A 57,671-nucleotide genomic window follows, 5' to 3' on the forward strand; every position below is an offset into this window, starting at 1 on the left:
CCCGGTATGAATGAAAATAGTAATATACTCTTTGATATTTCATAATAACAGAAATAAAAATGAAATATTGTGAGCGCCTCGCTTACTTTAGCCGCTTCTTTTCTTGTTAACCTAAGGATTGCCGTAAGATACGAATGTAGCTTCTTTATCCCCTTCGCCAACACGTATATATATACTTATGCTATCATTTGAATCGTTTCGAGATACCTATTATAAAAATCTACTATTTTTTTAAGATCATCCCCAAACCGGTTCGAAAGTTGTAACCCTGGTAGAAAGTGAAGTAAAATTGATCTGCCCGGTTTAGAGGTGGGCGTTGACGTAAGTATTTAAGGCGTAACCTGAAAATGTATTAATATATTTACGCATATCTTGCAGTCGTTATGCTAAAGTAATAAGATACCGCCCGGAATTGAACAAAATTGCTATGATTTCAAACAAAGTTGACACTGCCCCCATTAACAACATGGCTATATTTGGTATTAAATGTACGACTGACCTTTTCATTTACATACAAAAATTCGACTGCAAAAACGATGCTGCCAATTATAAAAATGAACTCATATAAGATACCCGGTACCGGTATTGCAATTATAGCCACCTTGATCTTTTCATTAAATGGTTTTGCCCAAAAGCTGCCCTATCAGAACCCCAACCTGCCTTCGGCAGAAAGGGCCAAAGATCTGATAGCCCGATTGACCCTGGAAGAAAAAGCCTCATTACTATTCGATCAATCACCGGCGATACCTCGTTTGGGCATAAGAAAATTCAATTGGTGGAGTGAAGCATTACATGGCCTGGCCAATAATGATAATGTTACCGTTTTTCCCGAGCCCGTTGGCATGGCTGCTTCATTCAACGATTCGCTGGTATATAAGATCTTTGATGCTACGTCTGATGAAGTACGCGCCAGGTATCATGAGGCTATCAGGAATGGAAAAGAGAACCGGCGCTTTCTGAGCCTTTCCGTTTGGACGCCCAATGTCAACATCTTCCGTGACCCGCGCTGGGGCCGGGGCCAGGAAACCTATGGTGAAGATCCTTACCTCACTTCGCGTATGGGCGTAGCAGTAGTAAAAGGGCTGCAGGGACCTGCCGATGCGAAATACCGCAAGTTATTGGCCTGCGCCAAGCATTATGCCGTGCATTCAGGTCCTGAGTGGAGCAGGCATACGCTGAACCTTTACCAGGTAAGGCCCCGCGACCTTTACGAAACCTATCTACCTGCATTTCAATCGCTGGTGATGGATGCCGATGTACGCCAGGTCATGTGCGCCTACCAGCGACTCGATGACGAGCCCTGTTGCGGCAACAACCGCTTGTTACAAACCATCCTGCGCGATGATTGGGGATTTAAACATGTGGTGGTTTCAGACTGCGGTGCCATCACTGATTTTTTTACCAGCCATAAAGTGTCGTCCGATGCGGTACATGCTGCAGCAAAGGGCGCATTGGCAGGCACCGATGTGGAATGTGTATGGGAAGGTTACGCATATAAAAGCCTCCCCGAGGCCGTATCGAGAGGATTGATCAGCGAAAAAGAGATCGACAAACACCTGCTGCGTGTGTTGATCGGGCGTTTCGACCTGGGCGATATGGATGACGATGCATTAGTGCCCTGGGCAGCCATCCCCATGTCGGTGGTCAACAATGAGGCGCATAAAAAGCTGGCACTGGATATGGCGCTGGAATCGATGACCTTACTCCGGAATAAGAATAATATCCTTCCTTTAAAAAAGACCACAAAAAGAATCGCTGTAATTGGGCCTAATGCTGATAATGATCCCATGCTTTGGGGAAATTATAACGGTAAGCCGGTTAGAACGATCAATATTCTACATGGCATCCGTTCAAAAATGCGAGCCAACGGTGTGTTGTATGATAAGGCCTGCGACCTGGTAGAGAACAAGGTAACGCAAAGCTACTTTTCACAATGCTCCATCGACGGCAAAAAAGGCTTTAAAGCCACTTACTGGAACAATCGCGAAATGAAAGGCGAACGGGTTATTACTGAGCAAATAGCCAATCCCCTGAAACTGACCACTGCCGGTCAGCATGAATTTGCATCTGGCGTTCAACTGGAAAATTTTTCAGCCTTGTATGAAACGGAGTTTGTTGCAGCCAATACGGAAGAAATAGTGTTTAAATGCGGGGCTACAGGTTCCATGCAGGTATATGTAAACGGAACAATGGTAAGAAGGACCAATAACTGGCGAACTCTGCTTTCAAGAGTTCCTTACAAAGTTGAAAGCGGCAAAAAATATAAAATAGAAGTACGGTTTGCCCAGTTGAACAACTGGCAGGCAAATATCGAATTTGATTTTGGTAAGGAAGTAGATATCGACTTTAGCGGCCTTATCAATAAACTGAAAGGAATTGATGAAGTAGTATTTGTCGGGGGCCTGTCTGCCTTGCTGGAAGGAGAGGAGATGCCGGTGTCTTATCCCGGGTTTAAAGGCGGCGATCGCACAGATATTCAATTGCCCGAAGTACAACGCAATTGTTTGAAAGCTTTGAGCGCGGCGGGTAAAAAAGTGATCTTTGTCAATTGCTCCGGCTCTGCGATGGGGTTGGTTCCTGAAACCGAAAGCTGTTATGCCATTCTGCAGGCCTGGTATGGCGGAGAATCGGGCGGCCAGGCAGTCGCTGATGTGCTGTTTGGCGATTACAATCCGTCGGGTAAATTGCCCGTTACCTTCTACAGGGATACCACGCAACTGGCCGATTTTGAAGATTATTCCATGAAGGGCAGAACGTACCGGTTCATGAGTGACCCGCTTTTTCAGTTCGGGTTTGGCTTAAGTTATACTACCTTTTCAATAGGTAAAGCACAACTCAGCAAAACGGAGATCAGCAACAATGAAAGCATAACGCTTTCTATCCCTGTAGCCAATACCGGTAAAAGCAACGGTACGGAGATTGTACAGGTATACGTGCGGAAAACAGGCGATAGCGAAGGGCCGCTTAAAACCCTGAGAGGATTCAAAAGGATAGCTGTTCCTGCAGGAAAAACCGCAACGGCGCTTATTGACCTGCCATTTGAAGCATTCGAATTCTATAATACTGATCTTGGGAAAATGACAGTAGCGCCCGGTGAGTATGAATTATTTTATGGAAATAGTTCTGCAGAAAAAGACCTGAAGGTGGTGAAGATATCAATTAAGCGATAAGCCATTCAATTTTAATAAGAAGATCATCATATGAAACAAATATTGTTTGCCATGACCACCCTCTTCCTGTGCGGTTCATCTGCCTTCTCACAGGAGCTGGTTAAACAGGCGCCAGCCGGTTTCGATTCATTGCGTGCAGATATACCACATGGAAAGATCGATACCATCAGCTATACCTCAAAAACTGTGGGGACTACCCGAAGATCACTCATTTATACACCGCCGGGGTTTTCAAAAAAGAAAAAATACCCGGTTTTATACCTGCTGCATGGTATTGGAGGCGATGAGAAGGAATGGTTGAATGGCGGAAAGCCACAGGTGATCGTCGATAACCTGTATGCAGCAGGCAAAATCGAACCAATGATAATTGTAATGCCCAACGGAAGGGCAATGAAAGACGATCGAGCCACTGGAAATATTATGGCGCCCGATAAAGTGCAGGCATTTGCCGATTTTGAAAAAGACCTGCTGACCGACCTGATCCCTTTTATCGAAAAAAAATATCCTGTACTTACCGGCCGCGAGCACCGGGCCATAGCAGGATTGTCAATGGGTGGCGGACAATCACTGAATTTCGGTTTAGGCAACCTTGACAAATTTGCCTGGGTGGGCGGTTTTTCTTCCGCCCCCAATACTAAAAAACCGGAAGAACTGGTGCCAGATCCCGAAGCAGCAAAAAAGCAACTGAAGTTGTTATGGATCTCCTGCGGCGATAACGACAGACTGATCTCGTTCAGCAAACGCACCCATGATTACCTGTATGAGCACCATGTTCCGCACATCTATTACATAGAACCGGGTGTACATGATTTTAAAGTATGGAAAAATGGCCTGTATATGTTTTCCCAGTTCCTGTTTAAACCGGTTGATAGTTCCTCCTTTATGAAGTATACGATACTGGGAACGCCCGCCTCTACAAATGTAAGATCGGCCCGTTATCCGCAGGTGCTTCCCGATAATCGTGTTGTTTTCCGGATAAAAGCGCCCAATGCGCAGAAAGTGCAGATAGACCTGGTTAAGAAGTATGATATGGTAAAAGATACCGGTGGCTACTGGGGTGTTACTACCGATTCAATTAGTGAAGGTTTTCATTACTATTCTTTACTGATAGACGGCGTAGCCCTGGCAGACCCCGCCAGTGAAACATTCTATGGGATGGGACGTATGGCCAGCGGCATTGAGATCCCTTTTCGGGGCGGCGGTTATTATGCGGTGAAAGATGTGCCGCATGGTGATCTAAGAATAAAAAGATACTATTCAGCGACTTCCAATACGTGGCGCCGGATGTTTATTTACACCCCGCCCGGTTATGATGTAACTACCAATGAAAAATACCCGGTGTTATATCTTTTGCACGGCGGCGGTGAAGATGAAAGCGGTTGGGCCACACAGGGACGAACCGATCTTATTTTGGATAACCTGATTGCAGCAAAGAAAGCCAAACCAATGCTGGTAGTTATGATGGATGGCAATTTCAGTACGGGCATCGCAGGGTTCAACGAGCAGGCGTTAAAAGCATTTGAAAGTGAGTTAAAGCAAAACGTTATCCCGTTTATAGAACAAAACTATCGGGCAGCTACCGATGCTTCAGCCAGGGCCCTGGCCGGTTTATCGATGGGGGGCTTGCAAACCTTGTATGCCGGCATAAAAAATACCGACCTGTTTTCTTACCTGGGTGTATTCAGCTCCGGCTGGTGGTCTAATCAACCAGCTCTTGCGGGTCCGCAATACGAGTTCATGAAAAGCAATGCAGCTACCATCAACAACAGGTTGAAACGTTTCTGGATCGCTATGGGCGGAAAGGAAGATATAGCTTACAACAACTGCAAGATCATGCTTTCGAAATTTGATGAAATGCACATTAAATACCAGTACAGCGAATACCCTGGCGGCCATACCTGGCCGGTATGGCGCAACAACCTGTACAATTTTGCGCAGGAGTTGTTCAAGTGAAATGTTGGAATGGCTGCCGCTTATCACGAAGCAGATGGTAAACAATATTATTCCCGCTTTAGGCTGTTTACAGGGTTTAGTATAGCCGCTTTTATTGAGTGATAGGTTACCGTTGCCAATGTGAGCAGCAGGGCTCCCAGGATGGCCATTGCAAAATTCCACCACGATATGGTTGTACGGTATTCATACTTCTGCAACCATTCATGCAGGAAATACCAGGCAACGGGAACAGCTATAGCACATGAAATAATCACCAGCGTCACAAAACCCGTTGATAACATTTTCCAAACATTGAATACAGACGCCCCTAATACTTTGCGTATGCCAATCTCTTTGGTTCGCTGCTCTGCTACAAAAGATGCCAATCCAAATAATCCCAGGCAGGAAATAAAGATGGCGAGAAAAGCAAAGATGGTGGTCAGGTTGCCAATACGTTTTTCATCATTAAACTTTTTTGCATATTCTTCATCCGTGAGTTTATATACAAAAGGGCTACCCGGATTATATTTTTTAAATACAGGTTCTATTTTGGCCAATCCATCATGAAGGCTCAGGCCTGGTTTTATTCGTACGGTGATCAAACGGGCCCAATAAGGATTCAAATGAAAGATGGTAGGCCGTACCGGTTGATACGGAGATTCCATTACCATATCTTTTACTACTCCAACGATGACATGATCCCGATCCAGCCACCTGATCGTTTGTCCTATCGGGTTTTTAAACCCTGTCAGCTTTACCGCTGATTCATTCAGTATAAAAGCACCCGTATCAGATGGAAAGTTTCTGGAAAAATCGCGGCCTTCTTTTATTTTCCAACCAACAGTGTTGCCAAAGTCATGCGACACGGCAATAGTTCCGGGACTGACGGTTATGCCGGGATCTTTACCTTTCCATTCAACAATATTGTTTGAAAATACTTCTGTCGGTGCGCTGTTGGAATTTCCCATATCGGCCACAGCTCCTGTTTGTAGCAGGTCATTCCTCAAAGCGTCGTAGTGGCCTGCTATCTCAGGTGTATTTATATCTACTGTAATTAATCCTTCACGGGTATAGCCAACTGGCCGGTTGCCGGTATATTGTATCTGCTGGTAAACGATAATAGTGCCAATGATCAGCGCAACTGATACGGTGAACTGAACTATTACAAGCACTTTACGCGGAAGGGCGGCAAAACGCCCTGCCCTGAATGTTCCTTTCAACACTTTCACTGGTCTAAACCCGGATAAATAAAAGGCCGGATAGCTGCCTGAAATAAGGCCGGTAACAAAAGTGAAGGTCAATATCAACAGCCAGAAAACGGGATTGCTCCAGGGAATCGACATTAATTTACCTGACAGGCCGTTGAACAACGGAAGCGAAAGGTGTACCATCAAAACGGCCAATATCAATGCCAGTAATGTCATTGTCAGCGACTCGCTAAGAAACTGAACAACGAGTTGACTGCGCAACGAACCAATGGTTTTGCGGATACCTACTTCCCTGCTGCGCTTTTCACTCCTGGCGGTTGAGAGATTCATGAAATTAATACAGGCCAGCAGCAATACAAATACACCAATGATCCCAATCATCCATACCATACTTATTCGCCCACCTACCAGATTGCCTTGCTTGAACTCGCTGTACAAATGCCATTTTTTCATCGGGTGCAACAATAACTCCTCTTTGCTAAACGAAATATGCGGAGTAGGAACACTTCTGATTTTAGTGCTTACTTTATCAAGGTCTGTATGATCATTCAGTTGTACATACAATTGGCACATATGGTTGTCCCATTGTGTTTGCGAATTTTTTATCCACTCCTCGGTGTCATTGACATATCGCTCCCATGGCAGCAGGAGTTTTACGTCACGATAGGTTGTGTTATAGGGTAAATCTTCATATACACCTGCTACCTTCATCTCCATTTTATTATCTATTCGCACGATTTGGGTCAAAGGATCAGCATTGTTAAAAAGCGCTTTAGCTACAGATTGAGCCAACAATATCGATGAAGGGTCTTTTAATGCATCGGCATTACCTGTTAGCATTTTAAAAGTAAACATAACCGGAAAAGCTTCCTGTGCCCACATGCCGGTTTGTGACAGTTGTTTGTCTCCTGCAGCTATTATGTGAGCCGCTTGCCAGGAAACAAGTGATACATGTTTAAAATCATCGGAATATTTGTCGCGCAGCTCGTATCCCATGGGGATAGAAGTAGTTGAGCCGGTAAATATCGCATTTCCATTTGCTGTTTTATTTGTTACCTGTACAAGTACCTGCGCCAACTGGTTGTAATTTCTATGATAGGTATTGAATGAAACTTCATCCCATACCCACAGCCCTATCAGCAATGCTACGGCCATGCCTGTAGCAAGACCAACTATATTGAGAGCAGAATACATTTTGTTGTTCCGCAGATTGCGCCAGGCTATTTTAAGGTAATTTTTAAGCATAGGTTTCGTTTTCTCCCAATAATACCCCGAGAGCACGGAAAAATATGCCAATAATTAATATGCTGATTGTCAACCTATTCAAAAAGGAATCATGGCTCAATCGTTCGTTTATAGAACACTGACTGTTTTGTTTCGTTACAAAGTTGAGCAATTTCTTTACATGGCTTGAAATTCCTGGAAACGCAAAAATAAAGAGGGACGATAGTGCCGGCGCTGCCTATAAGATAGGCGGGGGTTGTTTTTGTACCCAATTACCGTGGGTGGAATTTATCCGGTGAAAACTAGTTTCTTATAACATTTGGTACCCTATTGTGAAACATTCGTATCCCTTGTTCTGAACTATACAGCAATAGTTTTGCAGCATTCAAATAAACATTGTATTACTGTATGAAATTACGACTGCTGCTGCTATTGCTGGGTTTTCAATTGTTGATAGTATGTGCAACCGATGCGCAACAAATGGTAAAGGTTGATGAAGCTACGGAGCAAAAGATCCGCGCTCTGATAAGCCAGATGACTTTGACCGAAAAGGTGAGCCTGCTGCATGCAAATTCCAAGTTTTATGTTTCTGGTATAAAAAAATTAGGCATCCCCGAATGGGCGTTGAGCGATGGGCCTCATGGTGTACGTGCTGAAATTAACCGGCACGACTGGGCTTATGCAGGGTGGACGAATGATTCGGCAACCTGTTTCCCTCCGGGAACAGCGCTTGCCGCTACCTGGAATCCTGGGTTGGCCTTTAAGCAGGGACAGGTGTTGGGTGAAGAAGCCCGTTTTCGGAAAAAAGATGTTTTATTAGGCCCCGGCATCAACATCATCCGTTCTCCCCTGTGCGGCAGAAACTTTGAGTACATGAGTGAAGATCCTTTGTTGATCTCAAAGATGGCTGTGGCGTATATCAAAGCATTGCAATCGAAAGACGTGGCTGCCAGTGTAAAACACTGGCTCGCTAATAACCAGGAAGAACACCGCGATTCTGTTGATGTAACCATGAGCGAAAGAGCGTTGCGGGAAATTTATCTGCCGGCATTCAAGGCATCGGTAATGGAAGGCGGCGCTTATACCGTGATGGCTGCTTACAACAGGTTCAGGGGCGACTGGTGTTCTGAAAACGATTACCTTAACCGGCAGATCCTTCGCAAAGAGTTTGGTTTTAAAGGGGTGTTAATGACCGATTGGTCTGCAGCACATACAACCGTGAAAGCTGCTTTAACCGGGCTCGACCTGGAAATGGGTACAGATAAAAGCGATTACAACGAATGGTATTTCGCTAGTCCCTTAATTAAAGCGGTGGAAGAAGGAAAAGTGCCGGTATCGGTAGTTGATGAAAAAGTAGAGAACGTTTTGCGTGTAATGTTCAATACAAAGATCTTCGATGAGCAGAAAAGGGAAAAAGGAAAGATGAATACGCCCGAACATCAGCAGGCAGCTTATAATGCAGCTGCAGAGGCGGCGGTGTTATTACAAAATAATGGCAACCTGCTGCCGCTGCATTTCAATAAAATAAGATCCATTGCCATCATTGGCGATAATGCAACCCGTAAACATTGCAGCGGCGGACTCAGTTCTGAAATAAAGACCCTGTATGAAATAACGCCCCTGCAGGCCCTACAGCAAAAGTTTGGCGCCAGTGTGAAAATAAATTACGCACAGGGCTATGAAAAGCAATCTACATTCAAAGAAGGCAATAACGCCGGCCAGTCAGGTACCGGAAAAGTGAACTGGAAACTGATCGATGAAGCGGTTGCAGTAGCGAAGGAATCGGATGTAGTTATCATTTTCGGTGGATTGAACCATGATTTTGATACCGAGTCGTCTGATAAGCAAAATATGGATCTGCCATACGGTCAGGAAGTGTTGATCCAGGAGGTGGCAAAGGCAAACCCCAAAACAGTGGTTGTTATTATTGCCGGCTCTCCGGTAAAATTAGCCGGCATTGTACATCGGGTGCCCTCCATTTTATGGTCGTGGTTTGGTGGCATGGAAGCAGGAAATGCAGTGGCCGATCTGTTAAGTGGTAAAGTAAATCCTTCCGGTAAGTTACCTTTCACCCTGCCTGTAACCTTATCGCAGTCGCCTGCACATGCCCTGGGTAATTTTCCGGGCAAAGAGCTGAAAGTGAATTATGAAGAAGAGATCCTGGTAGGATACCGCTGGTTTGATACAAAGAAAATTCAACCGCAGTTTCCCTTTGGTTACGGCCTTTCGTATACTAATTTTTCTATCAGCCATTTTGCAACTGATAAATTAAGCTATGGAAAAAATGATATCATCCGGGCGAAATTCACTATCAAAAATACCGGCAGCGCTTACGGAGCCGAAGTGGTGCAATTATATGTAAGCGATCCGGTTTGTTCTGTAGTGCGTCCTGAAAAAGAGTTGAAAGCTTTTGAAAAAATATTTTTGAAACCAGGCGAAACAAAAACAGTCACATTGCAGGTGAAAGTGGCTGACCTGGCATTTTATGACGAATTGAAAAAAGCATGGAATACGGAAGCCGGTGAATACATCCTTCAGTTAGGTAATTCGTCCCGAAATATTTTGCAGAAGGTGACAATTTCAGTCAGGTAAGACTTGTAGGATAACCACGAATAAAGGTACCAGCATCTCGTGCAAAATCCCTCACCAGACCGGTGGGGGATTTTTAATAATTGCCCTATTTACCCCCCATTTTTGGCATAATTAACCACCCTTGCTAAACAATACCTGCTCTATTTTTGGGTGGTTCAACAATTACAAAAGATAATATTCGCGTCACTTCATTTCTAACTAATTGCTGTATGAGAACAATCAAACCGTACTTGCTTTCTATAAAGGCAGTGCAGCCTGGCAAATTATACGCCTGGGTTCAAACCCGAACTATGACCGCCCGGGTGATCTATACCCGGTCCGATACTTCTCCTCACCGATGTTAATATTACCACATGTGGCATAATGGATCAGGGTCCATCAGCCAGTTTACCATTGCCGTTCCTGCGGGCGGCAAAGGTGTATTGTTATGTGCAGGATCTAATTGCTGAAACTAAAAATTTTTCTTCGATCGGTTGCTGTTTGCCTTTTTAATTAAATGGAAGGCAATGGTAAAAACTAAACCAAAACGATTATTATGTCTATGAGATCTTTAATGAATCGTATTTTACTGAAAACTAAGGTCCCGGCTTCCTTTTGGCTGGTGGTACTTACTTTTTTGGTTGGTACAAATGCAATGGCGCAACGCTTCGTTCACCCGAGCATACCTTTTACGAAGTATGACCTGGACCAGCTCAAAGCAAACATTAACCAGGAGCCCTGGCGATCGGCTTACAATGCGCTGGCCGCCGATAACAGGTCGAAACTGAGCTACGGCATGCAGGGGCCGTTTACTGAAGTGGGCCGCGCACCTAACCTGAACAATACGAAGTGGATAAGCGATATGCAGGCGATCCACAACCTTACTTTCATGTGGATCTTTACCGGCGACAGCGCTTATGCCCGCAAGGCCACCAATATGCTCGATGCATGGGCGGTGACCAATACCATTTGGTCGGGTGGTGAGGCCATGCTCGATATTGGTGATTATGTTCCTTATTTTGTTACTGCTGCGGATATACTTCGCGGTTTATTCCCCGGTTGGACCGACTCCAACACCGTTCACGTAAAGAAATACTTCGCTAATGTTATCTGGCCGCAATCGTGGGTGCCCTATCCGCCAAGAGATAATAATAAAGGCGCTTTACAAATGGAAATTGCATTGAGCGTGGCGGCTTTCCTCGATGACCAGGTTAAATGGGACCAGGCCATAGAACTGTACCGCCTCGATGCAACTGCGGCCCTCAGGTGTAGCCTGCCTAATGGTGAAGTGGGAGATGCAGGCCGTGATGACCACTGGTTTGTGCAGGCGTTTGCACTCATGTATGGCGCAGAAATAGCCTGGAAGCAGGGCATTGACCTGTATTCAGAATATGGTAACCGGTTATATGCCATTGGTGAATTGTATAACAAATATGCGTTTGTTGGCGATACCATGACCTTTATACCGTTCGGTGGTTCGGCCGTATACTGGCAGAACTGGGGTATAGCGCCAGGTGCCCGCAAACAACATCCATTCAACAACCTTATTAAAGGCGCCTACGCTTTGCGTAAGGGCATTCCTACTCCCTATACTGAACAAATGCGTGCTGCAGTGGGCGAGGGCGGATTTTCGTTCCTGTATTTGAAGTCTTCAGATACTTCTACCGCAGTGTCTTTGCCGCCCATTAATTTTCCAGTTTCAGAGGCTGCGTCTCATTTAACCAATATGGATATCGGTAATCCCGGTATTGCCGGCAGCGCTGCTTACAGCAATGGTAAATGGACGGTGAAAGGCGCCGGTACGCTTGCAGCTACATCATCTAACTTTACATTCAAACCAGTTACCGGCGATTTCACGATCATCGCCAAAATCGATAGCAATTATATAAGCTCCGCTACGGCGGGTGTAATGGTGCGCGACGGCCTTGCTGCTTCCGCCAATAATATTGCATTAAACCTGTACAATGGTTCCGTTAATACCAGGTGGAATGGAAGCGTAAGCGGCTACACGCATTATCCGCCAAAAGCGCCCTGGTGGCTGAAGCTGGAACGCATCGGTAACCGGATCTTTTCCTATCATTCCAAAGATGGCGTAAACTGGAGCTGTCATAATTGTATCTATAATTCATTTGCGCAGGAAGTATATGTGGGAATATTTACAATTTCAAATAATACGTCTGTACTGAATACAACCGTATTCAGTAATGTGTCTATTACCAACTCAACAGCTGCCGGAGCACCGCAGATAAGCGCTGCTTTGTCGGCAACAACTGCGGTTGGGGCGGCATTTAATTATGCTGTTGCGGCAACAAATAATCCGCAGTCGTACAGCGCTACCGGTTTGCCCGATGGATTAAGCATCGATGCTTCAACGGGCGTAATCTCTGGTACGCCAACAACGGCCGGAACAACGGCTGTTACTATTAATGCTACCAATGGGAATGGAACCGGAACGGCCGTGTTGATGATAACTGTGAATAACAGCGTGGCGCCTGCCGCGCCTGTGGGATTGACTACAACCGTTGTAAATACAACCCAGATCCGGCTGTCATGGACCACTGCGGATGGCGCTAATAGTTATAGTGTGAAAAGATCGCTTACCGCGGGCGGACCCTATACCACTATTCAAACTGGTATAACAGGTACCTCTTTTGTTGATGCCAATCCGGCTTTTGAAGTGAACAATTATTATGTGGTCACTGCCTTTTCGGGTAACCTCGAAAGTGGCAATTCAGGCGAGGTGTTTGGCAATGTGCCCCCTGCTATTCCTTCAAAACCGGTTATTGTAATTAAGAACAATGAGCTCGATCTGCAGTGGGATGCAGCCGCTGGCGCCGTTACCTATAAAGTAAAACGGGCAACTGTAGCCGGCGGTCCATATACGGTAATTGCGCAAGTGTCGGCAACCAGCCATGCTGATATGAACGTGGCCAACGGCACCGGCTATTACTACGTTGTTTCATCAATGGGTAATACATTGGAAAGCGGCAACTCCATTGAATCATTCAGTGTGCCTGGTTCAAATGGGTCAACCTGGAGCGAAACACCGGCATCCGCTAACTGGAATAGCGCATCCAACTGGGTAGAAGGCGCCGTTCCTGCAAGTCCTGCCATTCTCACGTTCCGAAGTACTGCCGACAGCGTTCTAACGAACGACATCACAGGACTGGAAGTGTCGCGACTGCTGTTCGATACAATGGCGAGTGATTATACCATCGGCGGTAACAGCATTAAACTGAAGACCGACCTCGTCAATAATTCTGCTTACTGGCAAACTGTAAGTACGCCAATTATCATCGACAGCCAGGTAACTTTAAGTGGTGTTACAGGAATGAACGTTACAGGTGTGATTAGCGGCGCAGGTAGTTTGCTGAAGATGGGCGGCGGAACTGTTCAGCTAACCGGTAAGAATACCTATTCAGGCAACACTATGTTGAACGGCCCTGTTGCCATTGCCGGTACCGGTACTGGTACATCGGGCGCTCCCACAGCGGGACCGTTAGGAACCGGTAAGATCATCATGAATGGTGGCACCCTGTATTCAGGCGACAGTGCGGCAACGATATACAATGATATCCACGTGAACGCGGGCATCAGGAGCTTCCTGACCCAAAGCGTGAATTCGATAAGTATTTACGGTCGCATTACCGGAAGCGGTACCTTATGGGAAGACGGTAATGATTATCCCGGCATCAACCTGTTTGGCGATAACAGCGGCTTTACCGGAACGTTTGTGGCGGCGCTTCGCAGTGGCCGGAACCGGGTCCGCTTCATGGTGCCTCAATCGGGCAGTGCTAATGCATTGTGGAACCTCGACGCCAATGGTATCGATTGCATCGGCATTCATTTCTCGAGCGGTACCCTGCATTTGGGCGGCTTGACCGGCCGTGGTTATTTCCGCAATGATGCCGGCGGTGCACCCGTTATTAGTATTGGTGCGTTAAATACCGACACCTGGTTTGGCGGTACAATGAACAATTATTTTGAAGTGGTGAAAGTGGGTACGGGGTCGCTTAACTTCACGGGTAACCATACTTATGGCGGAACCACGACCATAAAGAGCGGTAAATTTTTATTGAATAATAATTCTGCTACCGGCACATTCCCCAGCCCGATCATTGTAGAGGGCGGCGCTTATGGCGGTGCGGGCAGAAGCCAGGCCACGGTAAAAGTAGGTACCGGTTCAGGAACCGGCGCTTCGCTGGAGCCGGGTAACAACAATATTGCTACGTTAACCACTTCGGCGGCATTAACGATGAACCAGGATGCTACCTATAATGCAGAACTGAGCATAGTGAATACTACATCAGATAAGATGAGCGCTGCAGGCGTAACGCTGAACAATGCGGTGCTGTCTGTAAAAGCCATCGATTCAGGCGCCCTGGCATCGGGAGCGAACCTGGTTATCATCGATAACAGCGGTAGCAATGCCGTAACAGGTACATTCCTCAATTTACCCGAACTGGCCCTGGTAACCGTGAAGGGTTATAATTTCCGTATTACTTATAAAGGCGGCGATGGCAATGATGTGGCGTTGATGGATGAGCGGGTATTGCCTGTGACCATCAGCAGTAAGACTTCCGACACTGTGTTACTCAACAGGTCATATACTTATACCATCACTGCTATTAAATCGCCCACCAGCTATAATGCTACCGGTTTGCCTGCAGGCCTCACCGTGAATACTGCTACTGGTGTGATCTCGGGCGTGCCAACTGTTGCAGGTGCATTTGCAGTAAGTTTAACAGCAGCAAATGATACCAGCACCGGCACGGCGGTATTGAACCTTTTTGTTAGGAACACCGTGGTGGATGGCGTAACTGCCATAGCAGGTATGGGAAAGAATACCATTGAATGGAACCAGGTGTTGAATCTTGGTTATAAAGTGAAGCGTGGCATCGCGGCTGCGGGCCCGTTCACTACGCTTACCAGCACTAACAATACCTTCTATGTTGATTCAGCCATTACAGGTGGTACAACCTATTATTATGTATTGGCTGCATACGATTCAACCGGTGAATTTGGGAACAGTGTGCCTGTAACGCCGGTTGTTACAACAGGCGCTTACAGCTACTGGAACTTCAACGACAGCAGCGCCACTTCAGCCATGGACCTGTGGGGCAATCGCAAGGCAACGCTTAATTCGGGTGTAACCCGTGTGGCTGGCGCTATTAAACAGGGCATCAAACTCGATGGAACAAGCAATGGATATGCTTCATTGCCCACCGGCGCGGTGAGTTCACTGAATGATTTTACCATCTCAGGCTGGGTGAAATTGGATGTGGCAGGCAACTGGGCAAGGGTCTTTGATTTTGGAACAGGCACCAACGTGTACATGTTCCTGGGAAGAACGAATACCGGTTTATTGCGTTACGCCATCACAACCGGCGGTGGCTCCAAAGAACAGGGCATTAACAGTAATACAACGATCAGCACCGGCGTATACACGCACGTTGCAGTGACCTGGAGCGGCAACGTAGGTATTCTGTATATGAACGGACAGGAAGTGGGACGCAACAGCGCTATGACGCTGAAGCCTTCCAACCTCGGCAACACGACTCAAAACTGGTTCGGCCGTTCACAGTATTCCGCTGATGCCTATTTGAACGGTATCCTGGATGACATCCGCATCTATAACCGTCAACTGAGCGCTTTAGAAGTGGTGAACCTGGTGAATTCCGCTGCACCTTCACAGCCATCGGGATTAACGGTGACTTCGGCTGCTACAAAAAATATACAACTTACCTGGACTGCGTCAACTGGCGCAACCAGCTACAGTATCAAGCGTTCTACCATAAGCGGTAGTGGTTATACAGTTATTGCCAGCGCTACAGGCGCTTCGTTCACCGATACAACTATAGCAGGCGGTGGCCCGTATTACTATATTGTAACAGCGAAAGCCGGGTTGTTTGAAAGCGCTCCCTCTAACCAGGTAACGGTTTTACTGGCCCCGGCGGCAGTTACCTATCCCATTGCCACCAGTTGGAACAAACGGATCGATGTAAGTTGGGTAGGTGCTTCAGGCGCTACCAGCTATACTGTGAAACGTACAACGGGTGGAGATACAACGACTATTGCGACAGTGACCGGCGTTACGTACAGCGATACCAGTGTTACGAATGAAACGGCTTATTCATATGTTATATATGCTGCAAACGCGGCAGGAACAGGCGCCGCCAGCGCAGTAGCTACTGCTGCTCCTGTGAACCAGCCAAATAGCTGGTTGCACAACGATATTGGTTCAACGGTGCTCACGGGTAATGCCGGTTATGCAAACGGTATTACAGCTTATGGTTCCGGCGCCGATATCTGGGGTAATGCCGATGCTTTCCATTATACGTATCAATCATTAAGCGGTAATGGCGCAATAGTCGCCCGTATTGCCAGCCTGCAGAATTATGCAACCAGTACAACCATCAATGGCGCTGCAAAAGCAGGCGTAATGGTGCGCGAAGCATTGACGGCAGGCGCCCGGCATGGACTGGTGAATGTAACACCAACCGGGGGAATGGAATTTATAAAGAGAATTGCTAATAATGGCTCCACTACTGCCACCAGTACTGCAGGTATTACGGCTCCCTATTGGGTGAAACTGGTGCGTAATAAAGATACGTTGACCACTTACCGGTCTGCCGATGGTATCGGTTGGACAACCGTAGGTTCTCAGATCTATACCACACTTGCTACGAATGTGTACATTGGTTTGGCGGTGTGCAGCCATAACACGGGCGTGATTACACGCGGGGTGTTTGATACTGTAAGCCTGGCAACCACGCTTCCCGTTATTACAAGTGCGAAGACCGATACGGCTATTGGTGCTTCATCGTTCAGCTTCACCGTTACGGCAACCAATTCGGCGTTTCGTTATGCGGCTGCCGGACTGCCCGGTGGTTTAGCTATAAACATAGGAACAGGTGTTATTTCAGGTGCGCCGGCTGTTCCAGGTAAGTTCCCGGTGGTGGTTACTGCTACCAATGCTATGGGAACAGCAACAGATACTTTAACGCTTACTGTGTTAATGCCACCGTCAATAATAACCAGGAACATTCAGGTAGCCGTAGGCGATGATGGAACCGCTTCCATTACGCCACAGCAGGTAGACAGTGCTTCTATGAGCTACTCAGGAGAACTGGCATTAAGCCTTGATAGAACCGGTTTCAGTTGCGCTGATATCGGAACGCCGGTCACCGTAACACTTACAGGGACCGATTCAGCCGGGCTTTCCCGTTCTGCAACAGCACAGGTAACAGTTGTGGATGATAAAGCGCCCAAGGTAACAGCGCCACAGGATCAGTTCTTCTGTTATAGTGATGGCGGTACTTACACCGTTGCTGCTTTAACTGCAACAGATAATTGCGGCGTTGCGTTGGTAAGTTATACAGTTAGCGGAGCTACAACGAGAAACGGCGCAGGCGCCAATGCAGGCGGCGCTTTCAATGCCGGTACCTCAACCATTGTATACACAGTGACCGATGTTCATGGAAATACCATTACCGACACCACGCTGGTGACGGTAAATGCGGCCCTGATTGCGAGTATTCCAGATGTTTATGCCATGAACCCGGCCGTTGACCAGAAGAATACCATTTATATCGGTTATGGTCCTGCTTCTCTGGCAACTACTGCCATTCCGCAGGGCGGCACAGCGCCATACAGCTATCTGTGGAATACAGGCGATACTACAGCATCTATTACCGTGACTGCCGCAGGAACCTTTACAGCAACGGTTACAGACAGCAAAGGTTGTACTACCACCGTTTCTATAGAGATGAAGACCCTTGATGTGCGGTGTGGTAACAATAACAACAAGGTGATGATCTGTCATAACAATAAGACCATTTGTATATCGAGTGACGGCGTACAGGATCATTTAAATCATGGAGATTATTTAGGCAACTGCTCTGCCGGAGTAGCCCGCCAGAGTACAAGTGCAACAGGAACGAATGGTAATGCTTCCATTATTTTTGTATACCCGAACCCTGTAAGCGAAACACTTACCATTCAGATAGGAGCCAATACCGGTGCGGTGATGCAGCTATACAACTCGAGTGGGGTACTTGTTGCTACAGAAAGACTGGTTAATAGTACTACAGCACTTTCTGTAAAAACACTGCCGGCAGGTGTGTATTATTTAAGGATACAGAATGGCGCAACTGTAAATATGCATAAAATAGTCAAGTTGTAGAGGCCTCTCTATATTGAATATTAAGCATCGGGTAGTAAAATTTCAAAATTGCACTATTTGCCAACTGGCAGATGGTGCAATTCTTTTTTAGGTCCAATCTGCACACTTATTGCCAAAAACTACACAGTTATAGGCAAACCTGCACAGTTATCAAAATGAGCAGATAAAAAGGGTTAGAGTTCATGACGAGTTTTATATTCGTACTCCAAACCAAACTGACCCATGAAATTAATTTGTACTTTGACGCTGAAGTAAAGTAAACAAACCTGTAGACGAAGGCTGTGCTTATCTTTATGGCGGAAGTTGGGGTTTATCGTGGAAAGAAATTTTTAAAGCATTCAAAGATCAGGTTGCAAGTAATAAGAATACTAACTGGACTGAAATTAAAGAAACACCCCTTTACTTTAAAACAAAAGAGTTTAACAATTCAGCCGACAATATCGTGAATGCTTTATTGGTTCAGAAAATAGAAAAAGAAAAAGGGTTTGCTGGTGTTTGGGAGCTACTTACTGTTGGGCCTTTTGAACAGGGGAATGAGAAGTATTATCAGACGCTTGAGAAGTTAACCGGAATTACAAAAGCAAATTATAACAAGAAGGTTTGGGAGTTGATAAACAACGAAAAGTAAAGTTTTATGTTAGCATTGTTCTCGCATAAATATCTTCCATGCTTACCGACACGCCGATGGCGGGTAAGGAAAAGATTTCCTTTAAGTTCTTATATTCTTCCAGTTCCCAGTGATTGTGCTCATTTATACGGAAGATTTCCACGCCAATTTCTTCCGAATCAAGCAAATTATTAATAGGGGGCGGCTGGCAGGAAATAAATACCCCCGATCCCGATAGCTATCGGGACCGGGGGTATGCAATAGGTCTTTCCAGGAATGGATTCTATATAAAACACTATGGTAAACGCATGAGTCGAACCTTGAAGGCTTTCATAAAGTTTCCATCGGCTGTCATGCCGGCCTGCAGGCCAAGGGCAACCGGAGAAGCATCGGTTAAAGTGAAATCAAGCGTATTGTCGCTGTTCTTCACTATTGTTTTATAGACTAACGCATCTGCAGGAACATTGCCTATATCGGGCAGGGTGGTTCCTTTTGCAACGGTGATGTATTTTGTGCCACCGGTTGAACAGTCGCCAGCAGTTACGATCAATGAATATTTACCGGCAGGCAGCGTAAAGGTCTGGTATACCTTGCCGTTAGGAACCGCAGGTAATCCCCAGCCGGCTTCAATAGACAGGGCTTTGGAAGGAAGCCAGTTGCCATTGTCGAGCCCGCCTATGTCGCTTCCGGCGTTTCTAACATCGGCAGTCGTTATCCAATTGGCCGGTGTTTGCCACCGCGCGGTTCCGCCGGCTGAGTTGGCAAAACCTGGCCCTGCGTTTACAATGTAAAGCGGGGTAACATCTGTTTTAACCGCCACTTCCTGAAATTTGCTATAGAATGTATCAATAGCCAGGGTATCGGGTAAAAACAGGGTGCGATAATTGAACTTAGATCCAAGCTTGTAATTCTTAAGCACTGTTCTGGTATCTGTTCGTTTTACAAATATCGTTTGCAGCATGCTGTTATTGTCGGTATACTGCAATTCGCATCCCAGGGCGCCTGTGCTTGCGTCCAGTACGTTCCAGTTGAGCGTTACGGAATCAGCTATATTCAGCCCGTCCTTGATGGTACGGTTTAATAACAGGCTTTTATAGGTGTTCCCATAAATTCTTCCGGTAATGGTCACATTTACCGACCGGTTCCCATATTTATCGAATGTGGTCATGGTAAAGGTTTTCACTCCTTCTTCCATTTTATTGAGTATGGCCCTTACGGTGTCTACATTAGGCGTACGGGTAATGGGCAGCGAAAAGGAGTCGGCATAGTTGTTCCAGTAAATACGCAATTCTGTTATTTTGGGATCGGCTATCAGCAGGCCCGACAACATAATTCTGCCGTCACCGGGGTGCGCTTTAACCGAATCTATTTTACCGGCATATGTTATGCTTCCGCCATCAAGATATTTATCCTTGTAATCGTCCATCTTTCGGCACGCGCCTAATACGGCAATGGTGCTCAATAGTATGGTTAGATATTTAACTGTTTTCATTTTTTTCAGATTGAGGTTGTTTACAATGGTTTGCCCCAGATGGAGATCTCACAACCGGTAAGGGTTTGCCGAAAGCCGCTATAATTATATTTATGTCTTACTCTTATATAACGTACAGGTGGAGCAGAAATAGGGATCTCCCAACCGCTGCCGGCTTCTCCTGCTGCTTTGTCGTCGGAGTTTTCCTGGCCGTAAGGTAAACCAGATGGCTTCGATTCCCGGCATTCGACCAGCTTCGTCCAACCCACCCAGCTTCCATTGGGATTGGGATTGGTGGTACCCCACAGCTCATATACTTTCATACTGGCGTTCTCGAAGTAACGTGGGTCGGGGTAGTGCCACCAGGTGAAGCGGCTAAGCTGCGCCGTAGTGCCCATATCGAAGGTGAACCAGGCGCCATTTGTAGTGTCGGTAATGGTTTCATAGGTACAAATGGCAGTGCCCCAGCCATTGTACAGCCCATCCCATAAATGGCGCATCTGACGTCCATAGGCATTTACCGCCAGGTCGCCGGGCAACAGGTATTCACTAAAGCCAGACTTTGGAATAAGCGTTTCGTACAAAGGCGACAGATCGGCAAAAAGTGTATCGCTTTGGTTCTGGAACTGGTCCCGTACGTAAAACGCGAAACTCTTTTTAAGCGTATCCATGCCGCGTTTGGATTGGTTGATCTCCTTAAGCTGACTGTATACCGCTTCCGTTTGCGTCCAACGACCAAACTGATCTTTTAATAGTACGATAATAGCTAACGGTTTTTTGTCGGGGTTAACGGTGCGAATGTTAATGCCGCCAAAAGTGGCCATCACCTTGAGGCTGTCGAATGCAGAAAGGTAAGCCGGCCTAAGGGGATGAACCGTTATTTTATAGGGCGCCGAAACTGTTTCGCTGCGGTTAACCGCGTACAGGGTTACTTCCGTTGCAACCGAGTCTTTAAAACCATCTACCAGCATGTTGTTGGTATAGAAAGATGCCCTTACTTCCCTGGTTACACCGGGTCGTATTTCGTATATGGCTTTTACGTACAACAGATCTTCATCATCGGGCAATGTATACGTAATGCGGGCCTCGCCTTTAAGGTTTTCAACTTTTCCATTGCTAACGGCGCCGGGCGGTGTACCATTATGTTCTAATGGCCCTATAACATCTCTTTTTTTACAAGATGGTATAACTGCGGGTATCACCAACGCCAATAACAGAAACTTATATATTGTCGATTTCATGATTTACCAAATTTTGCTATTGCTAATTAGTTGATTTTTTTACCAGCCTATATTCTGTACCAGGTTAGGGTTTACAGAAATTTCATATTCCCTGATAGGCCAGAAATAATCGCGGGGCGCAATGAACTTTTGGGAAAAGATATTTACCACCCGGTAGTAATCGGCCGGCGCCGCCTGTGTACGGTCCCACCCGGTGATAGGTTTGTTAAGTTCGGTGGCAGCCTCTTTCCAACGGCGAAGGTCCCACAACCTGCTGCCTTCGAAGGCCATTTCGATTGACCGTTCCTGGTGGATGATAGACCTGAGCCCTTCTTTTGTAGTTGGTTTTCCCGGGCTGTTCGAGTATTGATTCCAGGAAGTTACTACGCCACCAAGCCCTGCTCTTGCCCGTACTTTATCCAAATAGGTATATACTTCAGTTGATGGGCCCGATGCTTCATTCAGGGCTTCGGCATACAACAGGTACAGGTCGGCCAGGCGGAACATAGGCCATGGATAATTTTCAGAAGTAGCAGCGTTAACAAGTCCGGAAAATGCAAACTTCCAGTTCACCAGTTTTTTTATCCAATAACCAGTCATGTTTATATAATCGGTATTCACCTCGTTCATTCTTTGGCCTTGTTTGGCCCTTACATCATAAGTGGCGCTATCGCCATAGAGGCTGTTCTGCATGTACCAGATGCTTCCATCAAAACCCAGGTCGGCATAAAAGCGGGGCTCCCGGTCGAAGTTCAACCGCGCTGTCTGATAGCCTTCGATCAAATTATATCGTTCCGCTCTTGTAGCCGTACGCAATTCAGAAAAATTCGAAAAGTTATACGATACGTCTTCGTTGATGGGTACACCGTGATCGGTATAAAAAAGCTGGGCTATTTTCAATGGAGCGCACAATTGGTTATAAGCAGCCAGGTTAATGGGCGCCTTTGGATCTATCTGGCCCATGCAGATACTTTGAATGTAGTCGGGGCCCTGGGCAGTGAGTGAGGTGTTGCGGGTAGATCCCCAGATCAGTTCACTGTTCCAGCGTTCACATACTGCGTTGCGGATGCTCATTTGGGTCCTGGTGGTATCTGATATTTTGTTCAACCCCTGGAATTTGTACAATTCAAATCCTGCCTGATGCGCAATTTCTATTGCTTCTTTAGCTGCATTAGCTGCGCGCTGCCACTTGGTTGGGTCGTATGAAGCGGGGAAAAGCGCTTCGCGTTCGTTCTTCAATGAGGTGAAATCGCTGTTGCCGTTGAATAAAGGACTTGCGGCCGTTACTAACAGGCGGGCTTTTACTGCCATAGCGATCGGTTTGGTTATCCGGCCCATTTCATTGGCTACGTCCGTGATTTTCATCGGCAATTTTTCAGCGGCTTTGTCAAGCAGGTTGGCGATGTAATTCACTACTGAATCAACAGGGGCCCTTTTCACTCTTACCTCATTGGGCGTAGAAGAAATAGGCAACGCTACATCTACGATGGGAATGGGACCATAGTTCCTGAGCAGGTAAAAGTGATAATAGGCTTTTAAAAATTCTACTTCGCCCAGCCAGCGCGTACGCATGTCGGGTTCCAGGTCGTACACCTTCTGGGTATTGCTCACATTTTCAAGAAAAATATTGCAGTGCCGGATGCCTGCATACAGTCCATTCGTTCCATCCCAATAGTTGGCATAAGGGTTTACCTTATTTTGATTGCCTTTGGCTATATCCCAAACTGTATTTCTAAAGAAAACGCCGTCCCTTGGCAACCAGCATTCGTCGCCGGCGATAAAACCTAAAGAGTTGATCGGGTGGTTTTCTGTAGGCAGGAAAGAATAACAGGTGAACAGGTATTTTTCCGCTTCCCGTTTCAGGGTGAATGCATTATCGATCGTGATCACGTTATCGGGCACTACGTCGAGATATTTGTTGCACCTGCACATGGTTGTAACAGTTATGACTGCTGTTACAAACGCTATATATTTATTGGTAAAAAATCTGTTGATCATATACTTTTTTTGCTGTTTCAAAAAATGGTTACAGGGATAAACGCAAACCTATGTTGTAAGTTCTCTGCACAGGATATCCCAAACCTCTGCCACCCATTTCGGGGTCCCACATTTTAAAGCGGCTGATAGCAAAGAGGTTACTTCCATTGATATAGAACCGGCCGTTTCTAAAGCCGCTGATGCGTAAAAGCTTTTTTGAAAAGTTGTAGCCTATTTCTACATTTTTACAGCGCAGGAAGGTGCCATCGCGCATCCACCAGGTAGAGGTTTGATTATTATTGTCGATAAAAGTTTCGCTTAACCTCGGCCACATCGCATACAGGTTACGGTTGTCTTCACTCCAGTGGCTCTCTGCAATTACCTTTAACAGGCCATTCTGTGCGCCGCCATTCAGCACAAAAGGCGCAATGTTTTCTGAATTGATGAAAAAGGAAGAACGGGCAGCTCCCTGGAAAAAGGCGCTGATGTCGAAGTTTTTATAACCGAAAGAAAACCCGCCTCCATATACAATTTCAGGATCTGTAGGCAACCCGATCGGCACTCTGTCGTTATTGGTGATTTGGCCATCGCCATTTACGTCTTTGTATTTAATGTCGCCGCCCAGGTAGGTGCCATAGTTTTGGTAGGGGGAATTGGCTACTTCAATATCGTCAACGAACAAACGTTCTGCTATCAATCCCCAGGTTTGCCTTATTGGATGACCTATTTTCGACAGGTGTTTTTCATTAGCTCCATATGCGGGCTCTTCATATTTTGCGAATTTCGACGTGGCATAGGTTACATTTCCCCGCAATTGCAGCCACATGTCGTTTCCAAAGCTTTTATTATAGGCTAATGAGAAGTCAACTCCTTCTGCCTCGGCCTCGCCAACATTGGCTTTCATGTTCGCCTGCAGGCCCATGGTAGACGGAATAAAAGTGCGGTCCATCAGTATTTTGGTCTGTCTCCGCTTCCAATACTCTGTTATTACCTCAAATCCTTTAAAAATATTGAATTCCAATCCATAGTTTTGGGTATATGCCTTTTCCCAGGTAATGTCAAAGTTTTCATAACGGCCGATGCCAACGCCAGGTCTGTAATAACCGGTATTATTACCAAACGATGCGCCTCTGCCGCCGTTATTCAGGTTAACTTCAGAAAGATAATAGAACCGGTCGCGGTTTGAACCGATCTGGTCGTTCCCTACAAGCCCGTAAGAAGCGCGTACGCGCAGGTTCGAAACAACGCCTTTCAGCCCTTCAAACCAGCCTTCGTTCGAGATATTCCAGGCCACACCTGCTGAGGGGAAGAAGCCGTAGCGGTTGTTCTGGTAAAAACGCTCGGAGCCATTATAACCAAAATTAAATTCAAACAAATAACGGCTGTCGTAGCCATACGTGAACCTTCCCGATAATCCCTGGTTGCGGTAGGGAAGCGACAACTGGAGTTTTTCGGTTGGGCTCGGCTCGGGGAAATAGTTTGATCCGGGATTGCCTTCCTGGTAGCTGTTGAACAGCGTAATTAACATAGCGCTCACGGCATGTTTGTTATTGAACGTGCGGGCGTAGTTAAGCGCTGCCTCCAGGTAAGTCCTGGTATTCTGAACTTTTTGGCCTTCCGCATAATTCAGGTATTCCGTTCCTTCTGAAAGGCGGGCAAGCGTAACCGTTTTTCCGCCATCTACTGTGTTGGCCTGGTAATAATACGGATTGTATTGCCGGGTTACATCAAAGAAAGAATAGCGATTGGTATAAGCCATTACGCGACCCGTAAGCCCCGGGGTAACAAAAGCGAAATCCTGTTTCAGTTCTATTTGCGCCAACATGCGCGATGAATTATATTCTTTGTAACCCCTGACTGCATTGGCAAAGGGGTTCAGGTACAATTGGTCGGCTCTGTAATACCCCGTATTGGCGTCTGACGCCTGACCGGGGCGGGGTGCGTTACCAAATAAGGGGTGTTGTATCGCAGGCATAAAAGTTTGCGGATATACAGCGGGGAACAATACCGGGTTACTCCATAACACCTGGTTGAAAATGCCGGACCCGCCATCTACCGGGCCTCTGTAATCATCAAACTGGCCGTACACCCTGAAGATAGCTTCGGTGGTTTTGGTCAGTTGAAGATTTATATTTGACCGCAATGAATAGTTTTTCAACTTGATGTTACTGTTGAAGTCATTCATTTCGGCCACTTTCAGTACGCCGTTGTCGACGTTATACGTACCTGAAACGTAGTATCTTGCGTTTTTAGATCCACCCTGTAAGTCAAGATTGTACCGTTGATTATTGGTGTAATCTTTTATCATCATGCTTATCCAATCATTGTTTGGATAAATTAAGGGATTGTCGCCCCGGATAGTACCGTCAATTTTTGGTTGGCTATAAGGAACGGAAGCGAGGGGAGTTCTCGTAAGCGCCGCCTCGTTTGCCAGCTTCATGTACGTAATATTATCGGTAAACTTGAAGTTCTCTGTATTTCCTGAGATGGAGTTTTCCACTCTGAAGTTCAATTGCGTTTTGCCTTCAGCGCCGCTTTTGGTAGTTACCAGCACCACACCGTTTGCGCCTCTGGCCCCGTAAACAGAGGTAGCGGTGGCATCTTTCAAAATAGAGAATGCTGCTATGTCGTCGGGTTGCAGGCGTGCAAGGTCATTTGTGGTGCTTTCCATGCCATCGATCAGGATCAGCGGGTCAACTTTACCACCTGAACTGAAGGAAGTAATACCTCTGATAAAGAAGGAGGCATTGTCTGCGCCTGGTTCGCCGGTGCGTTGATAAGCAATCATGCCCGATAACCGGCCGGCAAGCATGGTAGTAAGGTTGCTCGTAGGGCCTTTGAGTTCTTTGGGGTTGATAGTGGTAATGGCGCTTACCATGCTCGACTTCTTCTGTCGGCCGCCGAATGCAACAACGATTACATCTTCCATTGAATTAGCCAAAGGTTTGAGAATGACGCGCAGTTTGCTTTCGCCTCTTACCTCTACTTCCTGTTTTTCATATCCCACAAAGGAAAATACCAACGTGCCATTCGCCGGCGCGGGGATGCTGAACTGCCCCTTCGCATTTGTGGTAACTGAAATTTTGGGGTCCGACTTCAATGAAACAGTCACATTGCCCATAGCTTCCGATGAATCAGATACAACAGTACCTGTGACTGTTATTTTTTGTGCCTGGGTCGTCAGGCAAATGCATGTTGAGAGTAGCAGGGCCATTAATTTTAATGGCCAGTGCCTTTTCGGGGTTTTACATTTCATATTCGTGTTTTGGTTAACCTGTTAGTTTCAAAAGATTGTTATCATGTATGTAAGCAGTAACTATATATGTGCCCTGTGGCCGGATCTGATATCTAATCGACAACCTGATCAATTCAACATAAAAAAAGTGCCGGTGCGATGTGTTTCATTAAGCCTTGCTATTTATAAGTATTTGTTCCTTTTTTGATTTTATCGTCTTTACGGCCGGCCTGTTGGCCTTGCTGTTTTGGTGATATGTAGAACATGGGTGTATGCAAAGCATCTTTATCATGCCATAGCACCTCAGCCTGTAATACCATTATGTGATAATGTCTGCTTTTGATGGTCAATAATGCCGGAAGACTGCAATGAGAACCGGTTTAACCGGCTTAAGTTTGAAAAAGATGTAAAGCGGGATGTTGGCTTTGGGCCAGCGAAGATGGTTGAAAATGTTATTGTTACACTTTTTTTTAAGGCAAAAAGATTGCGCTGGGTATAGCGTTACTGGTTTGGTTACGTACGCCCTGGTGAAGTTTGTGTGTAGCATAAGCATAGCGACTAAATCGTTAGTTTGGAATTTTTGTTACAAGGTATCCTTGTTAATGTAGCAGGATAAGTGGCGATTCTTCGTTTTGCTGTTCGATTTCTCAGCTAATGTGTCTGATCCGGTTTTATGAATGTAAAATAATTGGGAATAAGTGTTATTAGAGGGGGAGTAATTCATAAAAGTCAGGGGACAAATTCATATTTTAGTATAAAAGGTGGAGCAGACATGTAAAATGCTTACAGCAATTGGTTGAAAGTCAGTCCCAGCGCTTAAAATGTACTTTTAACAAGTATAATTTGTGGTACATATTTATGGTCATTATCAAATAATAAATAAATAGATATTTGTTTTTTTATGCGAAGGGGTGCTCAAGAAGCGCGTTACATCTGAACGTATTATACAATGGTGAATTTTTATTTAGTCATAAGTCAGGGACGGTCCTTTTACTTCATTTATGTGATCAAGGTACACAAATGTTTAATTTCGGTTCATTTGGTAATTTCACACAATTGAAACAGTTCGAATGCAATATGTTTGATGCAAATCATTAATTTGCCGATCGCACCATCCCCGTTGTTGAATATACAGGTCCGTTGCCTTACAAATTGATGCCCATTGATACCGGCCTGGTATATGATCCCCAATAGTGGTATTATACCAAAAAGCTGCAATTGCTGGATGATCCTACGTATACCGACCAGGCAAAGGTTCAGTTTATTAAGGATGCCTTGAGCGATACTACGAAGGATATTTTCAATAGCATTGAGGATGAGCCTATTAAATTCTGGCTTAAGAACAGCGAGGCAAAACAGTTGATAGAAAATTATTTTTCGAAGCTGCAATGCGAATTGAGTGATGATGCTGAACAGGAGAGGAATTTACGATATAGAGGTGCAGGAGCGTGTTACTAAAAATGCAGCAGGCGAGTATTTGTACCAGGTGTTTGTTTGTTCAAAAGAAACCGTGTATAAAATGGAATACAAGGAGCCGGAAACTGAACGTTTCCCATTCCAACGGCTGGTTAAGGTGCTCAATTTAATATTGATAAAAAAACAGGTAAAAGAGCGGTTCGTAGAAATGGCAGCCACGGAACCAACTGTTCGGTTTGGCTTTTTTGAACCGGCGAAATTAAAACCATTCCTGAATAAATACCAGGTTGGGTGTTATGCGTTGAAGAAAGGGGATGAGTTTGGGATGTTGAAGTAGAGGGGATGATTGGTTACATGGTTTGATGGCCAGGCAAAATTAATGGGACTGACCTTTTGGGTCAGCCCCATGCTTTCACTCAAAGGCGACGACTTATTTTTTTGTAAAGTTGTAATTGATCGAAAAGTACCAGGAAACAAATCCTTTGTTGGAAAGATCTTTCTTTAATTCGGCGTCATCCGCCACTTCGCCGCCGACCTTCAATTTGGTCAGTTCTTTTCTTTGTCCGAATATAGGCCCCGCACTGATGGAAAAATTATCTCTTATGGCGGCACCGAAACCCACAGGGAAAAGAACATCGTTGGCTCCGGTAGAAATGCCCACCTGGAAAAAAGGATATAAAAGGTCTCCTTTTGTTTTTATAAGAAAATTGAGATAAGCGGCCGGCCTTACCCGTACATGGGTTTTGTCTGTTTCCTCAACTGTATTAATACCGTTCCCTTCCTTCACGGCATAATTGGGATAATTGAAATCGGTATAAAAAACACCCATTGACACAAAGGGTACTATTCGTTGATCTTTTGCTACGGTAAAAGAGAAAGTATGGTTTCCTTTATCGGCTACAGAACCGTCTTTATTCAGTGCGCTGATGGCATAATCGAATTTTTTCATTTTAGTGTTTGCCCAGTTGAAGCTGGGCGCACTCTCGAGCCGGTAACCGGTTTTAACACCTTCGAACTCTTTTGTAAAAGCGTTTAATTTGTCGATGGCGGCTTTGAATTTCTGCAGGTTTTCTTCCCGCGACTTCATCCTGTCTGAAGTGTTTAATGTGATCCATATGGAGGCGCCCTTCGAATAGTCCTGGAAATTTTTTTCATGTATAAAAGGTTTTATGTGGGTGTCGTATTTTTCCGTAAGCAGGGTTTGAAGCGCTGTAATAGATTGTTCAGCTCTTTTTTGGGCATTAACCAGTCCGGTCAACACCTCACCGGCTTCTGCCAATGCAAGTTTGAATTGGTAATAATCGGAAGGGCAGTCGTATAGTTTTTTCTGTTGCTCTGCTATCCAGGCGGCAAAACCAGCCGATTGGTCAAATGTAATTGTTATCTTCTCAAATAAATATTGGTCTATATCTTTGGTATACTTATCTATTGAATCAGCTAATTTCCTGTATTGTTCATTGTTAGTCTTAAATGCGGTCGTATCGAGTTTTGAAAGGAATTCGTTCACCCATTCATGCAGAATGATCGATTCCATTGAAGGTAAATTCGCATTAGAAGGCAGGCTTTCATATAATGCGCTCTCTTTTGTCGCAATACTCTTGGTTGAAGCAAGTGCAGGGGCCGCTGCCGCTGCTGCCGCTTCCGCTTCTGCGGAAGGCAGGTTGGAAAGCCATTGGTTTATGGCCGTATAAACGGGGTCGTCTATTTCGGTCGTCGTCGACTTGGCGGATGTGCGTAAAGGATTGTAAAATTTAAAGAAAAGACTGATCGTGTTATTCCGGTCGTTCGAAATATTGAATAGGGTTTCTTCCGAAACTGCATTCCAATCGGTGGTGTCATCTTTGTCGACCCTGAATTCCAATTTGCCGGGCGCTTTACCAGCAGGTTCTATCCATTGTAAAAAAATATTTGTTTTTACACGCGTCCCATGCAGCCGTTGAAAAGCCGATTTGGGCTGTGCATAGGTTGTGTTAATGAAACAGGTGACAAAGGAGGCGATAATAAAAATTCTCATAGCATTTTATTTGAAATGAATAATAAATTGGCGGTGTGCTTTATGGCCATAGTTGCCCTTCGTTGTATACATTTCCATCATTGCTGGAAATTGACGGGTGCTCGGGAGGTGTGTTGGGGCGATTGTAGTGCAGCGTGTCATTGAAGTAGTCAAGTCGTTTGGTGGAGTCCGTTTTACTGACGAGGGTTGGCACCACGCAAAAGCTTAGGCGATTCAGGTTGTCATTCCCCCTGGTGATCATCCAGTAAAAACCCACCTTCCAGGTATAACCAGAGGTATCACGGCCCATTTTTTTCTTGAGCCGGGGATAATCATTTGTCAGGTAGCGTTGAATAACACCGGCATCATAAATAACGCCGTAACTGCCCACAGGCAGGTTTTGCCTGTAAGCGTCTACGCCGCGTATACCCGATGCTTCATCGATCGGTTGGTTGAAGAACGATGATTTAATTGTGCCAACCTGGGGCAGACTTTTGTATCCGTTGGGATTCTCAACGAGGTCATGCCCGGGTTTAGGCCGCAGCAGGAAATAGATACTGATCAGTGCTACTAACAATAGAAATACAATGCCCCATACCGTTAAAAGTGTTTTTTTCATACATGCAGGAATTTATATTTAGGATTTCGCTGATCGCGATTACAATACAATATTCCTGCATGAAGGCAGATTGGAATACGGGGTTTTTCCCGGGTCGGTTACGGGAATATCCCGGGTAACCGGGGGGTGTGTAGGATTATAGCTGGATGATATTTCGGCGCAGCGCTTCCAGCACCAGGCCAACGCGGCTTTGTACATTCAGTTTTTTAAATAAGGTTTCGCGGTAGCCATCGACGGTACGTTCTGCAAGCGACATTTCAGCGGCAATTTGTTTATAGGTCATGTCGCTGCACGCAAATTGAAGAAAGAGTTTTTCTTTAGGGGTGATAGATAAAAGCTCTTCTTCTTCCTGATACAACAGCAGGCGGCGATAATTGATATTGGCGGCATCTGCGTTGTAATAACCGGTGCGGTGCATTTGTTCAAGTGCCCGCTCCAACTCATTAGGATGTATTTCTTTCATGAGGTAGGCGCAACAACCGGCTTTAAGCATATTGATAATGCTGCGGTCATCCGATTTCATCGACAACGCCGCCATTTTTACCGAAGGAAATTCACTGGCTATGGCCTTGGCTGTCTGATGTCCGTCGAGAATGGGCATGTTCAGGTCAATTAACAGGATGTCGGGTGGGGAGGGGAGCAGTCTTATTTTGGAAAGGCATTCCTGGCCGTTGAGTGCTTCCAGCACTACTTCATAGCCTGGCAAACTGCTTACAAGCATACCAAGGGATTTTAAAAACAACTGGTGATCGTCTGCAAGACCTATGCGAATGCTCATAATTGCTTTTTTTGATGGGGTAATGTAATGATCACCTGGCAGCCTTGTTGGGGTGATGATATAAACTGCACGCTTCCGCCGAGCAGTTGGGCCCTTCGCCGGATATTCAATAGTCCGGCGCCTGAACCAGTGGCTGATGCTGTGTTGAATCCCTTTCCGTTATCGGTAATGTGAATTTGTAATTCAGCACCGGTGTTTATTTCAATGCTAACCTGGCTTGCTTCGGCGTGCCTGATGATATTTTGCAATGCCTCCTGTATAATGCGAAACAATATGATCTGGGTATTGGCATCGGGTGACAGCTCCCTGGAAGAAAAGTGTAGGGTAACCCGGGTGATCTGCCCTGCATTGATCCTGGCTGCTTCAATTTCCAGGTTCTCTATAAGGTCGAACTGGTCGAGCCATTCGCGGTTGAGGGAGCGCGATAGCGCCCGGATGTCCTGGATGGCCTGGGCCAGCGTTTCCTGGGCGGTATGCAGTGTTTCGGGCGGTTGAGGCAACGTTCTTTCGGTAATGCCCAGTAGCATTTTCGTGCTGCTGAGTAACTGGCCGATGTGATCGTGCAGTTCTTCCCCCATTTGGTTAAGGGCTTCCTCACGCGTTTCAAATTGCATTTTGAGCAACTCATGGGCGAAAAGCGCTTCCATTTCCTTTTTCTCCTGGTAGAATTTATTTTTTCGCTTGCTGAAATAGAGCACAAAAGACACGAGGAACCCGGCGACCAGCGTGAAGAAGCAGCAAATAATGATAATAGTTTGAATCACCGTGTCTGAATTTTTCGCCATGTGAAGGCGGTTGCCCAGCAACCGTAGAATATCCAGTTGAGTACGCCCATTAATATGGTTACGATATGAAGTCCCTTATCCGGCAACAATAAGAGACGATCTCTCATCTGGAATATGACAAAAGTTACGAAATAATTAAAAAATAGTCCGGTTACTACCCAAAAAGCCGGTTCGCGAAGGGGCGATATCTCTCCTGCATGACGTAGCAATTGCCGGTAGTAGATACAACTGAATAATACGATATATACCGAAAGCCCTTTGCGGGCAAGCGTTCCGTAATAGTCTTTTGTAAAACTACCTTTTGATACATCATAAATATAGATAAGAACAAAGATCGCCATTCCGAAAAAGAGCATTTGCTTTGACGAACGCGTGGAAAGGAATTTCAAAAATAACAGGCTGAAGAAACCGGCCTGAACGATCATGAACAGGCCGAATACGATGTACCGGTTTGCATGCAAGAAGGGTATATAATGCACGCAGGTTTCTACAGACAGCGTTATAAGAAGGTAAAAGAAAAAGTTCTGCCACCAGCCCACCTTTCCGGTTGACATAATGCAGGCTGCGATAAATGCGGTAAGCTCTGCCAGGGTGGTTGGGTTGAATAGAAAATTGGTTATGGCCATAACTGTCCCTCGTCGAATGCATTTCCATCTTCATCTTCATCGTCTTTTTCTGCGGGCTGTCCGTTGCGTTTTTTGGTGTACTTGCCATGGTAATAAACGGAGTCTTCGTCGGAATAGTAATCGATCACACAAAGCTTTTTTGATTTATGCACCAGGGTGGGGATTACGTAAAAATCGAGTTTGTTGGCATTGCCTTCAGTGGAGGTGTCTTTTTTCTTCATCCAGTAAAAGCCCACCATCCATTTGTATTCGCTATAGTTGAAGTTACCAGGCCGGGTCCGTTGATATTTCACCTGGGAATCTATTAATTTGGGGAAGACAGAATCAATGTATTTCCGGATCGTATCTACGGAGTAATACACCCCCATGGATCGCCTGTTAAGATGTATTCCTCTTCGATAATTATGCATTTTCGGTTTGGCTTTTGCGTCGGAGACGCGGCCTTCAAAAGGCATTGAGTTATCGAACAAATGATTGTAAATGTAAATAGCGCCAATAGCTATCAAAATGATGGACAAAAAAAAGATTATTCGTTTCAGGCGGATAATGGTCTTTTCCTGCGCTGTTAGCGGTTTTTTTTCATGTGACATGTTCGTAGCGTTTAGGGGTAAATTACAAACCAACGTGAATATACGATTTGGCTGCATTTAGACCATTACGTTATGCGTCAAAATTGCCACAATCAATAAAAAAAGGTGTTTTTCACGTTTCTTTATGGGTAGGGGGCTATTGGTGATTGTTATGCATTAAAGAAGGTAAGGTTGAGTTTTTCGGAAGGTGGGGCTGAAGTTAATTGTTCAAATACCCTTTGCAAAAATTTATGTATTGGAACTATTCTGAAAATTTTAAAAGAGCATCATTAAACTGCTCTTTTAGAACAGGTAGGTCGTTTTGAGCTATTTCCCAAACTATTTGAAAGTTTACAGCAAAATATTCATGAATTGAAATGTTCCTAAAACCTCTAATGGGTTTCCAGTCTATTTCAGGGTGAGCATTTTTAAATTCGGTAGATAAAGCATTGCACGCTTCTCCAATAATTTCAATTTGCTTTATAGTGGCAAATCTTTTTTCAGAATTGGCATGAAAGTCACCATAAGAAACGCCGTTGAGATATTTCTCTATTTCAGCCATGGCTTCCAGAATATGTAAGACTCTTGTTTTATCAGTGATCAGTCCTTTCATATATTAGAATCTTGTCCTTGTCTATATAAGGTTTTACGTGGCGGGATAAGCCTTCTGTTGTAACAAGGTCAACTTTTTTGTGTAGTAATTCTTCCAGGTCTGATTGATATATAAAGAACTTCATTCCGATAGGTTTGGAATGATCCAATTCCACTAATATGTCAATGTCGCTTCCTTCCCTGGCTTCATTGCGAGCCATAGACCCAAACAGGTAAGCCTTCTTTACCGGAATACCGGCAAAGTACTGTTGAATTAATAGTTTATCCGCGACTGACAGATTCATAAGATAAAGATAATCAATTTTTTGCTAATGAGAAAATGCCATAACGAATACTCATGGGTTAAGGAAATACCACAGTGATCTATGCCTGATCATTGTGTTGGACAAAAGCCTGCAATATTAATAATCCCATGCGCTTTCTGATTTGGATGACACCAATCTGATGTCAGCGACTTCATTGCCCAACTCTTTACCTATTGTAACCGAAATGTCTTGTGTAAATTGGTAATGTATGCCCGCGTACACTCTTGAATCAGCGGCTTCTTTAAGCAATACAGACAGGGAACTATACTGCCGCGGAGTTAAACCCCGCCAGTCATATGCATTGTCGGTTACAGGAATATCACCGTACGCTCTTATTAACACCTGTATAAAGGGTGCATAAAACCCAACAAGTCCGGATGTGTAATCAGGGTAGGGCGGGTTAGGTAAATAGCTCACCCAGGCTGAGTCAATGAGTCGTTGAATATAGGCAACCGGCCTGAGCAGGTTATAATGATATTTTGACCTGAAGGTTATTATGTTGCCATCTTTTATTGCTATACCTGTTTTGGCATACACTTCAGCCGCCTGCCATAATTTTGCCCTTTGCTTTTCCTGCACCCAGGTAATGATGGAAAGCGCATGATAAGGCGCCGGAATACCCAGGCCTGCGCCACCCGCATCGGCCCACCAGTTGGCAATGGCTTTTTGCTGATCGGTTAAATTTTTTCCAATGTCATATACATTTTTTGCTTCTTTATAGAAATGGGAAGAGGTGTCTTCCGAATAAGGAAAAGGTATTGGGGGTGCGATGGCCGTTAGGGTATTTTCCAGAAAAGGCCTTGAATCTTTTAAGAAAGGCCCTACCGTGGCAAAGGCAGGAGGCGTGGGCACCCAGGAACCGGGGGTAACAGGTGGTGCTACATATCCCACACTGGAGAGATTGAAGTTATCGGTTGTTGACCAGTTGTAAATGGCAGCAGCAATGGACCGGCCAAAGGCTTGTGAACGGGCAAGAACATCATCCGGTGTGCTCGCTTTGAACCGGTTGTAGTTGACATTTTCCAGCGAGTCGATACTTGCCTTATTAGCATCGGTCAGCCCAACTAAAAACAACTTAAACATACTGGCCAGAGCAGCATTGGCGCTTGCACTCCACAAATAGCGTTGGCTCATATCGGCTTGAGGCATCGAAGGCATTTGATATAACCTGGTAGATAGGCTTGCGGCTCCTTTGCTGCCGGGGCGTACCGATTCATACAAGCCTACGCCAATAAATGCAAAATTTCTGAAATTCAATATTACCACTGGTTGCGGATTTGCCGGTCGTTGAACGTTTGCTATAAATTTATACCAGGCATATACCACGTCGGCGCTTTCTTCAGGTGATCTTGGAGGCCGATCGTCTCTTTTGCGGCAACCAAACAGCAGACCTATTAGCATGACTATCATCAGTAGTTTTAAACTACGATTACTCTTTGTTAATGGTAATAGCATAACAATCATTTTAGTAGTGAAAAAATGATAGATGGTTAGTCCATTTTTCAAGAGGATGCGTCTGGTTGATAAACCAGTCAAATGGATATGTGGATCAGAAGAGTGGGGTATTAAACTATGATATCCTGTATGTTTTACCAGAGCCGAATGAAATGTAATGGCCGTTTTAATTTATCAATAGTGAGATGGATTGGAATGACAGTTGGTAAGCTTGCTTTGTCTTTCTAAAGGTAGAATATTTAAATCATTTAAAAACATATATGTAAAATAGAGCGTGGTTTATTGTCATTTGTCAAAGTGCTGATTGTTGTTTTTTATTGAATTCAACTAATTTTACCGGGACCATTAACCTTATAACCATTTCTTAAATGAAAATAATTGACAAACTGGCCTGGATCGAAATAAAAAACAAATCAATTCTTTCCACTAGATCATATGGCAAAGACAAATATTATATTCCAGGTGGCAAAAGAGAAAATGGTGAAACGGATGAACAGGCTTTGTGTCGTGAAATAAAAGAAGAACTAAGCATTGATATTAAGATCAGTACCATAAAATATGTTGGAGTGTTTCAGGCGCAGGCACATGGCCACCCGGAAGGAACGATTGTAAAAATGACCTGCTATATGGCCGACTTTACAGGACAATTAAAAGCGGATGCTGAAATTGAAGAGATCAAATGGCTTAATTATTCCGACAAGGACATAATAGCAGAAGTTGACAAATTGATTTTTGATTATTTACAAGAGAAAGGGTTGTTGGATTAATGGAAGCTCCTTCCTGCCTGAGAACCATCATGGAAACCTGACAGGATCAGGTTCTGTTAAAAATAAACTGTCGGCATTGGCAGAAAATTTAGGATAAGACCCGACATTTGCTCTTTTTCAACTACTATGAAGGTTTGCATTGCTGAAAAGCCAAGCGTTGCCAGAGACATAGCTCAGGTTATCGGCGCTAAAGACCGTAAAGACGGATATTTCGAAGGCAATGGGTACCAGGTTACCTGGACCTTCGGGCATTTCTGTACCCTGAAAGAACCGCATGATTATACTGATCAATGGAAATACTGGCGGCTCGAAGACCTTCCCATGATCCCAGCCAGTTTTGGCATTAAGCTCATAGACAATGGCGGTGTACAAAAGCAATTCAAAATTATAGAACAACTGGTGCTTCAATGTGAGGAAGTGATCAACTGCGGGGATGCCGGCCAGGAAGGTGAACTCATTCAACGTTGGGTATTGCTTAAAGCGCAATGCACTGCCCCCGTGAAACGGTTATGGATCTCCTCCCTTACAGAAGCCGCCATCCGCGAGGGTTTCCAAAAGCTTAAAGATGCTAACCAGTACGACAACCTCTATGCGGCGGGCAGCGCCCGGGCTATCGGCGACTGGCTGCTAGGCATGAACGCCACCCGCCTATTCACCAAAAAATTCGCGCAGGGGAAAACAGTGCTCTCTATTGGAAGGGTACAAACGCCAACGCTGGCCATGATCGTAGCACGACAAAAAGAGATCAATGCATTTGTGTCGGAAGAATATTGGGAATTAAAAACAATCTACCGGGAAACGGAATTTACGGCTGCCATCGATCGGATAAAAGTGCCCGACAGGGCGGAAAAAGGATTGGCCTACCTGAAAGAACATCCTTTTGAGATCACTTCCTTTGAGAAAAAAGAAGGCAAAGAGGGGAATCCCCGCCTGTTCGATCTTACTGCATTACAAGTGGAAGCCAATAAGAAGTATGGCTATACGGCAGATGATACGCTGAAATATATCCAGAACCTGTACGAGAAAAAGATGGTTACATACCCACGGGTAGATACCACCTACCTCTCGGAAGACCTGCATCCCAAAATTGCAGGCATCATGCAGGACCTGACGCCTTATGCGGCTTTGACGGCGCCCATTCTTGCCAATCCTATTCCTAAATTGAAGTCGGTTTTTGATGACAAGAAAGTGACCGATCACCATGCCATCATTCCCACCGGCGTATTCCCTTCCAACCTGCCCGCCGAAGAGAAGCGCATATATGACCTGGTTGCAAGACGCTTCATTGCGGCATTTTACCCCGAGTGTAAAATATCCAATACCACTGTATTGGGCAAGGTAGGACAGGTGCCTTTTAAAGTGACCGGCAAACAAATACTGGAACCGGGATGGAAGGAAGTGTATGCCAATGAAGTGAATGCTAAAAAAGAGGAAAAGGAAGAGGACGAAGAAAAGATCCTGCCGGTATTCGTGGTAGGGGAGAGCGGGCCGCATACGCCACGGATACATAAGGGTAAAACGACACCACCCAAAGCCTTTACAGAAGCCACCCTGTTGCGTGCGATGGAAACGGCAGGCAAACAGGTAGACGATGAGGAAATGCGCGAATTGTTGAAAGATAACGGTATTGGCCGTCCGTCTACCCGTGCGAATATTATTGAGACCCTGTTTCGCCGAAAATATATTGAGAAGCGTAAGAAGAATATTTATGCTACCCAAACCGGTATAGACCTGATAGATACCATTCAAACAGAACTACTGAAAAGCCCGGAACTAACAGGTATCTGGGAACGTAAATTGCGCCTCATTGAAAAAGGAGAGTATGCCATGGGAACGTTCAAGCAGGAGTTGATCCAAATGGTCATAGACCTTACTGTGGAAGTAAAGACGGCAAATTATAGAGTTATTACCGTTGCAGCCGATCAACCGGAGAAAAAAGAAAAAGACAAAGAAGATAAACCGAAAAAAGAAACAAAGCCAAAAGAACCGAAAAAGGCGGTAGTGATTGAAGAACAACAATGTCCCAAATGCAAATCGCACCTGCTGAAGAAAGGCAATACGGCCTATGGATGCGCTAATTTCAAAGTCTGCGGTTTTAAGCTGCCGTTTGAAGTATTTGGAAAGAAACTGTCAGACAAGCAAATTGCCGACCTGTTGAGCAAAGGGAAAACAGGTAAAGCCAAAGGATGGAAGCTTACAGGTGCCGATAATGAGACAGAAGGAAAGCTGACACTGAATACCGCTTTTGAATTGGAAATAGAACAGTAAGTTGTTAAATTCTATGATCAGGTAACATTTGTATACACATATCCTTGGTAAGTAAGAAATATAGTCTATCTTTAGTTGGTAATTGAGCCTTTGCATCAGTAACCGTTAATTATTCTGCTAAGTAATCTGCATCTTAATTAGTCTCTTACTCTTTGCTTTCTCACATTGTTTAAATTTTAACTATTAAGTATGAACATTTATGTTTCAAACTTAAGCTTCACCATACAGGATGAAGACTTAAGAAATTTTTTTGCTTCTTATGGAGAAGTAACCTCTGCGCAAATTATCAATGACAGAGAAACTGGAAGCTCCAGGGGATTTGGTTTTGTTGAAATGTCTGATGAAACTGCTTCGAAAAAAGCTATTGCAGAATTGGATGGCACTGTGGTAGAAGGCAGGACCATCAACGTATCGGAAGCGAAACCGAAAGCGGGGAGACCTGGACGTAGTAATAGTCCTTTCCGTAGCAATAACGGTGATAACTACAATAATCCTAAAAGCTATAATGAGAACAGGTATTAATTGTTTGTGTTTTACAAAAAAGCCTGCTAAATGCAGGTTTTTTTATAAACCAACACTATAGTAACAGAACAAAAATTACATAGGCGCCTCAGATACTTCAATATAGAAGTTCATAAACCTGAAATAGTTCAATCCATTAATAGCCGAATTACCTGAAAATCGGTCCATTTTTACATAGCCCGTTCCCTGGGAGCGACCGGTAATATCCTTTTTTACAATTTTTACAGATTGAACCACCCCAAATGGAACAAAAAGATTTAACAAATGCTGTACTGTAGTCAGCCGGTTTAAATTACTAACCTTGATATTCATAAATCATTATTTTAAGACAATGTGGTTGAATTCCGAAGATACGAATGAGGCAAAGTATAGGGGTATTCAGGGAAGTTAGTTCATTAAAACCAGTAAATCTAATTTATTTTATTACTGTTGACATCTAAAGGCGCTACAGTTTTATTATACGGCACCATGCTAATAAACGAATAACATGAAACACCGGATCGATCTCGTGCCAGCGTTTGCCAAAATTAATCTCAGACGGTTTTTTATGATGGTTATTGTGATATGCCTCGCCCAGCATCAACAGATCAATTGATAGTAAATTTTGGGAAGTGTTCTTTAATCTGAAGTTGATATAGCCATATTTGTGTGCATACCAATTAATAATGGCCCCGTGAAAAGCGCCCATTGCGAGAACCACAGGTAATAATAATAACAACCAAAGCGTAGGCGTCAAATATAGGAACAGGGCGATATAGCCGATTGACCAGATGGTTCTTGAAACTGTACTATGCGCCCATTTGTCAAAAGCAGGCCAGTCAGGAAGGTTTTTTGTAAAACGTTCCTCTATCATTATTTTACCTTTAAAAATGGCACTGTATATATTCCGCGTGCGCCACATCATGGTAAATATGTTTTTTGAATACAATGGTGAATGCGGATCTTTATTCGTATCGGTATAAGCGTGATGCATACGATGCATAATAGCATATGCACGTGGGCTCATGTAAGACGATCCTTGTGCGAGGTAGGTAAAAACATAAAATACCCGCTCCCAGAACTTATTCATGGTAAAAGCACTATGAGCAGCATATCTGTGCTGAAAAAAGGTTTGAAAGAACAATGAAAAATACCATAAACTCACAAAAACAATAAATAATACCATAACACAAGTTGGTTGAAATGGAAAAGGCAAGAAAAATTTACCGCAATCCTGTTTCTGATTGATGCGGTTTATAAATCGGGAATAGAAAAGTAAAGGTTAAATCTTTGAAAGGTGTATTGCGCTTGGTCCTTTGTGACTGTTTTCAATCTCAAATTGTACGCGGTCATTTTCCATAACCGGTTCTGCTAACTGGCTGCTATGTACAAAGATGCGTTGTTTGGTTTCATCTTCATTAATAAAACCGAACCCTTTGACCTGATTGTAATAAGTGACAATGCCAGTTCTTCTTGCGACCTGCTGTCTATGCTCCTGTTTGGGTACACTCACCTGTATTTCTTCCTGAATGAATACACGCCGTTTTCTTGGGTCGGGCGGGTTGGCTGAAATATTTCCGTTTTCATCAAGGTAAGCGATCATATCATTTAAGGATTTCCCTTTTTCCTTATTGTGTTTCCGTTCTTGCATTTTTTCTCTCTTCTCCTGTTGCTTTCGGGCCCTTTGCTTTTCCCTTTCCTTTTTACTAACTGTTTCTTGCGATTTCCCCATGTAATTTGATGTTTAACTCTAATGGCCGGACATAAATTTATACTGCCGGTAAATACAAAAAAGCCTAAGCTAATTTATCTATCAGAGGTGGTAAAAGAAGTTAATACGTGCAGGTCTGCGATATTGGTGAAGGTAGAACAATTAATCGGGTATTTAAAGGATGCTTTAGTTTATTTATGATTGTGTATTTTTGCAACATGAATAATTGGAAAAGCGTCAGAGAGAAAGAGGATTTTTATACCCTTTTGGAAAGCTCGGCGGAGAAACCCCAGATCATCTTCAAAGACAGCACCAGGTGCGGCATCAGTGCGCATGCAAAACATAGATTGGAGCTTGGTTTTGAGCATATTGAGGGCAAAGCAGATTTTCATTACCTCGACTTACTGGCTTTCAGGCCTGTGTCTAATCTTATTTCCCAGGAACTGAAAGTTACCCACCAATCACCGCAGATCATATTATTGAAAGGCAAACAGGTGATCTACACCTCATCCCATCATGCCATTGACCCTGCGGTTATAGCGCGCCACCTGTCATAAGGCAGTTATCGGCCTAAACTGCACGGAAAAAGGTCAAAATAACACGATTATTAGTTTGTGTGGCATGGATAGATAACTTTTTATAGTTTTGCGCCCGACTATCTATAGCCCTATGCCAGTATTAAAGAAATTATCCGCTTTTTCCCTTTGCATCTTGCTGCTTTTTATAATCAGTGTTTCCTGTAAAAAGGAATCAACCAGTAACGCCACCCGTAAGTTAAAAACCTATACCGAAGCTATTACAGCTGTGGGAATAGGGCATGTTGTGGAGACTTTTAATATTAACTATGATGGCCAGGATAGAATTACCAGTGTAGTATCTACTACAAAACCAGGGCACAGGCTGGAATATCAATATATAAATAAGGAAGAATTTACATTTGAAAAGATTGAAGACAATAAAGTTACGCTGCACTGTGCTTATTATATTAATACCAGCCTTTCACTGGTAGACAGTGTTTTTCAATATAATAATCGCAAAGACACTATATCGCTAAAGTATTTTTATAACAACGAAAAGCAAATCGAAAAACAAAAGGAATATTTACATTCTTACTACACTGGTCCGGTTTTGTATAACACCATTAATTACCTGTACGATCTGAATGGAAAACTTACCCGGAGATCAGATAGTTATTCCGAGGTCTCTTACCGCTACGATTCTTTGCATATAAACACCGCCCACATTGAACCGTTTTATTTTCCTGTTCAACAGCAACTGCCTACTCATACGTATACACAACGATGGGGAACGCTAATTACCATTGAACATACGTATTCATTCGATGAACATAAAAGGCTGATCAGCGAAAAAGCGGTATCGAGTGATGGACGGGTAACCGTTAAAAGTTATACTTACTTGTAAACCAACCGTTTTTAAGCAGAAAGCCGGTAAATCACATTCATTTCAGAAAAATATCTTTGGCCGGGCAACCGCTGCTTATAATTTTCCGTATCCTGGCTCTCCTTTTTGTGCTTGATTTTCAGTGAATTAAAAATTCCACTTTTAGTAAATGGTTTTTCCCTTTTTCGTAAAGCGATGAATTAGTAGTTCTTTTCCTTTGCACAAAATTGATTAACAACATGAACAAAAGGACGCTGATTCTAACTGCAGTCGCTTTTTCTCTGTTTGCTACCTCATGCGATAAAGATGATGATATCGCTCCGTACACCGTGCCAGCCGCTTACAACTTTGATAATGTTGAATTTGCTGAAGCAACTGCCACAGTGAATATGTGGTCCGGATTTCAATCATATCTGGGAAAAAGCACTTCGCGCCAGCTTAGCCAGGATACCGTAAATTATTTGTGGAATAACACCAACAGTGCCTTTACTGCTGAATTTATCTCCAACCTGCCTAATACGGCCGGACAATTGAATTCATCAGGCTTCAATTTAGCGTCAAAAACGTCTGAACCAAATGTGATAAAAGCCATGGCCGACTCTATGGTGAAAGTGAGCCAGTTTTATAATACCGCGGGTGGTGAAGGTATCCCTGGAAAACAAGGTAGCCGTTTATTCAATTACTCCGGTTTCGAATTCAACCAGGGCGTTGCCAAGGGTTTAATGGGCGCCATGGCATTGGCAAGAGTGATCCATCACCTCGATGCGTCTGTTTCTGCTGATAATAGTACCCTAATCCTTGGAAAAGGTACCGCTATGCAGCACGAATGGGACATGGCTTTTGGTTATGTAGGCATTCCTACTAATTATGATACATCAAAAGCGTATATCAATACTGATGTTAACAGACCGCTTGCTTTGGGTGGCTATTTTGCTGAAAGAGGAAAATACATTAAGGCCGGCGGAATAATTTTCGAAGCTTTCCGTAAAGGACGTGCAGCCATTGCAGCAAAAGATTATGCCGTTCGGGATGCCGCTATTGCTACCATCAAGGAATATTTGGAAAAAGCAATTGCAGCAGCATGTTATTATTATGTTACGCATCCGCAGGCAATTACCGACAGGCCAGCGCAGTTGCATGAATTGTCTGAAGGCAAAGGCTTTGTGATCGCGCTGAAGTTCCGCGCTGCAAACAGCAAACTGACCACTGCCAATTATCAAACCCTGGTGAGCATTCTGGGAATAGATCAAAATGCTTATCCGCTTATCAAGGATGCCAGCTTTACCAAATTAAAGCAGGTACAGCAGATCCTCACATCAGCCTATGGCCAGTTGCAACCATAAAAAAATAGTAGTTTCGCAATAAATTTAAACTCCCGGTCCTTGCCGGGAGTTTTACTCATTTTAAAGGGGATTAAAAAATTGATATGAAAAGATCATTTGTACTGGGAACCCTGATAGTTCTTGCCTTAACAGCCGGGACCTATTGTAGCAAATCGGGAAATGATGGTGGCGATAAGGATAGTGGTTATGATAAAGAGGCCATGCTTACCAACTATGCCGATCAGATCATCCTTCCTGCGTATACATCGCTTCAGGAAAAAGTGAATAGTTTCCAGGCACTTGCCAATACGTTCCTCGATACCAGGAACACCACCAATCAGCAGGCGCTGCTGGATGCGTATAAACAACTGCATCTTCAGTATGCGCGTGTTGAAGCCTATAATTTCGGGCCGGCCGCTGCTGCTGCGCTTGATGTGTATGTGAATTTTAACGGGGGGCTCGATTATAATTTTAACACCAACGGCGAACTGACCGGTTTTTCCATCGATAGTACAACCATCGAAAGCAATATCAGTTCAGGCAATTATAATCTTTCCCTGTATGTACGGAGTTCATTTTATGCCCAGGGATTTGCCGCTATCAATTACATTTTTTTCGGTACCAACGCTATTGCAAAATTCGACAACAATACCACCAACCGGGTTAAATATGCAAAGGATATTGTTACCCGCTTAAAAACATTGGTTGATAAAGTGAACAGCGACTGGACGGCTTATCGTACTGATTTCATCAGCAATACAAAGACCAATGTGGGAAGCCCTATTGGTAATATGATCAACAACCTGGCCTATAGCCTGGATGTGCTCAAAGGGCCTCGTATCGGCTGGCCATTCGGCAAGCAATCGAACGGGATCGTTTTTCCAACAAAAGTAGAAGCGTATTTCGCTGGCAATTCATCGGCGCTGGCGCAGGAAAGTATCCGGAGCCTGAAAAAGATCTTTACAGGAAATGGAAGCGGAAAAGGGATTACAGATTATCTCAAATCACTGAAAAAAGAAGACCTGGCCAACCAGGTAACGGCCCAATTCGATGCTGTGATTACAAAGCTGGAAGCAGTGCCAGACCCGCTTTCAGCAACGCTTACCGCACAACCGGCAAAAGTAGAAGAAGCATACAAAGAGATCCAGAAATTACTCACGTTAATAAAAACGGATGTAGCATCGGCTACTGGTGTTCAAATTACATTCATGGACAATGATGGTGATTAACAGGCAGGCGTGGGAGAAACCTGTATCCATTGCTCCGCTCATCACTTTTCGGATCGCGTTCGGATTACTTATGTTTTTCAGTACGCTTCGTTTCTGGTGGCGCGGCTGGGTAGATACGGTGTATGTTTCGCCCTCCTTTCACTTTACCTATTGGGGGTTCGATTGGGTGCAACCTTTAGGAAAACCAGGCATGTACCTGATATTTTCCATTATAGCCCTGTCTGCTTTAATGATCGCTGCCGGATTATTTTACCGGTTGGCCGCCGTCCTTTTTTTTATCTGCTTTACGTACGTAGAATTAATTGATGTTACTACCTACCTGAATCACTATTATTTTATAAGCCTGGTGGCCTTCCTTATGATATGGCTGCCAGCCAGCCGTTTGTATTCGATAGACGTTTTATTAAAGCCCGGGAGCAAGCGGCAGTATGTTCCCGCCTGGACAGTAGGGGTCTTACGCTTTCAAATAGCCGTAGTTTATTTTTTTGCCGGTTTGGCCAAGCTGAATACAGATTGGCTGATCAATGCGCAACCCATGAAAACCTGGTTGCCTGCTAAAAGCCATATTCCCTTTGTAGGGGAGTGGTTGTATAAAGAATGGGTGGCTTACCTGTTCTCCTGGTTTGGCGCTGTGTATGATTTATTCATCGTGTTTTTTTTACTGAATAAAAGAACAAGGATCTGGGCGTATTGCTTCGTATTGATCTTTCATATCGCAACAGCGATCTTTTTCCCGGGCATCGGCTTATTCCCTTATGTGATGATCGTTAGCAGCCTGATCTTTTTTTCCGGCACTTTCCACGAACGGTTATTGTCATTGCTGCCTGCGAAAAAAATGTCAGATGGGCTTTCTGCCACCTATACATTTACAAGGAAGAAATGGTTATATGGAATAATGATCGTGTATGTATTTCTTCAATGCATCATTCCCTTCCGGTTCTTATTATATCCCGATCTTTTATTCTGGAATGAAGAAGGTTACCGGTTTTCCTGGCGTGTTATGTTGATGGAAAAAGCCGGTGCGGCTTATTTCACTGTTAAGGACAAAACCGGGAAACAGTATTATGAGGTCAACAATGCCGAATTCCTTACGCCGCTGCAGGAGAAAATGATGAGCACACAGCCCGACATGATCCTGAAGTATGCGCACTTCCTGGCAAATACCTATGAAAAAAGAGGAATAGCGCAACCACAGGTATTTGGGGAAGTATATGTTACGCTTAACGGCGCCGGTTCACGCCTGTTTATTGATTCCTCCGTTAACCTGGCGGCCCAATCCTTTAGTTGGAAGCATTACAATTGGATATTACCGTATAAAACAAAAAAGTGAGATGAAAGCGAAAGTGTTTTTTTTAGTTATGGGAATGATTTGCATGATAACGGCGAAGGGGCAACGTTCGTTCACTATCAGCGGAACGGTGAGTATCCAGGACGAACCGGCCGACCAGGCTACCGTAGTGTTATTACCGCAAGGCGGGCAACGGATGACGAATGAGAACGGGTTTTTCCGGTTTGCTAAATTAGACACGGGGGTATACGAATTGAAGATCTCGTTTGTTGGTTATGCCACCCAAACAATACCTGTTCGTATTACCGGTGAGAATAAAAGCCTGCGGATCCGATTGAACCCTGCAGAGGCAACGAGCCTGGAAAACGTAGTGGTTGCGGGGAGAAGGAATGAGAATATCTCAGGCAAATTGCAGGACGTTTCCGGAACAGCGATCTATGCTGGAAAGAAAACGGAAGTGATCAATTTAAAAAATATAAACGCCAACCTGGCTACCAACAATACCCGGCAGATCTATGCGCGGATACCCGGATTGAATATCTGGGAATACGATCATGGTGGCTTGCAGCTGGGGATCGGTGGCCGTGGGCTCAGTCCAAACCGGTCATCTAATTTTAATATTCGCCAGGATGGATATGATATCAGTGCAGATGCGCTCGGCTATCCCGAAAGTTATTATACGCCTTCTACAGAAGCGTTGGACAAAATTGAGATCGTGCGGGGCGCGGCCAGCCTGCAATACGGACCGCAATTTGGCGGGCTTGTAAATTTTGTAATGAAGGAAGGGCCAAAGCACGAGCGGGTGCGGTTTACGACGCGACAAACAGTTGGCTCATTCGGCTTCTTTAATTCTTTTAACAGCTTCGGCGGTACTATTGCCAAAGGCAAATTAAATTATTATACCTTTTACCAGTATAAAAAAGGCGATAGCTGGCGACCTAACAGCCATTACGACCAGCATAATGCCTATATTCATTTAGCTTATAACGTTACACCCAGGTTTAAGATCACGGGTGAATATACCTTGATGAAATACCTGGCGCAACAACCGGGTGGCTTAACCGATGACCAGTTCAACGAAGATGCCTCGGTTTCGGTAAGGGCACGGAACTGGTTCAGGGTAAACTGGAACCTGGTGAGCCTGATACTCGATTACCAGTTCAATGAGCACACACGCTTAAACTGGCGGAATTATACTTTACAGGGCGGACGGGATGCATTGGGTATGCTTACTTATATTAACCGCCCCGATAACGGCGGTAACCGCGATCTGTTGAGTGATAAATATAACAATTACGCATCGGAGCTACGTTTCATTCATGATTATGCATTCCTGCATAAGAAAAGCACCTTCCTGATAGGGGCCCGGTACTATAAAGGTTTGACTGATCGCAAGCAGGGTAGTGGCAATGATGGCAGCGGCGCCGATTTCGACTTTACCGGTACAGAGCCCGATGCTTCCGCTTATCGTTTTCCCGGTAATAATCTGGCATTTTTTGCAGAGAATGTTTTCAGAATAACCCCGCACTGGAGCATTACCCCCGGCATCCGTTTCGAGCATATTGACACAAAGGCCGATGGTTATTTTTATAAGCGGAATATTTTCATAGCCGATGAGAAAATACAGGAAGATAAATCGAACCCGCGTTCATTTGTTTTGCTGGGTTTTGGTAGTTCCTGGAAGTTCAATAACGGCACTGAATTTTATGCCAACATTTCTCAGAATTACCGGTCAATCAATTTTAACGACATAAGGGTAGTTAACGCGAATGCCAAAGTAGATCCTGAGCTGAAAGATGAAGATGGCTTTAATATCGATGCCGGATTCAGGGGAAACTATAAAGGATGGTTATATGCAGATGTGAGTGTCTTTCTTTTGAAATACAATAATCGCATCGGTTCTGTTTTCACACGCGATACCAGTTTTATGACTTATCGTTTGCGCACCAATGTAAGTGACAGCCGCAATATCGGTACTGAGATACTGCTGGATGGCGATATCCTGAAAGCGATTAAGGCAAATTCGAAATATAAATTGAATGTGTATACCAGCTTTTCTTTGATCGATGCCCGGTATATCAATACAAAGAATACGGCCATTGCCGATAAGCTGGTGGAGAACGTTCCACCCATTGTATTCAGGAGCGGCATTAGCTTGAGTGACCCGCATTTCAATATCTCGTTTCAATATGCTTACCAGGGTAAACAGTATTCAGACGCCACAAATACTGAAATAACCCCAACAGCAGTGGATGGCGCTATTCCTGCTTTCAGTGTTATGGACCTGAGCCTAAGTTATAAATGGAGAAGCTTTACCTTTTATACCGGCGTCAATAACCTGGCCGATGAAAAATATTTTACCCGCCGGGCAGACGGATACCCGGGCCCTGGTATTATACCGGCCGATAAGCGGAACGGTTACTTTACTGTTCAGTTCAGTTTGTAAATGTCTAACTATCTTAAGCCGGCGCCAGGTATTGCGAATAAACATATCCTTCCGCACCTTTGTTTGTGCGGATCAATGACCACTGATCATTCGTTTTGCTGAGAACGGTTACTATTTCATGATGTGCCGCTTTGCCAATTACCGGTTGATCAGTACCTGGCCCCTTTCTTATATTCAGGTTTGATGATTCAGTTACCACTTTTGCTTTCGTGCCGGCTGAAGCGCTTGCATTTACATCCAGGATCAGATCGCCAGCCCTGAAATCGGGATCAATCCTGTTGTATATATTCCATAATGTATCTTTCGTTTGCGCATTCGACGCTTCGCCGGTAATATGCAATACATTATTCTGCTCGCTCACTTGTAGATTTTGTACGCCTGCATTCCTGGCGGTATCTATGAGCTCTTTGTATTTATCCTGTAATGCCATAAAAAACCTCCTCATTTAAAAGTCAGGTTATTATTAACTTTTTTAGGGTTCAGCGCCTGAACAGACTGCATCAATCTTGGTAAATCGTCTCTGCTGATAATGCCGGTAAGCGTTACCTCGCCATTGTTCAATGTTGCTGTTACTCCGGGAAAATCCTTAGTTGCATCCCTTAGTTGTGCTTCGGTCACAGTTTCCGGAGCTGTTGTAACGGGCGCTGATGTATCCACTGTTGATACCGTGTCTATATTGGGAGTTGCATCTATATCTTTATCCTTCTCTCTCCCTTTGCATGATAGATCAAGCAGTCCTGCTGAAAGAATGAGCAATAGGGTTCCTTTCAAAATGCGTAATGTCATAAACGAAGTTTTAAAGCATGAAAAAATCTGTACGGTTTAAAAGCGGTCAATGCAATATTCTACCTAATAAGCCACCTGTATTCCTGAATCCTCTTCCGCCGCTTAGCATGCCGATAAGTGATCCTAATCCGGCTCCACGCAGCAAACCGGAGTTGCCAAACATGCCGCCCAGATTGCCAAACATGCTGGAGCCCCTTCGGCCCCGCCTGCGCAAAGCACCTGATAATATACCGCCCAGTATTAAAGGGCCGGCTACACCTAATAATCCCTTCATTAAGCTGTTGGCATTGATGCCGGCACTCTTCATTTTTTCAGATAAACCGAGCGACGACAAAAACGAAGGTTTTGCTTTTTCTTCAACGGGAACATCATTGGTGGCTGCTTTTTCTGTAAACTCATTAAGCAGGGAAAATTGATTTTGATCAACGCCCAGATAGTCGGAAGTTTCTTTTACCCGTTGTTGTTCCTCTATGCCGTAGTTGTTATCGGCTTTTGCAAAAGCAATCAGATCTGTTACCAATGAATATTTTAAATCACTGTTCTTTAATATGTCAAGACATTTTTTCAACTCTTCGCCACTCAATTCATTGGCAGCTTTTATTACTGCTTCCTTCTGTGTTTCAGAAATATCCGCAGCATCGCACAAAGCAGTTATATATTCTAACTCTTCATTGGATGCCTGCCGGTCTGCAGTTGCAATAGATGCCATTGCTCCTAAATAAGCGCCTTTTTCCTGGTCACTATAGCCTTCTAAAACAGTAGTTGTTTCCATATGCAAGCTTTATAGAAGTGCTTTAAATTTCATGCCAGTCAATTGGCTTGAAAATGGTGTATAAATTTTCTCAATGCAAAAAGAATACTAGTCTTTCATGGTTGGGCTGCTGATCCTGCTGAAGGGATGAAGAATTTGAAGGATACCTTTATCTCCGATAAAATTGCCAGCTACTTTACCGCCGCCTTTTCAGACCTGATTTTAATAGAGGCATCCGGTAAACCGGCTGCACTTCCTTTAAGCGTAATGTCTCCCGGTGGATGCTTTTAACTACAACCAATGCGCGGCCATGCCAGGCTTTGCGGTTATTGGTAACATTTGGACCGGCATCTGGTAAACAGGCAAACGGTCACTACTATTCTGAAGCACCCAATGGCGTTTTTCATTTTAAAATTAGCACTGCCAGGATAATATCATTTCTATATATCGATGCAGGTTATAGTAGTAACGAAATACCCCGACAAAGTTATTGTCAGGGTATTTACAGTCTGCGTATTGTTCAATCTAGTTGTTGAGTTGATCGAGTATTGGTTTTTCCAATGCCGACAACTCCTTTTGATCAGGTTTTATCAATTCGAGTACGATCAATTCGTTTTTGCCTTTTACCAACCACTCGGCTGGTATATATATTGTTTGTTGTGGGCCGATATTCCAGTACCTGCCAAGATTATGTCCGTTCAGCCAAACCACGCCTTTGCCCCAGGCACTCATGTCCAGGTAGGTATCACCAATTTGTTCCAGGATAAAATCAGCTTTTTTCAATACAGGAGCATTAATAGCATTCGTATTGTTTGCTGTTGCCGTAAGGGAAGGTTGTTTTTCAAAAGGCAAAGAATAGGTCTTCCATCCTTTTAATTCCTTTCCGTTCAACCAAACGCCTTTGGTAATTCCCTTTTTGTTTTCGAGCAAATAAGGGCCGAAATTGATGCGTCCCAGGTTTTCAACCAGCAGATCGAGCGTTACCGTTCCTTTGGGTAATTTTATCTCCAGGCTGTCTTGCGCCTTGCATCTGTCGAGCGTTCCCACTTTTTTGCCGTTTATCATTACCACAGCGTAGTCGCGCAGGTCTTTTACTGTAAGCAATCCAGAAGTGGCGTTATTCAACGTTGTGCGATATAATACAAACCCATATGCTTGTTGCAGGTCCTCAAATGTAATGGGTGTAACGCCGGTCCTGGGCTTGGGCAGTAAAGCCGTAAGCGCAACGCTTTTTTTGAATTGGATTTTCGGAATAGTAATCGTTGGTTTCGCAGGAGCTACTTCTGGCAGCACCTGACCGGCCGGCAAATGTTTCTGTATAACATTCCGGAAATCAAAAAACTTAGAGGTCGCATTGCCGGCTTCATCCAGCGGGGCATCGTAATCATAGCTGCTTATCTGCGGTTCATAAGGTGTATTTCCTTTGTAATTGGCGCCATTCATAAAATCGCGGGTGGTGCCGCCATGGAACATGTACATGTTGATCGAGATGCCTGCCCCTAAAACTGAATCCAGTCCCGGGGTGTATTTGCTCGCAGGTACCGTATGATGTTTTGTCCCCCACCAGTCGAACCAGGCGGGATACCATTCGGCAATAAAGTAAGGCCCTTTGCCATTGTGATTTTCATTGATGAGCTTACGAATCTCATGTGGTTTGTCTAACCCGTTCACCGCAGGCAACATGCCGGGTAAATGACCTTTTACCAGGTCCGGGGCAGGATCGCAGGTGTACAACAAACCGTCGAAGCCCGCTGCTACGAACATCTTCCGGTTTATTTCCAGGTATTCTTTATCGCTCCCGTAACTGCCATATTCATTTTCAACCTGGATCATCAAAATATTACCGCCGTGATTTATTTGCAGGGGAGCAAGTCGGCGACCAACTTCATGGATATACTTTCTATATTCTTCAAGGTACTGTGGTTCTGTGCTGCGCACTTTCAGGCCTTTGGTATTCTGCAGCCAAAAGGGGTAGCCGCCAAATTCCCATTCGGCACATACATACGGACTTGGGCGAAGGATTACCCACAAACCTTCCTCTTTCGCGATTTTCACGAATTCAACGATGTCATTCTGTCCGTTGAAATCAAAAACGTCCTTTTTAGGTTCATGCAGGTTCCAGAAAATGTAAGTGCCAATTGTGTTCAACCCCATGCTTTTCGCCATCTTCATCCGGTGGCGCCAGGCCTCGCGGGGAATTCGCGGATAATGCAGTTCACCGGAAATGATCTGGAACGGTTTTCCGTCGAGCAAAAAGACACTGTCAGCCAATTCAAAACTATGTTTGGTTGTTTGAGCAAAAACCGACATTAAGCCGAGTGTTAACAAAATTGCCAGTCCTACGTGTTTCATAAAAAGTAGCTATTAAAAGAATCTTTTTGGTTTTTTACTTCCGCGGTCTTTGCAGCGTGATTGCGGTTAGATTGTCTCAGAAGTAGTAATTATATGGCCTTTTTCAATATTTAGCAGTCGTTAGCTTCTGCTTAAATACTGTTTTGATTTAAAGATGTAAAATAATGGAGAAACTGGAGAGGCAGGGGGAGAAATTAGTAAAAAAGGGGGGTTAAATTCATATGCTATAAACAATTTTATGAATCTGTAACTTATTTACAATTTCTGGTGTTTTTTAAACACTTAATTCTCCGGATCCGCACTTATTGCCCGAAATAGCCCACTTTTTTTAATAAGTACTTCCGGCCTGCAGAAACTGGTTGACGCACCGGAATGGGATGATGAGCTATAGCTGTGTTTGGGCAATGAAGTGATTAAATAATGGCTAAAAAAACTATTTTCAGACGCTGGAGACCATTGTCGAAATTTGCTAAAACCCTTGCCTGGCAAGGGTTTTACAATTTATACGAGCCTTTGCGATCATAAAATAAGCAAAAACATGCTTTTGATGGGGGCGGCCGGCAATGTAATTTTACATCAGAAACAAGGAGATAACCAAAGAGAAGAATAGAAGTAAAGAAAAAAGTGATGGTTATCGGGGTTTCAAAATAAATAGATTTATCTTTTTTTTCATATGGCAAGCAATCGTTAGAGGTCGACTGTTTCTACAGAGGACCTTTTTTCTTTTTACCCCCTGTCTCCCAAAGTGCTTAAATAGCTATCTTGGAGCCCTATGAAAACAACAAGTACAATAAAGCAATTAATTACCCTTTGCCTGTTGACAGCATGCTTTGCCTGCGCCTCAAAACAACCGCAAGAACCGGAAGTTGTCGGCGCCAACCAGGTATCCAAAGAAAGTATTCCGCAAAAAGCGACCGCAAAAAGTGACACTATAGATGTTAAGGCCGACGAAGCTAAGGGGTATGAAATCTCAACTTACGACTATCCACAATATGCTGACATTGATCAGCATAAAGAAAAATTGAAACAACTTTCTGATAACCGTGTTTTTCTGGCTATACATTCCAAATTAATACCTACGCTGAATGAAAGGCACCAGAAATATTTCAGGAGCAACAGCACATATGAACTATTATCCTTTGCCAAAGGAGACCTGTTTCAAAATGCAAAGGATGATCATGCCTTTATCGCCTATGATAAGGCACGCCAGCGCATTTTGATTTTAGTGTATAATGATCTTACGAATAAGTATTACGAATTATACAGGGACCTGAAAATTAAAGACCGGCTGAAATCGGCTGAATGTAATTACGGCGCCGACCTGGATTATGGATTAGGCGAGGAGATAAATTATCTGATGGAGTACCTTATAAAGAAACCTGAAAGTTATCTCGAATCTTCACCCTGTAAGATAGCCGACCTCGCGAAAGACGAAACTTTCGTGATAGCTGATGGCTGTTTGTTGAAGCAGGTCGCTAAAACCAGTTTAAAAAACTCACTTTGTATTAGCACCAGTAGTGTGTACAATAATTGGAAATGCCTGAAATACGATGCGTTAAAAAATGAATTTTATATCTATTATGCGCAAGCGTATGCAGATTAGGTGCTGACCTAAGGCAGCGAATCGGTAGTTACCGAATATATCGTAAAAAGTCCATACCCATTGGTTACATTACCAATATCTATAGCCGGGATATATGAATAGGGGATACCCAGTTCAAAATCCTGGCTACTTATATGCTTGAAGTATTTATAAAAATCCTTGCTGATCGTATATTTTTTTAAGTACGGTTTATATACGCCCGTACTGTCTTTAATAGTTTCCAATGCCTTGGGCCAGGCGCTGATCGTGATCTTCTTTAATGAGCCATTGAATGACTGATCATTGAACAGAATGCCTTTTGCATTAATGCAAATATTTATACTTGAAGGCAAAACTTCTGCATTAGGTCGATCGATGACGGGGTCGGTAGAATATACGCAGAAAAGGCGGGGATAAAAATGATCGCTTGGATACAAAGCGGCGATGTAATAATTGTTTACTCCGGCCGGGTCTTGAATACTGAATGTCACATCATCCAGAAATTCTCCATAATCGGTAATCCGGGATTTCACTTTATGTTCAATAGCAACTGTAGGTACCGGTTCCGGTGCGGTGGCCACGGCTTCTGCTGCAGGGTAGCCATGAGCGCCTGCAAGAATGGTATACGTTTTACCATATTCTGCTTTGGCCGAGCGGGAAACATATTTTTTTTGCTGCGCATTGAACAGGAGACTGTCTTTAAATACACCGTTCTCATTCAACGTTACCCACGCATTCTTCAGGGGCAGCAGGGAATCTGGTATAGCAGGATCGGTTGGCCGGGAAATAGTAACTGTAAATGGTTCGCCAACTGCTACATAACCATGTAACACCAGTTGTGGTTTGCGCAACAGTGAAATGTTAATGTCTTTCCTGCAAGAGAACAGGAATATTAAAAAGATTATAAATCTCGTTATGCTATAATATTTTAATTGCCTTTCCATACACTAAAATTTAAACTGGTAGCTTATTGAAGGTATAATTGGAAAAAGGGAAATGGCTTTTACAGTAACCTGGTTGTTGTTGTTTCTAATAATTTCATCGAAATAAAAAGTATTGAACTGGTTGTATGCATTGTAAATGCTGATGAGCCATGTTCTGGTATAATGTTTCTTATGCTTTATGAATTTAATCGACACATCTAACCGGTGGTAGCTAGGCAAACGGGCATCGTTGCGACCGGAATATACATCCACCCATTCGTTGGTAAAAGGATCCAGATAACTGTCTACTGGTAAAGTAACGGGCCGGCCCGATGAAAACAACCAGTTGGCGCCTGCTTCAAACCGTGGTGATTGCTTCCATATAGCGGCCATTTTTATTTCATGCCGGCGATCGAATAAAAACGGGAAAGGCTTGCCATGGTTAATGGCTTCAAACTGCCGGGTGCTCTTGCTGAGGGTATAGCTGACAATACCAGTGAGCTTCCCTTTTGTTTTTTGCAGCGAACATTCTATGCCGTAAGTCTTACCTTTTCCGGTGATCACTTTATCTTCCCAGTTATCATATGCATTGAAAAAAACGGTCTGGTCGATGTAGTCAATAACATTATTGAGCCTTTTGTAATAAGTTTCCATTGACAGGGCAATCGATTGGCTGCAATTGTATGAAATACCTGCGCTTACCTGCCGTGCTGTTTGCGGAGGTACCCTGCTGGTAACTGGCAGCCAAAGGTCTGTAGGCAGGCCGAGGCTGCTGTTGGATATTAAATGTATGAACTGGTTCATTTCGCTGTACGAGGCAGAAAAGGTCCATTTCGTATGCGGTTGATACAGCCAGTTAAATCGTGGTTGCAAAGCCGTAAATAATTTGTTGCGTGTATCAAAAAGGCTTAAACGTAAACCAATATTGGTTTTCATATTGAGCAGTAACCGGATGTCATCTTCTACATAAGCATCGTATTCCCGGGAGGCGGTGGCTGCATGATCAATGTGTTCATCAAATTCAACCTGGTCAGTTTCCTTGTAAAACTTATTGTTTGAAGGATGATATTGGTGGAAGGTTACCGAGCCGCCGGCTTTTATAAAATGGTTAGGGGAGGGGAGATAATCAATATTGGCCCGTATGCCCCAGTCGCGGATGGAGGAAAAATAGTTATGACTTTCCTGGTAATAAAATGGCGGGTTATCTGTTCGTTCTTCTCCCCAGGTTCCTGTTTTGAACTTATACCGGCTGTAGGTAGCTGTAATATTGGAGAATGTTTTTTTATTCAGTATATGGTTCCAGCGTAGCATGCCGGTAATATTTCCCCATGAAAAACCTTCAATGTGGCTGTATTCAGACCTGCTTGTATCATTTTGATATACATAATTTTCTTTGCCCGTAAGTTTATCCTGTCCCATGTAACAACTCAGGTAAATATGGTCATTTGGCCCGGCCTTAAAATTGGCTTTGGCGTTTACATCGGTAAAAAATGGCGTTAGCCTTATGGTGCCGTCTTCTTCCCTTGATTGAAGCAGGCGTAAGATCAGATCAGCATAGGTTCTGCGGGCGGAAACCATAAAGGAGGATTTCCCTTTTTGTATTGGCCCTTCCAGGGTGAATTTGGAAAAAATGATCCCGATACCGCCTTCTCCATGATACTGGTATTTATCGCCCTCTTTCATATGTACATCCACCACAGACGACAAACGGCCACCGTAGCTGGAAGGAAACCCACTTTTGAGCACTTCTACATTATTGACCGCATCTGCATTGAAAATGCTGAACAATCCAAAGGCATGGGCTGTGTTGTACACAGGGACCCCATCGAGCAGGATCAGGTTTTGATCGGGGCTGCCGCCTCGTACATACAAGCCGCTGGAGCCTTCATTCCCTGCCTGAATACCCGGCAGCAATTGAATGGTTTTTAACACATCTGATTCGCTCAGAATTGCAGGTACTGATTTTATAAAACGCGGTGAAATATTCAGTGTGCCGGAGATGGATTGGCCCGGGGTATTTTTTTTTGCGGTTGCCTGTACAATCACCAGTTCATTCATTATAGAAGGCAACTCCATTTCAACGTTCAGCAAAATGTCTGATGTTAATATGATGGGTTGAACCCAGGGTGTATAACCGGTATATGATACCAGTAAACTCACCGTATCCTGTTCAAGGGTTATTGAAAAAAAGCCATAGGTATTACTGGTAGTGCCCAGGCCTGCAGCGGGTATTGAAATAGAGGCGCCAATTAGCCGTTCGCCGTTCTTTTTGTCGGTAACATAACCGCTGATGGTATGTTTAGGTTTGGCAATTATGGTGGCTATCAAAACGATCTTGTCTGGCTGTTCCAGGTATTTTATGGGTTGCTTTTTACAAATGGCAATA

The 57,671-nt window shown here is 44.3% G+C and carries 40 protein-coding genes (1 of these 40 running past the window's edge); 17 read left to right on the forward strand and 23 right to left on the reverse strand.

Annotated elements, in window-relative coordinates; translation table 11 throughout:
* Positions 1–554 precede the first annotated feature (554 nt).
* A complete protein-coding gene (xyl3A, locus tag FAM09_RS28795) occupies positions 555–3,170 on the forward strand; it encodes a xylan 1,4-beta-xylosidase (protein ID WP_136580634.1) in 2,616 nt (871 codons plus the stop codon).
* A 30-nt stretch (positions 3,171–3,200) separates the two neighbouring features.
* Entirely contained in the window at positions 3,201–5,123 is a 1,923-nt protein-coding gene (locus FAM09_RS28800; protein ID WP_136580635.1) for an alpha/beta hydrolase-fold protein, read from the forward strand.
* Between the two features lie 47 nt (positions 5,124–5,170).
* Here the strand turns inward: FAM09_RS28800 and FAM09_RS28805 are convergent, their stop codons facing one another.
* A complete protein-coding gene (locus FAM09_RS28805; protein WP_136580636.1) occupies positions 5,171–7,555 on the reverse strand; it encodes an ABC transporter permease in 2,385 nt (794 codons plus the stop codon).
* Positions 7,556–7,942: 387 nt separating this feature from the next.
* Here FAM09_RS28805 and FAM09_RS28810 point away from each other — a divergent pair, with 387 nt between their 5' ends.
* The 3 genes from FAM09_RS28810 (at position 7,943) to FAM09_RS28820 (ending at position 18,918) form a co-directional block, all read left to right on the forward strand.
* The gene (locus tag FAM09_RS28810) at positions 7,943–10,126 is read left to right on the forward strand and encodes a glycoside hydrolase family 3 C-terminal domain-containing protein (protein WP_136580637.1); all 2,184 of its coding nucleotides are present in this window, start codon (positions 7,943–7,945) and stop codon (positions 10,124–10,126) included.
* A 541-nt stretch (positions 10,127–10,667) separates the two neighbouring features.
* Positions 10,668–18,290 (forward strand): LamG-like jellyroll fold domain-containing protein, encoded by a 7,623-nt coding sequence (locus FAM09_RS28815; RefSeq protein ID WP_166437305.1) that lies wholly within the window; start codon positions 10,668–10,670, stop codon positions 18,288–18,290.
* Between the two features lie 442 nt (positions 18,291–18,732).
* On the forward strand, positions 18,733–18,918 hold the full coding sequence (locus FAM09_RS28820) for a hypothetical protein (RefSeq protein ID WP_136580639.1): 186 nt from the start codon (positions 18,733–18,735) through the stop codon (positions 18,916–18,918).
* Positions 18,919–19,192: 274 nt separating this feature from the next.
* Here the strand turns inward: FAM09_RS28820 and FAM09_RS28825 are convergent, their stop codons facing one another.
* From FAM09_RS28825 to FAM09_RS28840, 4 genes are read right to left on the reverse strand one after another with little or no spacing between them, the layout of a single operon-like run.
* The gene (locus FAM09_RS28825) at positions 19,193–20,389 is read right to left on the reverse strand and encodes a DUF4998 domain-containing protein (RefSeq protein WP_136580640.1); all 1,197 of its coding nucleotides are present in this window, start codon (positions 20,387–20,389) and stop codon (positions 19,193–19,195) included.
* Positions 20,390–20,409: 20 nt separating this feature from the next.
* Positions 20,410–21,609, reverse strand: coding sequence for a DUF5000 domain-containing lipoprotein (locus FAM09_RS28830; protein WP_136580641.1), 1,200 nt, complete (start codon positions 21,607–21,609; stop codon positions 20,410–20,412).
* Between the two features lie 39 nt (positions 21,610–21,648).
* Positions 21,649–23,586, reverse strand: coding sequence for a RagB/SusD family nutrient uptake outer membrane protein (locus tag FAM09_RS28835; protein WP_166437306.1), 1,938 nt, complete (start codon positions 23,584–23,586; stop codon positions 21,649–21,651).
* A 28-nt stretch (positions 23,587–23,614) separates the two neighbouring features.
* The gene (locus FAM09_RS28840) at positions 23,615–26,821 is read right to left on the reverse strand and encodes a SusC/RagA family TonB-linked outer membrane protein (RefSeq protein WP_208025676.1); all 3,207 of its coding nucleotides are present in this window, start codon (positions 26,819–26,821) and stop codon (positions 23,615–23,617) included.
* 1,197 nt (positions 26,822–28,018) lie between these two features.
* On the opposite strand from FAM09_RS28840, the gene FAM09_RS28845 reads away from it, so the two are divergent.
* Entirely contained in the window at positions 28,019–28,258 is a 240-nt protein-coding gene (locus FAM09_RS28845) for a hypothetical protein (protein WP_136580642.1), read from the forward strand.
* Complete coding sequence (locus tag FAM09_RS28850) at positions 28,206–28,553, forward strand: hypothetical protein (RefSeq protein WP_166437307.1); 348 nt, start codon at positions 28,206–28,208, stop codon at positions 28,551–28,553. Before FAM09_RS28845 ends, FAM09_RS28850 begins: the two co-directional genes overlap by 53 nt.
* A gap of 93 nt (positions 28,554–28,646) precedes the next feature.
* On the opposite strand, the gene FAM09_RS28855 is transcribed toward FAM09_RS28850, so the two are convergent.
* The 9 genes from FAM09_RS28855 to FAM09_RS28895 all read right to left on the reverse strand — a co-directional run bounded on the left by FAM09_RS28855 (position 28,647) and on the right by FAM09_RS28895 (position 35,904).
* The gene (locus FAM09_RS28855; RefSeq protein WP_136580644.1) at positions 28,647–30,230 is read right to left on the reverse strand and encodes a hypothetical protein; all 1,584 of its coding nucleotides are present in this window, start codon (positions 30,228–30,230) and stop codon (positions 28,647–28,649) included.
* A gap of 40 nt (positions 30,231–30,270) precedes the next feature.
* On the reverse strand, positions 30,271–30,828 hold the full coding sequence (locus FAM09_RS28860; protein WP_136580645.1) for a hypothetical protein: 558 nt from the start codon (positions 30,826–30,828) through the stop codon (positions 30,271–30,273).
* A 136-nt stretch (positions 30,829–30,964) separates the two neighbouring features.
* Positions 30,965–31,606, reverse strand: coding sequence for a response regulator transcription factor (locus FAM09_RS28865; protein ID WP_136580646.1), 642 nt, complete (start codon positions 31,604–31,606; stop codon positions 30,965–30,967).
* Positions 31,603–32,391, reverse strand: a complete 789-nt coding sequence (locus tag FAM09_RS28870) for a sensor histidine kinase (RefSeq protein ID WP_136580647.1) — start codon at positions 32,389–32,391, stop codon at positions 31,603–31,605. The genes FAM09_RS28865 and FAM09_RS28870 overlap by 4 nt, the downstream gene beginning before the upstream one ends.
* Positions 32,367–33,017, reverse strand: a complete 651-nt coding sequence (locus FAM09_RS28875; RefSeq protein WP_136580648.1) for a hypothetical protein — start codon at positions 33,015–33,017, stop codon at positions 32,367–32,369. The genes FAM09_RS28870 and FAM09_RS28875 overlap by 25 nt, the downstream gene beginning before the upstream one ends.
* Entirely contained in the window at positions 33,008–33,607 is a 600-nt protein-coding gene (locus FAM09_RS28880) for a hypothetical protein (protein ID WP_136580649.1), read from the reverse strand. Before FAM09_RS28880 ends, FAM09_RS28875 begins: the two co-directional genes overlap by 10 nt.
* 241 nt (positions 33,608–33,848) lie before the next feature.
* Positions 33,849–34,199: a HepT-like ribonuclease domain-containing protein gene (locus FAM09_RS28885; RefSeq protein WP_136580650.1), complete on the reverse strand. Its 351-nt coding sequence runs from the start codon at positions 34,197–34,199 to the stop codon at positions 33,849–33,851.
* Positions 34,180–34,482: a nucleotidyltransferase family protein gene (locus FAM09_RS28890; RefSeq protein ID WP_136580651.1), complete on the reverse strand. Its 303-nt coding sequence runs from the start codon at positions 34,480–34,482 to the stop codon at positions 34,180–34,182. Before FAM09_RS28890 ends, FAM09_RS28885 begins: the two co-directional genes overlap by 20 nt.
* Positions 34,483–34,599: 117 nt before the next feature.
* Positions 34,600–35,904, reverse strand: coding sequence for a vanadium-dependent haloperoxidase (locus tag FAM09_RS28895; protein ID WP_136580652.1), 1,305 nt, complete (start codon positions 35,902–35,904; stop codon positions 34,600–34,602).
* A 422-nt stretch (positions 35,905–36,326) separates the two neighbouring features.
* Between FAM09_RS28895 and FAM09_RS28900 the strand changes: the two genes are divergently transcribed.
* The 3 genes from FAM09_RS28900 to FAM09_RS28910 all read left to right on the forward strand — a co-directional run bounded on the left by FAM09_RS28900 (position 36,327) and on the right by FAM09_RS28910 (position 39,515).
* Positions 36,327–36,725, forward strand: coding sequence for an NUDIX hydrolase (locus tag FAM09_RS28900; protein WP_136580653.1), 399 nt, complete (start codon positions 36,327–36,329; stop codon positions 36,723–36,725).
* A gap of 126 nt (positions 36,726–36,851) precedes the next feature.
* Complete coding sequence (locus tag FAM09_RS28905; RefSeq protein ID WP_136580654.1) at positions 36,852–38,993, forward strand: DNA topoisomerase 3; 2,142 nt, start codon at positions 36,852–36,854, stop codon at positions 38,991–38,993.
* 189 nt (positions 38,994–39,182) lie between these two features.
* Positions 39,183–39,515, forward strand: a complete 333-nt coding sequence (locus tag FAM09_RS28910) for an RNA recognition motif domain-containing protein (protein ID WP_136580655.1) — start codon at positions 39,183–39,185, stop codon at positions 39,513–39,515.
* 75 nt (positions 39,516–39,590) lie between these two features.
* Here FAM09_RS28910 and FAM09_RS28915 read toward each other — a convergent pair whose 3' ends face one another.
* The 3 genes from FAM09_RS28915 to FAM09_RS28925 all read right to left on the reverse strand — a co-directional run bounded on the left by FAM09_RS28915 (position 39,591) and on the right by FAM09_RS28925 (position 41,226).
* The gene (locus FAM09_RS28915; protein ID WP_136580656.1) at positions 39,591–39,827 is read right to left on the reverse strand and encodes an RNA recognition motif domain-containing protein; all 237 of its coding nucleotides are present in this window, start codon (positions 39,825–39,827) and stop codon (positions 39,591–39,593) included.
* Between the two features lie 133 nt (positions 39,828–39,960).
* Positions 39,961–40,680, reverse strand: a complete 720-nt coding sequence (locus tag FAM09_RS28920) for an acyl-CoA desaturase (protein WP_136580657.1) — start codon at positions 40,678–40,680, stop codon at positions 39,961–39,963.
* A gap of 96 nt (positions 40,681–40,776) precedes the next feature.
* Positions 40,777–41,226 (reverse strand): cold-shock protein, encoded by a 450-nt coding sequence (locus FAM09_RS28925; RefSeq protein ID WP_136580658.1) that lies wholly within the window; start codon positions 41,224–41,226, stop codon positions 40,777–40,779.
* A gap of 197 nt (positions 41,227–41,423) precedes the next feature.
* Here FAM09_RS28925 and ytxJ point away from each other — a divergent pair, with 197 nt between their 5' ends.
* From ytxJ to FAM09_RS28955, 6 genes are all read left to right on the forward strand, one after another.
* Positions 41,424–41,762, forward strand: a complete 339-nt coding sequence (gene ytxJ / locus FAM09_RS28930; RefSeq protein ID WP_136580659.1) for a bacillithiol system redox-active protein YtxJ — start codon at positions 41,424–41,426, stop codon at positions 41,760–41,762.
* 112 nt (positions 41,763–41,874) lie between these two features.
* A complete protein-coding gene (locus FAM09_RS28935; RefSeq protein ID WP_136580660.1) occupies positions 41,875–42,627 on the forward strand; it encodes a hypothetical protein in 753 nt (250 codons plus the stop codon).
* A gap of 218 nt (positions 42,628–42,845) precedes the next feature.
* Positions 42,846–43,949 (forward strand): DUF4856 domain-containing protein, encoded by a 1,104-nt coding sequence (locus FAM09_RS28940; RefSeq protein ID WP_136580661.1) that lies wholly within the window; start codon positions 42,846–42,848, stop codon positions 43,947–43,949.
* 83 nt (positions 43,950–44,032) lie between these two features.
* On the forward strand, positions 44,033–45,157 hold the full coding sequence (locus tag FAM09_RS28945) for an imelysin family protein (RefSeq protein ID WP_136580662.1): 1,125 nt from the start codon (positions 44,033–44,035) through the stop codon (positions 45,155–45,157).
* Positions 45,144–46,487, forward strand: a complete 1,344-nt coding sequence (locus tag FAM09_RS28950) for an HTTM domain-containing protein (protein WP_136580663.1) — start codon at positions 45,144–45,146, stop codon at positions 46,485–46,487. Before FAM09_RS28945 ends, FAM09_RS28950 begins: the two co-directional genes overlap by 14 nt.
* 1 nt (position 46,488) lies before the next feature.
* The gene (locus FAM09_RS28955) at positions 46,489–48,891 is read left to right on the forward strand and encodes a TonB-dependent receptor (RefSeq protein WP_136580664.1); all 2,403 of its coding nucleotides are present in this window, start codon (positions 46,489–46,491) and stop codon (positions 48,889–48,891) included.
* A 13-nt stretch (positions 48,892–48,904) separates the two neighbouring features.
* Here the strand turns inward: FAM09_RS28955 and FAM09_RS28960 are convergent, their stop codons facing one another.
* From FAM09_RS28960 to FAM09_RS28975, 4 genes are all read right to left on the reverse strand, one after another.
* Positions 48,905–49,336, reverse strand: coding sequence for an SH3 domain-containing protein (locus FAM09_RS28960; protein ID WP_243751802.1), 432 nt, complete (start codon positions 49,334–49,336; stop codon positions 48,905–48,907).
* Complete coding sequence (locus tag FAM09_RS28965; protein ID WP_136580665.1) at positions 49,333–49,677, reverse strand: hypothetical protein; 345 nt, start codon at positions 49,675–49,677, stop codon at positions 49,333–49,335. Before FAM09_RS28965 ends, FAM09_RS28960 begins: the two co-directional genes overlap by 4 nt.
* A gap of 46 nt (positions 49,678–49,723) precedes the next feature.
* A complete protein-coding gene (locus tag FAM09_RS28970; protein ID WP_136580666.1) occupies positions 49,724–50,449 on the reverse strand; it encodes a tellurite resistance TerB family protein in 726 nt (241 codons plus the stop codon).
* A gap of 504 nt (positions 50,450–50,953) precedes the next feature.
* On the reverse strand, positions 50,954–52,780 hold the full coding sequence (locus tag FAM09_RS28975; protein WP_136580667.1) for a glycoside hydrolase family 35 protein: 1,827 nt from the start codon (positions 52,778–52,780) through the stop codon (positions 50,954–50,956).
* A 772-nt stretch (positions 52,781–53,552) separates the two neighbouring features.
* Here FAM09_RS28975 and FAM09_RS28980 point away from each other — a divergent pair.
* Positions 53,553–54,383: a hypothetical protein gene (locus FAM09_RS28980; RefSeq protein WP_136580668.1), complete on the forward strand. Its 831-nt coding sequence runs from the start codon at positions 53,553–53,555 to the stop codon at positions 54,381–54,383.
* An 8-nt stretch (positions 54,384–54,391) separates the two neighbouring features.
* Here FAM09_RS28980 and FAM09_RS28985 read toward each other — a convergent pair whose 3' ends face one another.
* Positions 54,392–55,306 carry a DUF4249 family protein gene (locus tag FAM09_RS28985; protein WP_136580669.1) on the reverse strand — a complete coding sequence of 305 codons (915 nt, stop codon included), beginning with the start codon at positions 55,304–55,306 and terminating at the stop codon, positions 54,392–54,394.
* Between the two features lie 3 nt (positions 55,307–55,309).
* Positions 55,310–57,671, reverse strand: partial view of a TonB-dependent receptor gene (locus FAM09_RS28990; RefSeq protein ID WP_136580670.1) — the 3' portion only. Its footprint extends 221 nt past the window's final position; the window shows 2,362 of its 2,583 coding nt (coding positions 222–2,583); its start codon lies off the right edge, out of view — the gene reads right to left on this strand; it ends in the stop codon at positions 55,310–55,312.

The organism is Niastella caeni, assembly GCF_004834005.1.
In the GTDB taxonomy this organism is placed as follows: Bacteria; Bacteroidota; Bacteroidia; order Chitinophagales; family Chitinophagaceae; genus Niastella; species Niastella caeni.

Excerpts from the sequence above, each read along its gene's own strand:
- FAM09_RS28985 (WP_136580669.1), bottom strand. The coding sequence starts at position 55,306 with ATGGAAAGGCAATTAAAATATTATAGCATAACGAGATTTATAATCTTT.
- FAM09_RS28885 (WP_136580650.1), bottom strand. The coding sequence starts at position 34,199 with ATGAAAGGACTGATCACTGATAAAACAAGAGTCTTACATATTCTGGAA.
- FAM09_RS28860 (WP_136580645.1), bottom strand. The coding sequence starts at position 30,828 with ATGAAAAAAACACTTTTAACGGTATGGGGCATTGTATTTCTATTGTTA.
- FAM09_RS28920 (WP_136580657.1), bottom strand. The coding sequence starts at position 40,680 with ATGGTATTATTTATTGTTTTTGTGAGTTTATGGTATTTTTCATTGTTC.
- FAM09_RS28960 (WP_243751802.1), bottom strand. The coding sequence starts at position 49,336 with ATGAGGAGGTTTTTTATGGCATTACAGGATAAATACAAAGAGCTCATA.
- FAM09_RS28965 (WP_136580665.1), bottom strand. The coding sequence starts at position 49,677 with ATGACATTACGCATTTTGAAAGGAACCCTATTGCTCATTCTTTCAGCA.
- FAM09_RS28880 (WP_136580649.1), bottom strand. The coding sequence starts at position 33,607 with ATGTCACATGAAAAAAAACCGCTAACAGCGCAGGAAAAGACCATTATC.
- FAM09_RS28825 (WP_136580640.1), bottom strand. The coding sequence starts at position 20,389 with ATGAAAACAGTTAAATATCTAACCATACTATTGAGCACCATTGCCGTA.
- FAM09_RS28925 (WP_136580658.1), bottom strand. The coding sequence starts at position 41,226 with ATGGGGAAATCGCAAGAAACAGTTAGTAAAAAGGAAAGGGAAAAGCAA.
- FAM09_RS28980 (WP_136580668.1), top strand. The coding sequence starts at position 53,553 with ATGAAAACAACAAGTACAATAAAGCAATTAATTACCCTTTGCCTGTTG.
- xyl3A (WP_136580634.1), top strand. The coding sequence starts at position 555 with ATGAACTCATATAAGATACCCGGTACCGGTATTGCAATTATAGCCACC.
- FAM09_RS28950 (WP_136580663.1), top strand. The coding sequence starts at position 45,144 with ATGATGGTGATTAACAGGCAGGCGTGGGAGAAACCTGTATCCATTGCT.
- FAM09_RS28970 (WP_136580666.1), bottom strand. The coding sequence starts at position 50,449 with ATGGAAACAACTACTGTTTTAGAAGGCTATAGTGACCAGGAAAAAGGC.
- FAM09_RS28900 (WP_136580653.1), top strand. The coding sequence starts at position 36,327 with ATGAAAATAATTGACAAACTGGCCTGGATCGAAATAAAAAACAAATCA.
- FAM09_RS28855 (WP_136580644.1), bottom strand. The coding sequence starts at position 30,230 with ATGAGAATTTTTATTATCGCCTCCTTTGTCACCTGTTTCATTAACACA.
- FAM09_RS28935 (WP_136580660.1), top strand. The coding sequence starts at position 41,875 with ATGCCAGTATTAAAGAAATTATCCGCTTTTTCCCTTTGCATCTTGCTG.
- FAM09_RS28815 (WP_166437305.1), top strand. The coding sequence starts at position 10,668 with ATGAGATCTTTAATGAATCGTATTTTACTGAAAACTAAGGTCCCGGCT.
- FAM09_RS28910 (WP_136580655.1), top strand. The coding sequence starts at position 39,183 with ATGAACATTTATGTTTCAAACTTAAGCTTCACCATACAGGATGAAGAC.
- FAM09_RS28975 (WP_136580667.1), bottom strand. The coding sequence starts at position 52,780 with ATGAAACACGTAGGACTGGCAATTTTGTTAACACTCGGCTTAATGTCG.
- FAM09_RS28905 (WP_136580654.1), top strand. The coding sequence starts at position 36,852 with ATGAAGGTTTGCATTGCTGAAAAGCCAAGCGTTGCCAGAGACATAGCT.
- FAM09_RS28865 (WP_136580646.1), bottom strand. The coding sequence starts at position 31,606 with ATGAGCATTCGCATAGGTCTTGCAGACGATCACCAGTTGTTTTTAAAA.
- FAM09_RS28830 (WP_136580641.1), bottom strand. The coding sequence starts at position 21,609 with ATGAAATCGACAATATATAAGTTTCTGTTATTGGCGTTGGTGATACCC.
- FAM09_RS28870 (WP_136580647.1), bottom strand. The coding sequence starts at position 32,391 with ATGGCGAAAAATTCAGACACGGTGATTCAAACTATTATCATTATTTGC.
- FAM09_RS28840 (WP_208025676.1), bottom strand. The coding sequence starts at position 26,821 with ATGAAATGTAAAACCCCGAAAAGGCACTGGCCATTAAAATTAATGGCC.
- FAM09_RS28810 (WP_136580637.1), top strand. The coding sequence starts at position 7,943 with ATGAAATTACGACTGCTGCTGCTATTGCTGGGTTTTCAATTGTTGATA.
- FAM09_RS28945 (WP_136580662.1), top strand. The coding sequence starts at position 44,033 with ATGAAAAGATCATTTGTACTGGGAACCCTGATAGTTCTTGCCTTAACA.
- FAM09_RS28850 (WP_166437307.1), top strand. The coding sequence starts at position 28,206 with ATGCTGAACAGGAGAGGAATTTACGATATAGAGGTGCAGGAGCGTGTT.
- FAM09_RS28800 (WP_136580635.1), top strand. The coding sequence starts at position 3,201 with ATGAAACAAATATTGTTTGCCATGACCACCCTCTTCCTGTGCGGTTCA.
- FAM09_RS28875 (WP_136580648.1), bottom strand. The coding sequence starts at position 33,017 with ATGGCCATAACCAATTTTCTATTCAACCCAACCACCCTGGCAGAGCTT.
- ytxJ (WP_136580659.1), top strand. The coding sequence starts at position 41,424 with ATGAATAATTGGAAAAGCGTCAGAGAGAAAGAGGATTTTTATACCCTT.
- FAM09_RS28915 (WP_136580656.1), bottom strand. The coding sequence starts at position 39,827 with ATGAATATCAAGGTTAGTAATTTAAACCGGCTGACTACAGTACAGCAT.
- FAM09_RS28890 (WP_136580651.1), bottom strand. The coding sequence starts at position 34,482 with ATGAATCTGTCAGTCGCGGATAAACTATTAATTCAACAGTACTTTGCC.
- FAM09_RS28835 (WP_166437306.1), bottom strand. The coding sequence starts at position 23,586 with ATGATCAACAGATTTTTTACCAATAAATATATAGCGTTTGTAACAGCA.
- FAM09_RS28805 (WP_136580636.1), bottom strand. The coding sequence starts at position 7,555 with ATGCTTAAAAATTACCTTAAAATAGCCTGGCGCAATCTGCGGAACAAC.
- FAM09_RS28940 (WP_136580661.1), top strand. The coding sequence starts at position 42,846 with ATGAACAAAAGGACGCTGATTCTAACTGCAGTCGCTTTTTCTCTGTTT.
- FAM09_RS28955 (WP_136580664.1), top strand. The coding sequence starts at position 46,489 with ATGAAAGCGAAAGTGTTTTTTTTAGTTATGGGAATGATTTGCATGATA.
- FAM09_RS28895 (WP_136580652.1), bottom strand. The coding sequence starts at position 35,904 with ATGCTAATAGGTCTGCTGTTTGGTTGCCGCAAAAGAGACGATCGGCCT.